Source organism: Mycobacterium gallinarum (assembly GCF_010726765.1).
GTDB classification, from domain to species: Bacteria; Actinomycetota; Actinomycetes; order Mycobacteriales; family Mycobacteriaceae; genus Mycobacterium; species Mycobacterium gallinarum.
The window spans coordinates 5,518,637-5,575,309 of the sequence record NZ_AP022601.1 but is presented as its reverse complement, the minus strand read 5'-3'; the positions used below and the strand labels follow the sequence as shown (position 1 = coordinate 5,575,309).

Annotated in this window: 62 protein-coding genes (2 of these 62 only partly in view); 18 read left to right on the top strand and 44 right to left on the bottom strand. The window is 65.1% G+C overall.

What is annotated here, in order from left to right:
- From sppA to G6N42_RS31615, 16 genes are all read right to left on the bottom strand, one after another.
- Nucleotides 1-1,649, bottom strand: partial view of a signal peptide peptidase SppA gene (sppA, locus tag G6N42_RS27550; protein WP_163735522.1) — the 5' portion only. The gene continues 148 nt to the left of window position 1, outside the view; 1,649 of the gene's 1,797 nt are visible here — the first part of the coding sequence; the start codon lies at nt 1,647-1,649; the stop codon falls past the left edge of the window.
- 156 nt (nt 1,650-1,805) lie between these two features.
- A complete protein-coding gene (locus G6N42_RS27545) occupies nt 1,806-2,153 on the bottom strand; it encodes a DUF732 domain-containing protein (protein WP_163735519.1) in 348 nt (115 codons plus the stop codon).
- Nucleotides 2,154-2,301: 148 nt separating this feature from the next.
- On the bottom strand, nt 2,302-2,742 hold the full coding sequence (rplO, locus tag G6N42_RS27540; RefSeq protein ID WP_163735516.1) for a 50S ribosomal protein L15: 441 nt from the start codon (nt 2,740-2,742) through the stop codon (nt 2,302-2,304).
- A 2-nt stretch (nt 2,743-2,744) separates the two neighbouring features.
- Complete coding sequence (rpmD, locus tag G6N42_RS27535; protein WP_083124674.1) at nt 2,745-2,924, bottom strand: 50S ribosomal protein L30; 180 nt, start codon at nt 2,922-2,924, stop codon at nt 2,745-2,747.
- A 2-nt stretch (nt 2,925-2,926) separates the two neighbouring features.
- Nucleotides 2,927-3,598 (bottom strand): 30S ribosomal protein S5, encoded by a 672-nt coding sequence (gene rpsE, locus G6N42_RS27530; RefSeq protein WP_163735514.1) that lies wholly within the window; start codon nt 3,596-3,598, stop codon nt 2,927-2,929.
- A 25-nt stretch (nt 3,599-3,623) separates the two neighbouring features.
- Complete coding sequence (gene rplR / locus G6N42_RS27525; protein ID WP_163738424.1) at nt 3,624-3,992, bottom strand: 50S ribosomal protein L18; 369 nt, start codon at nt 3,990-3,992, stop codon at nt 3,624-3,626.
- A gap of 41 nt (nt 3,993-4,033) precedes the next feature.
- Nucleotides 4,034-4,573 carry a 50S ribosomal protein L6 gene (gene rplF, locus G6N42_RS27520; RefSeq protein WP_163735511.1) on the bottom strand — a complete coding sequence of 180 codons (540 nt, stop codon included), beginning with the start codon at nt 4,571-4,573 and terminating at the stop codon, nt 4,034-4,036.
- 22 nt (nt 4,574-4,595) lie between these two features.
- Nucleotides 4,596-4,994: a 30S ribosomal protein S8 gene (gene rpsH, locus G6N42_RS27515; protein ID WP_014209124.1), complete on the bottom strand. Its 399-nt coding sequence runs from the start codon at nt 4,992-4,994 to the stop codon at nt 4,596-4,598.
- A 125-nt stretch (nt 4,995-5,119) separates the two neighbouring features.
- A complete protein-coding gene (locus G6N42_RS27510) occupies nt 5,120-5,305 on the bottom strand; it encodes a type Z 30S ribosomal protein S14 (protein ID WP_006245130.1) in 186 nt (61 codons plus the stop codon).
- Nucleotides 5,306-5,309: 4 nt separating this feature from the next.
- Complete coding sequence (gene rplE / locus G6N42_RS27505) at nt 5,310-5,885, bottom strand: 50S ribosomal protein L5 (RefSeq protein ID WP_163735508.1); 576 nt, start codon at nt 5,883-5,885, stop codon at nt 5,310-5,312.
- Nucleotide 5,886: 1 nt separating this feature from the next.
- Nucleotides 5,887-6,204 carry a 50S ribosomal protein L24 gene (gene rplX, locus G6N42_RS27500; protein ID WP_163735505.1) on the bottom strand — a complete coding sequence of 106 codons (318 nt, stop codon included), beginning with the start codon at nt 6,202-6,204 and terminating at the stop codon, nt 5,887-5,889.
- On the bottom strand, nt 6,205-6,573 hold the full coding sequence (gene rplN, locus G6N42_RS27495) for a 50S ribosomal protein L14 (RefSeq protein WP_083124662.1): 369 nt from the start codon (nt 6,571-6,573) through the stop codon (nt 6,205-6,207).
- A gap of 298 nt (nt 6,574-6,871) precedes the next feature.
- Nucleotides 6,872-7,585 (bottom strand): hypothetical protein, encoded by a 714-nt coding sequence (locus G6N42_RS27490; RefSeq protein WP_163735502.1) that lies wholly within the window; start codon nt 7,583-7,585, stop codon nt 6,872-6,874.
- A gap of 8 nt (nt 7,586-7,593) precedes the next feature.
- Nucleotides 7,594-9,945: an arylsulfatase gene (locus tag G6N42_RS27485; protein WP_163735499.1), complete on the bottom strand. Its 2,352-nt coding sequence runs from the start codon at nt 9,943-9,945 to the stop codon at nt 7,594-7,596.
- Nucleotides 9,946-9,956: 11 nt separating this feature from the next.
- Entirely contained in the window at nt 9,957-10,388 is a 432-nt protein-coding gene (locus G6N42_RS31620) for a DUF2306 domain-containing protein (RefSeq protein ID WP_350310133.1), read from the bottom strand.
- Entirely contained in the window at nt 10,343-10,639 is a 297-nt protein-coding gene (locus G6N42_RS31615; RefSeq protein ID WP_350310132.1) for a hypothetical protein, read from the bottom strand. The genes G6N42_RS31620 and G6N42_RS31615 overlap by 46 nt, the downstream gene beginning before the upstream one ends.
- 57 nt (nt 10,640-10,696) lie before the next feature.
- On the opposite strand from G6N42_RS31615, the gene G6N42_RS27475 reads away from it, so the two are divergent.
- From G6N42_RS27475 to G6N42_RS27445, 7 genes are all read left to right on the top strand, one after another.
- Complete coding sequence (locus G6N42_RS27475; RefSeq protein WP_163735496.1) at nt 10,697-11,395, top strand: TetR/AcrR family transcriptional regulator; 699 nt, start codon at nt 10,697-10,699, stop codon at nt 11,393-11,395.
- 85 nt (nt 11,396-11,480) lie between these two features.
- Complete coding sequence (gene zwf, locus G6N42_RS27470) at nt 11,481-12,992, top strand: glucose-6-phosphate dehydrogenase (protein ID WP_163735493.1); 1,512 nt, start codon at nt 11,481-11,483, stop codon at nt 12,990-12,992.
- A gap of 98 nt (nt 12,993-13,090) precedes the next feature.
- Nucleotides 13,091-14,257 carry a glycosyltransferase family 4 protein gene (locus G6N42_RS27465; protein ID WP_232076384.1) on the top strand — a complete coding sequence of 389 codons (1,167 nt, stop codon included), beginning with the start codon at nt 13,091-13,093 and terminating at the stop codon, nt 14,255-14,257.
- 111 nt (nt 14,258-14,368) lie between these two features.
- Entirely contained in the window at nt 14,369-15,469 is a 1,101-nt protein-coding gene (locus tag G6N42_RS27460; protein WP_163735490.1) for a glycosyltransferase family 4 protein, read from the top strand.
- 36 nt (nt 15,470-15,505) lie between these two features.
- Entirely contained in the window at nt 15,506-16,450 is a 945-nt protein-coding gene (locus G6N42_RS27455; RefSeq protein ID WP_232076726.1) for an NAD-dependent epimerase/dehydratase family protein, read from the top strand.
- 1 nt (nt 16,451) lies between these two features.
- Nucleotides 16,452-17,342, top strand: a complete 891-nt coding sequence (locus tag G6N42_RS27450; protein WP_163735484.1) for a glycosyltransferase family 2 protein — start codon at nt 16,452-16,454, stop codon at nt 17,340-17,342.
- A complete protein-coding gene (locus tag G6N42_RS27445) occupies nt 17,339-18,394 on the top strand; it encodes a GH39 family glycosyl hydrolase (protein WP_163735481.1) in 1,056 nt (351 codons plus the stop codon). Before G6N42_RS27450 ends, G6N42_RS27445 begins: the two co-directional genes overlap by 4 nt.
- A 6-nt stretch (nt 18,395-18,400) precedes the next feature.
- On the opposite strand, the gene G6N42_RS27440 is transcribed toward G6N42_RS27445, so the two are convergent.
- The 4 genes from G6N42_RS27440 to G6N42_RS27425 are packed head-to-tail and all read right to left on the bottom strand — an operon-like array spanning nt 18,401 to nt 23,607.
- Nucleotides 18,401-19,894 (bottom strand): lipopolysaccharide biosynthesis protein, encoded by a 1,494-nt coding sequence (locus G6N42_RS27440; protein ID WP_163735478.1) that lies wholly within the window; start codon nt 19,892-19,894, stop codon nt 18,401-18,403.
- 12 nt (nt 19,895-19,906) lie between these two features.
- The gene (locus G6N42_RS27435; protein WP_163735475.1) at nt 19,907-20,833 is read right to left on the bottom strand and encodes a glycosyltransferase family 2 protein; all 927 of its coding nucleotides are present in this window, start codon (nt 20,831-20,833) and stop codon (nt 19,907-19,909) included.
- Nucleotides 20,830-22,218, bottom strand: a complete 1,389-nt coding sequence (locus tag G6N42_RS27430) for an O-antigen ligase family protein (RefSeq protein ID WP_232076382.1) — start codon at nt 22,216-22,218, stop codon at nt 20,830-20,832. Before G6N42_RS27430 ends, G6N42_RS27435 begins: the two co-directional genes overlap by 4 nt.
- Nucleotides 22,219-23,607: a tyrosine-protein kinase domain-containing protein gene (locus tag G6N42_RS27425; protein WP_232076380.1), complete on the bottom strand. Its 1,389-nt coding sequence runs from the start codon at nt 23,605-23,607 to the stop codon at nt 22,219-22,221.
- Nucleotides 23,608-23,847: 240 nt separating this feature from the next.
- Between G6N42_RS27425 and G6N42_RS27420 the strand changes: the two genes are divergently transcribed.
- The 5 genes from G6N42_RS27420 to G6N42_RS27400 all read left to right on the top strand — a co-directional run bounded on the left by G6N42_RS27420 (nt 23,848) and on the right by G6N42_RS27400 (nt 30,564).
- Entirely contained in the window at nt 23,848-25,884 is a 2,037-nt protein-coding gene (locus G6N42_RS27420) for a hypothetical protein (protein ID WP_232076378.1), read from the top strand.
- Nucleotides 25,885-25,946: 62 nt separating this feature from the next.
- Nucleotides 25,947-26,660 carry a GAF domain-containing protein gene (locus G6N42_RS27415; RefSeq protein ID WP_232076376.1) on the top strand — a complete coding sequence of 238 codons (714 nt, stop codon included), beginning with the start codon at nt 25,947-25,949 and terminating at the stop codon, nt 26,658-26,660.
- A gap of 171 nt (nt 26,661-26,831) precedes the next feature.
- Entirely contained in the window at nt 26,832-28,364 is a 1,533-nt protein-coding gene (locus tag G6N42_RS27410) for a sugar transferase (protein ID WP_163735470.1), read from the top strand.
- A 142-nt stretch (nt 28,365-28,506) separates the two neighbouring features.
- Nucleotides 28,507-29,160 (top strand): undecaprenyl diphosphate synthase family protein, encoded by a 654-nt coding sequence (locus G6N42_RS27405; protein WP_232076374.1) that lies wholly within the window; start codon nt 28,507-28,509, stop codon nt 29,158-29,160.
- 6 nt (nt 29,161-29,166) lie between these two features.
- The gene (locus G6N42_RS27400; protein WP_163735464.1) at nt 29,167-30,564 is read left to right on the top strand and encodes an NAD(P)/FAD-dependent oxidoreductase; all 1,398 of its coding nucleotides are present in this window, start codon (nt 29,167-29,169) and stop codon (nt 30,562-30,564) included.
- Between the two features lie 7 nt (nt 30,565-30,571).
- On the opposite strand, the gene G6N42_RS27395 is transcribed toward G6N42_RS27400, so the two are convergent.
- From G6N42_RS27395 to rpsJ, 12 genes are all read right to left on the bottom strand, one after another.
- Nucleotides 30,572-32,518 carry a hypothetical protein gene (locus G6N42_RS27395; protein WP_163735460.1) on the bottom strand — a complete coding sequence of 649 codons (1,947 nt, stop codon included), beginning with the start codon at nt 32,516-32,518 and terminating at the stop codon, nt 30,572-30,574.
- Between the two features lie 127 nt (nt 32,519-32,645).
- Nucleotides 32,646-32,960: a 30S ribosomal protein S17 gene (gene rpsQ / locus G6N42_RS27390; protein ID WP_014209140.1), complete on the bottom strand. Its 315-nt coding sequence runs from the start codon at nt 32,958-32,960 to the stop codon at nt 32,646-32,648.
- Nucleotides 32,960-33,193, bottom strand: coding sequence for a 50S ribosomal protein L29 (rpmC, locus tag G6N42_RS27385; RefSeq protein WP_163735458.1), 234 nt, complete (start codon nt 33,191-33,193; stop codon nt 32,960-32,962). Before rpmC ends, rpsQ begins: the two co-directional genes overlap by 1 nt.
- Nucleotides 33,193-33,609, bottom strand: a complete 417-nt coding sequence (rplP, locus tag G6N42_RS27380) for a 50S ribosomal protein L16 (RefSeq protein WP_006245113.1) — start codon at nt 33,607-33,609, stop codon at nt 33,193-33,195. Before rplP ends, rpmC begins: the two co-directional genes overlap by 1 nt.
- 2 nt (nt 33,610-33,611) lie before the next feature.
- Nucleotides 33,612-34,505 (bottom strand): 30S ribosomal protein S3, encoded by an 894-nt coding sequence (gene rpsC / locus G6N42_RS27375; protein WP_163735452.1) that lies wholly within the window; start codon nt 34,503-34,505, stop codon nt 33,612-33,614.
- Complete coding sequence (rplV, locus tag G6N42_RS27370) at nt 34,505-35,110, bottom strand: 50S ribosomal protein L22 (RefSeq protein WP_163735449.1); 606 nt, start codon at nt 35,108-35,110, stop codon at nt 34,505-34,507. The genes rpsC and rplV overlap by 1 nt, the downstream gene beginning before the upstream one ends.
- A complete protein-coding gene (gene rpsS / locus G6N42_RS27365; RefSeq protein WP_066907363.1) occupies nt 35,110-35,391 on the bottom strand; it encodes a 30S ribosomal protein S19 in 282 nt (93 codons plus the stop codon). The genes rplV and rpsS overlap by 1 nt, the downstream gene beginning before the upstream one ends.
- Before the next feature lie 9 nt (nt 35,392-35,400).
- Entirely contained in the window at nt 35,401-36,240 is an 840-nt protein-coding gene (rplB, locus tag G6N42_RS27360; RefSeq protein WP_083124619.1) for a 50S ribosomal protein L2, read from the bottom strand.
- A gap of 37 nt (nt 36,241-36,277) precedes the next feature.
- Nucleotides 36,278-36,580 (bottom strand): 50S ribosomal protein L23, encoded by a 303-nt coding sequence (gene rplW, locus G6N42_RS27355; RefSeq protein WP_014209146.1) that lies wholly within the window; start codon nt 36,578-36,580, stop codon nt 36,278-36,280.
- The gene (rplD, locus tag G6N42_RS27350) at nt 36,580-37,275 is read right to left on the bottom strand and encodes a 50S ribosomal protein L4 (RefSeq protein ID WP_163735446.1); all 696 of its coding nucleotides are present in this window, start codon (nt 37,273-37,275) and stop codon (nt 36,580-36,582) included. Before rplD ends, rplW begins: the two co-directional genes overlap by 1 nt.
- Nucleotides 37,275-37,952, bottom strand: coding sequence for a 50S ribosomal protein L3 (rplC, locus tag G6N42_RS27345; RefSeq protein WP_163735443.1), 678 nt, complete (start codon nt 37,950-37,952; stop codon nt 37,275-37,277). The genes rplD and rplC overlap by 1 nt, the downstream gene beginning before the upstream one ends.
- A gap of 14 nt (nt 37,953-37,966) precedes the next feature.
- Nucleotides 37,967-38,272 carry a 30S ribosomal protein S10 gene (gene rpsJ / locus G6N42_RS27340; RefSeq protein WP_003883485.1) on the bottom strand — a complete coding sequence of 102 codons (306 nt, stop codon included), beginning with the start codon at nt 38,270-38,272 and terminating at the stop codon, nt 37,967-37,969.
- Nucleotides 38,273-38,667: 395 nt separating this feature from the next.
- Between rpsJ and G6N42_RS27335 the strand changes: the two genes are divergently transcribed.
- Nucleotides 38,668-39,141: a hotdog fold domain-containing protein gene (locus G6N42_RS27335; protein ID WP_163735440.1), complete on the top strand. Its 474-nt coding sequence runs from the start codon at nt 38,668-38,670 to the stop codon at nt 39,139-39,141.
- Between the two features lie 8 nt (nt 39,142-39,149).
- On the opposite strand, the gene G6N42_RS27330 is transcribed toward G6N42_RS27335, so the two are convergent.
- Together G6N42_RS27330 and G6N42_RS27325 are read right to left on the bottom strand one after the other, a co-directional pair.
- Nucleotides 39,150-40,514: a WS/DGAT/MGAT family O-acyltransferase gene (locus G6N42_RS27330; RefSeq protein ID WP_163738406.1), complete on the bottom strand. Its 1,365-nt coding sequence runs from the start codon at nt 40,512-40,514 to the stop codon at nt 39,150-39,152.
- 116 nt (nt 40,515-40,630) lie between these two features.
- Nucleotides 40,631-42,217: a carboxylesterase/lipase family protein gene (locus G6N42_RS27325; RefSeq protein WP_163735438.1), complete on the bottom strand. Its 1,587-nt coding sequence runs from the start codon at nt 42,215-42,217 to the stop codon at nt 40,631-40,633.
- A gap of 110 nt (nt 42,218-42,327) precedes the next feature.
- On the opposite strand from G6N42_RS27325, the gene G6N42_RS27320 reads away from it, so the two are divergent.
- Nucleotides 42,328-43,581 carry a cytochrome P450 gene (locus G6N42_RS27320; RefSeq protein WP_163735434.1) on the top strand — a complete coding sequence of 418 codons (1,254 nt, stop codon included), beginning with the start codon at nt 42,328-42,330 and terminating at the stop codon, nt 43,579-43,581.
- Between the two features lie 4 nt (nt 43,582-43,585).
- Here G6N42_RS27320 and G6N42_RS27315 read toward each other — a convergent pair whose 3' ends face one another.
- On the bottom strand, nt 43,586-44,215 hold the full coding sequence (locus G6N42_RS27315; RefSeq protein WP_163735431.1) for a TetR/AcrR family transcriptional regulator: 630 nt from the start codon (nt 44,213-44,215) through the stop codon (nt 43,586-43,588).
- A 92-nt stretch (nt 44,216-44,307) separates the two neighbouring features.
- Between G6N42_RS27315 and G6N42_RS27310 the strand changes: the two genes are divergently transcribed.
- A complete protein-coding gene (locus G6N42_RS27310; protein WP_163735429.1) occupies nt 44,308-46,017 on the top strand; it encodes an MFS transporter in 1,710 nt (569 codons plus the stop codon).
- Here G6N42_RS27310 and mftG read toward each other — a convergent pair.
- The 7 genes from mftG to mftA all read right to left on the bottom strand — a co-directional run bounded on the left by mftG (nt 45,916) and on the right by mftA (nt 52,525).
- Nucleotides 45,916-47,346 (bottom strand): mycofactocin dehydrogenase MftG, encoded by a 1,431-nt coding sequence (gene mftG, locus G6N42_RS27305; protein WP_163735427.1) that lies wholly within the window; start codon nt 47,344-47,346, stop codon nt 45,916-45,918. The two genes, G6N42_RS27310 and mftG, sit on opposite strands and share 102 nt — an antisense overlap.
- A gap of 9 nt (nt 47,347-47,355) precedes the next feature.
- The gene (gene mftF / locus G6N42_RS27300) at nt 47,356-48,768 is read right to left on the bottom strand and encodes a mycofactocin biosynthesis glycosyltransferase MftF (RefSeq protein ID WP_163735423.1); all 1,413 of its coding nucleotides are present in this window, start codon (nt 48,766-48,768) and stop codon (nt 47,356-47,358) included.
- Nucleotides 48,765-49,508 (bottom strand): mycofactocin biosynthesis peptidyl-dipeptidase MftE, encoded by a 744-nt coding sequence (mftE, locus tag G6N42_RS27295; protein ID WP_163735420.1) that lies wholly within the window; start codon nt 49,506-49,508, stop codon nt 48,765-48,767. The genes mftF and mftE overlap by 4 nt, the downstream gene beginning before the upstream one ends.
- A 133-nt stretch (nt 49,509-49,641) precedes the next feature.
- Nucleotides 49,642-50,832, bottom strand: coding sequence for a pre-mycofactocin synthase MftD (gene mftD, locus G6N42_RS27290; RefSeq protein ID WP_163735417.1), 1,191 nt, complete (start codon nt 50,830-50,832; stop codon nt 49,642-49,644).
- A 3-nt stretch (nt 50,833-50,835) separates the two neighbouring features.
- Nucleotides 50,836-52,095, bottom strand: a complete 1,260-nt coding sequence (mftC, locus tag G6N42_RS27285) for a mycofactocin radical SAM maturase (RefSeq protein ID WP_163738403.1) — start codon at nt 52,093-52,095, stop codon at nt 50,836-50,838.
- A 29-nt stretch (nt 52,096-52,124) separates the two neighbouring features.
- Complete coding sequence (gene mftB, locus G6N42_RS27280) at nt 52,125-52,442, bottom strand: mycofactocin biosynthesis chaperone MftB (protein WP_174262178.1); 318 nt, start codon at nt 52,440-52,442, stop codon at nt 52,125-52,127.
- The gene (gene mftA / locus G6N42_RS27275; RefSeq protein ID WP_163735411.1) at nt 52,427-52,525 is read right to left on the bottom strand and encodes a mycofactocin precursor MftA; all 99 of its coding nucleotides are present in this window, start codon (nt 52,523-52,525) and stop codon (nt 52,427-52,429) included. The genes mftB and mftA overlap by 16 nt, the downstream gene beginning before the upstream one ends.
- A gap of 74 nt (nt 52,526-52,599) precedes the next feature.
- Here mftA and mftR point away from each other — a divergent pair, with 74 nt between their 5' ends.
- From mftR to G6N42_RS27260, 3 genes are read left to right on the top strand one after another with little or no spacing between them, the layout of a single operon-like run.
- Complete coding sequence (gene mftR / locus G6N42_RS27270) at nt 52,600-53,241, top strand: mycofactocin system transcriptional regulator MftR (RefSeq protein ID WP_163735408.1); 642 nt, start codon at nt 52,600-52,602, stop codon at nt 53,239-53,241.
- Between the two features lie 54 nt (nt 53,242-53,295).
- Nucleotides 53,296-53,820 carry an RNA polymerase sigma factor gene (locus tag G6N42_RS27265; protein ID WP_163735405.1) on the top strand — a complete coding sequence of 175 codons (525 nt, stop codon included), beginning with the start codon at nt 53,296-53,298 and terminating at the stop codon, nt 53,818-53,820.
- Entirely contained in the window at nt 53,817-55,109 is a 1,293-nt protein-coding gene (locus tag G6N42_RS27260) for a VOC family protein (protein ID WP_163735401.1), read from the top strand. Before G6N42_RS27265 ends, G6N42_RS27260 begins: the two co-directional genes overlap by 4 nt.
- Nucleotides 55,110-55,168: 59 nt before the next feature.
- Here G6N42_RS27260 and G6N42_RS27255 read toward each other — a convergent pair whose 3' ends face one another.
- Both G6N42_RS27255 and G6N42_RS27250 read right to left on the bottom strand, forming a co-directional pair.
- Nucleotides 55,169-56,344, bottom strand: a complete 1,176-nt coding sequence (locus tag G6N42_RS27255; RefSeq protein ID WP_163735398.1) for an FAD-dependent oxidoreductase — start codon at nt 56,342-56,344, stop codon at nt 55,169-55,171.
- A 45-nt stretch (nt 56,345-56,389) separates the two neighbouring features.
- Nucleotides 56,390-56,673 carry the 3' portion of an Rv2324 family transcriptional regulator gene (locus G6N42_RS27250; protein ID WP_163735395.1) on the bottom strand. Its footprint extends 163 nt past the window's final position, so 284 of the gene's 447 nt are visible here — the last part of the coding sequence; its start codon lies off the right edge, out of view; its stop codon occupies nt 56,390-56,392.

Here is a 56,673-nt window from a genome sequence, read left to right as displayed (position 1 = left end):
CTCAGCATGTCCATGAGCGACGAGCCCGGGTAGTTGACCAGGCGGACCTCGTCGTCGGGATCGAGGCCGGCCAGCACCTTGGCGCGGTTGAGCGCGGTGCGGAACCCGCCGAGTTCGTCGACAAGGCCGTGTTCCAGCGCGTCGGCCCCGGTCCACACCCGACCGCGAGCAACCGCGTCGACGGCCTCGACGGTCATCTTGCGACCCGAGGCGACACGCTCGACGAAGTCGGAGTAGGAGAGATCAGCCTCCGCCTCGACCAGCGCGTGCTGCTCATCGGTGAAGGGCTGGTTGATCGACCAGGCGTCGGCGTTGGCGTTGGTGCGCACCGAATCCGAGCCGATGCCGAGACGGTCCTTGAGTTCCCGGGCGACCAGCTTGCCGGTCACGACACCGATCGAGCCGGTGATTGTTCCTGGATTGGCGACGATCGCATCGGCGGCCATCGACACGTAATAGCCACCCGATGCCGCGACCGCACCCATCGACGCGACAACGGGTTTTCCGCTGTCCCGCACCCGGTTCACCTCGCGCCAAACGGTTTCCGAGGCGGTCGCCATTCCACCGCGACTGTCCACTCGCAACACGATCGCGGAGACGGAATCGTCGGCCGCCGCCTCGCGCAAGGCCGCAGTGATGGTGTCACCGCCGGCGCTTGATTCGCCGAACGACAGCACCTGCGGTCCGCCCCGGCCGCTGACGATCAGGCCGTGCACGGTGATGACGGCGATCGTCGGCTTGCCCTTGCGGCCCGGAACCGGCGGCAGCGGTGACGAGGGTCGCGAAACAGTGGCTTTCGCGTATCGCGACAGGTACAGCCGGGGCGGCGCATCGTCGGAATCCGCATCGCCGTTCTTGGATGAAATGTCAGACGCACCAACGAGTTCGACGATACGTGCGTACGCCTCGTCGCGGAATCCGATTCGATCGACCAGGTGGCCGGTGACAGCGTCGTCGCGCAATAATGGCGCTTTGTCGGCAAGCGCGTCGACGTCGGCTGCCTCGATACCGCGTGACTCGGATACCGCCTGCGCGACCTGGGCATGCAGGCTTTCGATCAGTCTGGTGTCAGCCTCCCGGTGGGAATCGGTATAGCTGTTCTGGGTGAAACGGTTTGGGGCTGACTTGTATTCGCCACGCGCGATGTACTGAGCCTCGATACCCGCTTTATCGAGCGCATCGCGTAAGAACATCGCACTGGTGGCGAAACCGACCAAACCGACTGTGCCCGAGGGTTGCATCCACACCTCGCGGAACGCCGAAGCGAGGTAGTACGACAGAGTGCCCGGATAGGTCTCGGCCCACGCGAGCGACGGTTTCACGTCGCTGAACGCCGAGATCGCGTCGCGCAGTTCCTGCACCGGACCCGGCGCGGCTGCACTCAGCTGGACGCGCGCGATCAGCCCGGCCACGCGCGGATCGTCGGCGGCACGGTGGATGGCGGCGACAACGTCGCGCAGCACCATTGGCCGCGTGCCGGCGGTGATCATCGACAGCGGGTCGAAGCCACCGGTTTCCGGTGGCGCTGCCATCAGATCGAGCTCAAGCACACACCCGCCGGGGACGCCGTGATGACGGGCGGTGTCCACCCGCTTGCCGAGCGCACGTAAGTCGTCGATTCCAGGGATGCCGGGCAGAAATGCGAACATCCTGTGAGCCTACCGGCGCGAAAGTGGGGGCCGGCCTGTCGCAGTTCCGGCCGCTGGCCGGAAGCGACGTTGCCGATCTCGGCAAGACCGAAAACACGACGGCAACAGAGTATTTCAGTCCGCTTTCGCCAGTGCGGTCAGTGACCCAGGTGCGGGTTAGCGGCCCAGGTACCGGGAGAACTGCGGGCAGTAGATGTTCACCGAGGCCCGCATGAAGCCCACGGCCTGTTCCTTGGTCAGATTGCTGTTCACCAAGGACTGGAGGATGCCTCGTACCAACGGTGGCGGGTTGGGATTGCGCGCCATCTCCCGGGTCATCGTGTCGCAGACCTGTCGGCCCAACGCCGGGACATCGGTTTCGGGGCCGACGGTGATGCCCAGGGAGCTCACTGCCTTCTCGAACTGCTCGTCGGCGTCCTGAGCGTGCGCGGACGCGGCGCTACCGAAGACCGCGAGGCCGGCGCTGACCATCGCAACAGCGATGGCACGACGGACAGTGGTCATGTCTGCTCCTGAACTTTTCGGCACGCGCAATGTAGATCGCGCCCGTGACCCGTTGCGTTACCGCATTCGACGAAACGCAAGAGCCCCCACCGTAACGGCAGGGGCCCTTGTCGACAACTGGACCTACAGCTCGGCGGCGGGCCGCCAATCAGACTTCGGTCGCGGATCCGCCCGCAGCGGTGATCTTCTCGCGTGCACTGCCGCTGAACTTGTGAGCGGTGACGTTGACCTTCACGGTCAGCTTGCCGTCGCCGAGCACCTTGACCAACGTGTTCTTGCGCACCGCACCGGAAGCCACCAGCTCGTCGACACCCACATCGCCGCCCTTGGGGAACAGCTTGTTGATGTCGCCGACGTTGACGACCTCGTACTCGGTCCTGAACCGGTTGCGGAAGCCCTTGAGCTTCGGCAGCCGCATGTGGATGGGCATCTGGCCACCCTCGAACGTCGCCGGGACGTTCTTACGTGCCTTGGTGCCCTTGGTGCCGCGACCGGCGGTTTTGCCCTTGGAACCCTCACCGCGACCCACGCGGGTCTTGGCGGTCTTCGACCCCGGCGCCGGGCGCAGGTCGTGCAGTTTGATGGTCATTGCTAAACCTCTTCTACCTCGACGAGGTGGTGGACGGTCTTGATGAGTCCACGGGTCTGGTCGTTGTCCTCACGCACCACGGACTGCCGGATCTTGCGCAATCCGAGGGTCCGCAGGCTCTCGCGTTGCTTCCAGCGCGCACCGATGGTGCTACGCACCTGAGTGATCTTGAGCTCTGCCATGGTTACGCCGTTCCCTCACGCGCGGCCGACGCGGCGAGCGCCTCGGCTTCACGCCGCGCCCGCAACATGCCTGCCGGCGCCACTTCCTCGATGGTCAGGCCACGTCGGGCCGCGACCTCTTCCGGACGCTGCAGCAGCTTGAGCGCGGCCACGGTGGCGTGCACCACGTTGATCGCGTTGTCGCTGCCCAGCGACTTGGCCAGGATGTCGTGCACGCCCGCACACTCCAGCACCGCGCGAGCCGCACCACCGGCGATCACACCGGTACCAGGGCTGGCCGGACGCAGCATCACGACGCCCGCTGCGGCCTCGCCCTGCACCGGGTGCGTGATCGTGCCGCCGATCAGCGGTACGCGGAAGAAGCCCTTACGCGCTTCCTCGACACCCTTGGCGATGGCGGCCGGGACCTCTTTGGCCTTGCCGTAGCCGACACCGACCATGCCCTTGCCGTCGCCGACGATGACCAGCGCGGTGAAGCTGAACCGCCGGCCACCCTTGACCACCTTGGAGACGCGGTTGATCGTGACGACGCGTTCGATGTAGTTGCTCTTCTCGCCGCCGTCGCGACCGCCACGGCCTCCGCCGCGGTCGTCGCGACGACCACGGCCGTCGCGGTCACCACGACCGCCTCCGCGGTTGTCCTGCGCCGGAGCGGCGCCAGCCTGCTCGGCCATCATGCAGTCCTTCCGTAATGAGTCATTAGAACTTCAGCCCGCCTTCGCGCGCTGCGTCAGCCAGTGCCGCGATGCGCCCGCCGTAGGTGTAGCCACCGCGGTCGAACACCACGGCCTCGATACCCGCAGCCTTCGCGCGCTCGGCGATCAGCTGACCGACCCGCACGCTGTGGGCCTTTTTGTCGCCGTCGACCGCACGCACGTCCGCCTCGATCGACGATGCGGCGGCCACTGTGGTGCCGTCGAGGTCGTTGATCAGCTGCACGTGGATGTGCCGCGACGAGCGGTTGACCATCAAGCGCGGCACCTCTGCCGTGCCCTCGATCTTCTTGCGCAGTCGGGCGTGCCGACGCAACCGCGAGACGCGCCGGGCCTCGGACACGCTCTGCCCCACAGCCTTACGTGACGACGCCTCAGTCTTAGAAGAAGCCATTTCTACTTACCTGTCTTTCCGACCTTGCGGCGGATCTGCTCACCCTCGTAGCGAATGCCCTTGCCCTTGTAGGGATCGCTCTTGCGCAGGCGGCGGATGTTCGCCGCGATCTGGCCGACCTTCTGCTTGTCGATGCCGGAGATCGAGAACTTCGTCGGTGTCTCCACTGCGAACGACACACCTTCGGGGGCGTTGATCAACACCGGATGGCTGTAACCAAGGGCGAACTCGAGGTTGCTGCCCTTGGCCACCACGCGGTAGCCGACGCCGAAGATCTCCATCTTGGTGGTGTAGCCCTCGGTCACACCCGTCACCAGGTTGGCGATGAGCGTGCGGGACAACCCGTGCAGCGAGCGGTTTTCGCGCTCGTCGTTCGGACGGGTCACCACGATGGCGCCATCGTCGTCGCGCGCGACCTGGATCGGTTCGGCCACCGTCAGCTCAAGAGTTCCCTTGGGACCCTTGACCGAGACGTTCTGGCCGGTGATCGTGACATCGACTCCGGCGGGAACCGGAACCGGTTGCTTTCCAATTCGTGACATGGTCTTTAGGCTCCTATCCCCACTACCACACGTACGCGAGGACTTCGCCGCCGACGCCCTCTCGGGCGGCCTGACGGTCGGTTCGCAGACCCGACGACGTGGAGATGATCGCCACGCCCAGACCGCCGAGCACGCGCGGCAGATTGGTGGACTTCGCGTAGACGCGCAGACCGGGCTTGCTCACCCGGCGCAGTCCCGCGATGCTGCGTTCACGGCTCGGGCCGTATTTCAGTTGCACCACAAGCGACTTGCCCACCCGGGCATCCTCGGTGTGGTAATCGGAGATGTAGCCCTCGCTCTTGAGGATCTCGGCGATGTTGGCCTTGATCTTCGAGTGTGGCAGCGACACCTCGTCGTGGTACGCCGAATTGGCGTTGCGCAGACGTGTCAAGAAGTCTGCGATCGGATCCGTCATGGTCATGACAGCCGGTTCACCTTCCTCGCGGCGGTTCCCCCCGAAAGCTCTTGGGGGCCTACCGCAACCTTTTTGATGTGGTTTGTAGTTGTTGGCTGACTAGGGCTTGACGCTCTTCGCGCAAGCGCTCATCACCAGCTGGACTTCTGAACGCCGGGCAGTTCGCCGGCGTGCGCCATCTCGCGCAGGCAGATACGGCAGAGCCCGAACTTGCGGTAAACCGCGTGCGGGCGACCGCACCTATTGCACCGGGTGTAGCCGCGCACCTTGAACTTCGGCTTCTTGTTGGCCTTGTTGACCAGAGCCTTCTTTGCCATTTGCTCAGTTCTCCTTGAAAGGGAAGCCAAGTGCACGCAGCAGCGCGCGGCCTTCGTCGTCGTTCGTCGCCGACGTGACGACGGTGATGTCCATACCCCGGGGGCGATCGATGTCGTCGATGTTGATCTCGTGGAACATCGACTGCTCGTTGAGCCCGAAGGTGTAGTTGCCGGTGCCGTCGAACTGCTTGGGGCTCAGTCCACGGAAGTCGCGGATACGCGGCAGCGCGATCGAGGTCAGGCGGTCGAGAAACTCCCACATCCGGTCGCCGCGCAGCGTCACCCGCGCACCGATCGGCATGCCCTCACGCAGCTTGAACTGTGCGATGGACTTGCGGGCCTTGCGAATCTCGGGCTTCTGGCCGGTGATCAGCGCCAGGTCGTTGACCGCACCGTTGATCAGCTTGGCGTCGCGGGCGGCGTCACCGACACCCATGTTCACGACGACCTTGACCACGCCGGGGATCTGCATGACGTTCGCGTAGCCGAATTCCTTCAGCAACGCGTCCTTGATCTCCTCGCGGTAGCGCTGCTTGAGCCGCGGGACGGTCTTTTCTTCAGTGCTGGTTGTCGGAGTCACTCTAGATGTCCTTGCCGTTGGTCTTGGCGATGCGGACCTTCTTGCCGCTCTCTTCGTCCGTGCGATACCCGATGCGGGTCGGCTTGCCGTCCGAGTCGACGACCATCACGTTGCTCGCGTCGATGGCGGCCTCCTGCGTGACGATGCCGCCGGACTGCGCGCCGCGCTCGTTGCGCGAGACCGCGGTGTGCTTCTTGATCCGGTTGACGCCCTCGACGAGGATCTTGTTCCGCGACGGATACGCCTGCAGCACCTTGCCTTTGGCGCCCTTGTCTTTACCGGAGACGACCAGAACGGTGTCGCCCTTGTGGACCTTCACTTACAACACCTCCGGGGCAAGCGAGACGATCTTCATGAAGCGCTTCTCGCGCAGTTCGCGGCCGACCGGGCCGAAGATGCGCGTACCGCGCGGGTCGTTGTCGGCCTTGATGATGACGGCGGCGTTCTCGTCGAACTTGATGTAGCTGCCGTCGGCGCGACGGCGCTCCTTGACGGTGCGCACGATCACGGCCTTGACGACCTCGCCGCGCTTGACGTTGCCGCCCGGGATGGCGTCCTTGACAGTTGCCACGATGATGTCGCCGATGCCGGCGTAACGCCGCCCCGATCCGCCGAGCACGCGGATGCACAAGATCTCCTTGGCACCCGTGTTATCGGCGACCTTCAGCCGCGATTCCTGCTGAATCACTCGAACTCCTCGACCTGGTATTTGAACGTACGGCAGGCCTGAACATCTGGCGGGCACAGCCCACCAGTGACCCGACGTGCGCGGTCTTGCTGTCACCGAAGAGCACGCAGGGATTTCGAAACGAGATCCGAGGTCTGCCCAAGGCAACCCGTTGATTCTAGGTGACGACCTGCGAGGAACCAAATCGCTGCTGGTCGGGCGCCGGTCGGCGCCGAGGCAATGTCACGCTGAGAGCGTCGTCGCGGCTATATGTGCACGGCATCGCTCTCAGACTGACATTGTGATCACCCCGCGAAGCTCAGGGTATTTCGATGGCGAAATCGTCCATCATCGGCGAGGTGAACGGGTCGAATCCCGCGCCGGAGGATCCCTGTACATGCACCGCCACCAGGTAGTCGCCTGAGTTCGTCCAGACGTGCGCGACGCGATCACCGAATTCCACGGCCTGCTCGGGAGTATCCGCCCACGAACCGAGCAACTTCTGACCGCTGTATCCACACAGGTCCGCGGGCAGCACGCTGACGCTGCTGACCGCCGAAGCCGCCATCGCATCGTCGGCGTACTGCTTGAAGGCCGCCGCGGGGTCCAGCGTCGTCCTGGCGATCGTGACCGTCGCCCACGTCCCGTCGGGGCCGGTCAGCTTCGCGCCGACGTCGCCGTCGGCCTGCTCCTTCGACCAGCCCTGCGGCAGAACGACCGTGATCCTGGGCGCCCCGGGATCCGCGACGGCTGCAGTCACCCCCTCCTGCGCAGGATCGGACAGTTGGCAGGTGACCGTGTTCGGCGCGACCGAGGTGCGGGTGGTGGGCACGACGCCGGGTTCGGTGAGGTCGGCCTCCGGCGTCGGGATGGCCCGCGTGGTCTGCGTCGAGGTCATCGTGACCGACGCCGCCGTTTCGGCGACCGTCTCCCCGTCCTCGGCGACAGGCTCACCTTCACTGGTCTTACCGCAGGCCGATACCACTAGGGCCGCCGTGCACAGCGCGGCGAGTACCGCCGATCGAGTTCTCATCGGTCTCGTCAGTCCTTCGCGAAAGCGCGGGCGAACTCGCGCTCCAGATCCACATAGGGCTGACCGGACACGTCAACGTTCACCTGGGCGATGGTGCCACCTGTGAACGCGTACGGAGCCTTGTACGCCCGCGACACGGGCGATCCGGTGTTGCGACCGACGCTCAGGGTGGCTCCCGCGAGACCGAAGGTGCCGGGGTGGACTCGCACGCCCGTTCTCGACGCCACCTCGGCGTCGTCGATGTACAGCGCCGCGTCGCCGAGCGGGGTGTGGCTGCCCTCAACCGTTCCTGTGCGCGTGTAGGCGGCACCGAACGTGTGCGTCCCCAGCGGAACGGGTCCGGGCGACGACAACACTTGCTCCTCCTCGCCGAGGAAGTTGTAGATGTAGTGCAGTCGCCCGTCCTGGATGAACAGGACATGCCCGCCGTGTGCGCCGCCGTGCTTGAACAGCACGCCCTCTGCGCCAGTGCTGTCGATCGTCACCTCGGCGATGACGGCGAAAGAACGGCCCTGGATCTCCGCGGCCGCTCCCACCCCCACGTCGGCAGTGCCGGGATAGTAGAAGTACGACTCTCTGGTACCGGTCAGATAGGGCCGCCACCGTCCCAGCGTCTCGATGATGTTCAGATCCGAGAGCGGAAGCCCGTTGTACTTCTGCGCCTCGCTGGACCACAGCGCCTTGAGTTCCTCGAGCTTGTCCGGGTGCTCAGCGGCGAGGTCGTGGCACTGGCTGCGGTCGGCCTCGATGTGGAACAGCTCCCACCGGTCCTTGTCGAAGTTTGACCAGCCGGCAGGCGACGCGGCGTGCACGGCGTTGGCGAACCAGCCGTCGTGCCAGATCCCGCGCGTGCCCAGCATCGCGTAGAACTGCGACTCCTTTCCCGTCGGCGCATCCGGGTCATCAAGGGCCACTTTGAAACTCACGCCGTCCAGTGGCTTCTGGTTGATGCCCTTGACCGCCAGAGGTGGATCGATCCCGAGCAGGTCGTACACCGTCGGGGTGATGTCGCAGACGTTGACGTAGTTGTCGCGAACCTCACCGTGTGCGGCGATGCCCTTCGGCCAGGAGATGATGGCCGTGTCGGCGATGCCACCCTCGTGCGACGCGTACCGCTTGTACAACTTGTACGGCGTGTTGAACGCCATCGCCCAGCCGATCGGATAGTGGTTATAGGTCTCCGGCCCGCCCAGGTTGTCCATGAGACGCAGACCTTCTTCCACGGTGTCGACGTAGCCGTTGAAGAACTTGACCTCGTTCACGGATCCGTTCGGTCCGCCCTCACCGCTGGCACCGTTGTCGGAGATGACCACGATGATGGTGTTGTCGAGTTGGCCGGACTCCTCCAAATAGTCGAGGATTCGCCCGATTTGGTCGTCGGTGTAGCTCAAGAAGCCGGCGAACACCTCGGCCATGCGACAGAACAACCGCTTGTCGTCATCCCCGAGTGAGTCCCACGGCCGCACGGTGTCCTGCACGGGCCACGGTTCGCCGTTGGGTCCCTTGACATCCGAGTACGGGTTGATCGGCGAGAGTTCGGTATCGGGCGGAACGATGCCGAGACGCTTCTGGTTCTCCAGCACGATCTCGCGGTAGCGCTCGTAACCCATGTCGAAGGTACCCGCGTAGCGGTCGGCCCACTCTTTGAAGACGTGGTGCGGCGCGTGCCCGGCACCGGGACAGACATAGGAGAACCACGGCTTGTCGGGGGCGATCACCTTGGCGTCGCGGATGAATTCGATTGTCTTGTCGGCGATGTCCTTCGACAGGTGGTAGCCGTCCTCCGGCAGTCCCGGCGGTGCGACGGGGTGGTTGTCGTATACGAGTTCGGGATACCACTGGTCGGTCTCGCCGCCCATGAAGCCGTAGAACCGTTCGAATCCGCGCGACAGCGGCCAATGTCGTTTGGTGGAGGCGAGATTGGACTCCTCCAACGGCGTCAGATGCCACTTTCCGATGCAGTAGGTGTTGTAGCCCTTCTCGGCGAGAACTTCTGACAGCAGCGCGGTGTCGTCCGGGATGCGCCCGTTGCAGCCCGGGAAGCCGTCGGTGAACTCCTCGATGGTCGCCATGCCGACAGTGGTGGCGTGGCGCCCCGTCAGCAGCGATGCCCGCGTCGGTGAGCACAGCGCGGTGGTGTGGAACTGCGAAAGCCGGACTCCGCGCTCGGCGATGCGGCTCATGGTCGGCATCTGGACTAGACCGCCGAAGCAGTCCCACGTCGCGATGCCGGTGTCGTCCCACACGAGGTAGAGCACGTTGGGCGCATCCTCGGGCGCCGTCGGCGCGGCGTAGGGGCCCCAGTCCGGTTCCGAATCCCGGATGTCGAGTTCGATTCTGCCGTTGAATTCGGTCGCCATGGCCGGGGAGATTACCCCGGTGATATGAGCTCAGACTGAGAAATTGGCGACGCCGGCCCCTGCGGTTTCCGCGTGAGCCACCACTGGACGGTGGCCAGCGGAATAGTCCAACCCAGCCAAGCGCCCAGCCCGGCTACGAACCACAGATAGTGCTCCTCGTTGCCGTCAAAGACACTGTCCCGCAACGGCTGCAGGGAGATGAAAAGCACCGGCGTCCAGATCCGGTTGGCGATCGTCGAGAGCGCGACCGTGGCGCTTCGCACCATATGCCTGCGGTGGTCGGCGAATCGCCGCTGTCGCGCCGCTGCGAACCCGTTGATGGTGAACCACAGCCACACCGCGCCCAGCAGCACATTGCTGGCCGCCAGGAACGGGCCGAACGGGGTGGCGGCCCCGATCACCATCGCGAATGCCGCCGCGGGGATGGCCGCAATGACGTACACACGCCCCGTCCGACGGTGCAGCACTGGCCGCGGCTGCGCAGCCGCGGCCAGATCTGTGCGACGGCGGTGATCATGGCGACGCTGCCGAACATCACGTGGGCCACCAGCAGCGGATAGTGCAGCCCGAAGGTCGAAGGCACCCTGGTACCGCCGGTGAAGTACGGCGGCAGCGAGAACAGCAGAAAAGCCGAGACGATCACGGCGAGACCCGCGGCCAGACGATTGCCCCGCAACAAAGATGCGTATGTCATACGCATAAAGCGTACGGCATACGCAGAGGGCTGCGCAATCGTTTATGCTGGCAACAAATGAGCGATCCCCTGCCCCGCGCTCTGGAGATCTTGTGGCATGGGCCGACCGCGCCGACCCGGCCGCGAGGGCTGAGCCGGGAGCGCATTGTCGAGGCCGCTGTCGCCCTGGCCGACGCCGATGGCCTCGCCGCGCTGTCGATGGCCCGCTTGGCCGAACGACTCGGCTGCGGCACGATGTCGCTGTACCGGCACGTCGCCAACAAGGACGAGTTGGTGACGTTCATGCTCTCGACGGCGCCGGGTCCGCCGCCTATCGGCGATGAGGCGGATTGGCGTGGCTCCCTTACGGATTGGGCCACGGGCCTGTGGGACATCTACCACCGGCACCCGTGGGTGCTCCAGGCGGCGGCGGCCGGTCCGCCTGCGGACCCCGGCCAGTTGGCGTGGCTGAACGCCGGGCTGGCGGCACTCGGCCCGACCGGCCTGTCCGAACGCGACAAGCTCGCCGCGGTGATGGCCGTGCTGCACTATGTCCGCGGCGCGGCGGCGCTGCACATCGAGGCGGCACACGTTGAGGGCCCGCACTACCCCGATCTGCTCCGCCGGTTCGTCGATGCGGAGCGTTTCCCGGCACTCGCCGCCGCCGTGGCGGCCGGTGTGTTCGACGCAGCCGACGCGGATCACCTCGCCGATTTCCACTCGGGCCTACGGCAGCTCCTCGACGGCGTGGCAGCCAGGGTGGGGGCGAACGGTTGACGTCTGCCGTCCGGTTTGTGATGTCGGGGTAGCGGCAACACCGGTAGCCATGCAGGAAAGTTGCCCCGGTGAGAGTATGCCGAGAGTGGCGACAAGCAAACCGCAGACCATTTCTTATCCACATCCCGGCTCGCGTCCGGGCCGGCATGACGACTACGCGGTCGACCCGCACGTTGTTGTCCTGTTCGGCGCCACCGGCGATCTGGCGAGGCGCAAGCTGATTCCCGGCCTGGCCTATCTGGATCAATCCGAACTGGCACCCCACATTCAGATCGTCGCCACCTCGCTCGAGGACATCTCCACCGAGGACTTCCTCGAGATCGCCAACGAGGCGATCGACGAATTCGGCACCCACAAGCTCAACAGGGAACAGTGGATGCGGTTCGCCGAAACCGTCACCTATGTGCCTCAGGGCGCGGGGCCCGAAGCGCTGGCCGCCGCGGTCGCGGCCGCCGAGGAAAAACTCGGCCCCGACGTCCGGCGGCTGCACTATCTGTCGGTGCCACCGAAGGCGGCACGTGCGGTGATCACGATGCTGAAGGACGCCAACCTGGTTGACCGTTCGCGGGTCGTGATGGAAAAGCCGTTCGGTACCGATCTGGCCAGCGCCGTCGAACTCAACGGCTTCGTCCACGAGACGTTCGACGAAAGTCAGATCTTCCGGATCGACCATTTCCTCGGTAAAGAGGCGGCACAGAACATCCTCGCGTTCCGCTTCGCCAACGGTCTGTTCGAACCGATCTGGAACCGCAACTTCATCGATCACATACAGATCGACATCCCCGAGGCCCTCGGCCTGGATGAGCGCGCCAACTTCTACGAGAGCACCGGTGCGTTCAAGGACATGGTGGTCACCCATCTGCTCCAGGTGATGGCGTTCGTCGTGATGGAACCACCGACAGCACTGGAACCGCGCGCGATCAGCGAAGAGAAGAACAAGGTGTTCCGGTCGATGCTCCCTATCAACTGCTCCGACGTGGTGCGGGGTCAGTTCGCCGGGTATCGCGACTTGGAAGGTGTCGCAAAGGATTCCGACACGGAAACCTTCATCGCGATGAAGGTGGGAATAGACAACTGGCGGTGGGCCGGCGTCCCTGTCTACCTGCGCACGGGCAAGCGGATGGCCGAAGGCATCCGCATCATCTCGATCGCGTTCAAGGAGGCGCCGCGTTCGATGTTCCCGGCGGGGTCCGGTGTAGGCGCGCAGGGCCCCGACCATCTGACCTTCGACTTGGCCGACAACTCCAAGGTGTCATTGTCGTTCTACGGTAAGCGACCCGGGCCCGGCATGAAGCTCGACAAGCTGTCGATGCAATTCTCGACTCAGGAGATCGACACCGTCGGCGACGTGCTCGAGGCATACGAGCGCCTCATCCTGGACGCCATGCGCGGTGATCACACACTTTTCACCACCGCCGAGGGCATCGAATCACTGTGGGAGCGCTCGGAGCCGCTACTCAACGACCCGCCGTCGGTGAAGTCATACCCGCAGGGCACGTGGGGCCCCAACGCAATCCATCAGCTGATCGCGCCCAACGCGTGGCGGCTGCCGTTCGAGCGGGCATGGCGCGAGAACAACAACGGCGACGATGAGTAACAGACGACGACCTCGGGGGTGGAGTGCGATCACGTCTGGCGCGCAGCGCATTTGGAACATGACCGGGTACGTCACGCGGTAACCTCGGGTTCGCGGTGATGAGCGCCAAGGGGGGCACGATGATGCCGGCACAGGGCAACGGAGCCATCGATCTGTTATTCGATGTCAGACACATCGACCAGAGCGGCATCGGAACCTACATCGGCGTGTACCTCCCCCTGCTCGAAGAGGCTCTTGCTCGGCAGGGCCACACCCTCGCCGTGTTGGCAGACCGTGACAACGTTCCTCCTGTTGCCGAAACCACCACAGTCGTCATCTCAGAGCCGTCGGGCGCGCCGATGTACTCGGTCGCCGAGCAGCGGGCATGGAATCGCGCAGTGCAGATGACTCGGCCGAAGGCCATGTGGGTGCCCCACTATCCGTTTCCATTCACTCTGTCTCGCCCTGCCAACCGTCGAATTGTTTTCTTCAGCACGGTGCACGACGACAGCCACCTGTTGCCGGAGAACATCAGCGGCAACGGCCGGGCGCGGCGAATGTACGCACGCGTGATGCTGGCGATCGTCGCCCGAAGGTCGGCGGCAATCTTCACCCCGTCGCGGGCGGCCGCCGACGCCCTGGCCAAGTACGTTCCCACCGCCCGGTTTGTCGTGACGCCGATTCCCGTGAGTGAGTCATGGTTCGAACCCGCCGATCCTCAATTGTCACCGGTGCGGGACCGCTTCATTCTGTACCTCGGCAACGTCAAACGACACAAGAATCTTTCAGCGCTGATCACCGCGTATACCCAAGTGCACCAGGCGATTCCGCAGAAGCTCGTGATCGCGGGCAGCGGCGCCTCGGTCAAGGTACTCGACGAGCGCATCCATGCGCAGGCCGCTGCCCTCGGAGATCGCGTGGAGATGATCGGACGACTGGAATTCGACGAACTGCGCTCGCTCGTCGCGGCCGCGGACCTGCTGGTGATGCCTTCACTCAACGAGGGCGCCGGGCTCCCGCCGCTCGAGGCCATGGCGTCGCATACCGCCGTCCTCAGCTCCAGCATCCCGGCACTGCGGGAAACCTGCGGCGCCGGCGCTGAGTTCTTCGATCCGAACGATCACACCGAGCTGGCCGGTTTGATCCGCGCCTATTGCCTCGACGAGCAGGCCAGAGCCGACCTGGCGTCGAGAGGCTGGGCGCACGTGACACAGCGCCAAGCCGATATCTCGACCGGTGCCGCGGCCGACACGATCCTGGCCAAGCTCGGTCAGCGCCCCGACTGAAGATTCCACGTCGAATGGCCGTGCTCGCGCGGGGTCGAATGGCACACTGAGCGGGCACCGATGGGGGCGGCGGATTGCCCCGTCGCAGGTAGACGACCTAGGGGGGGCTCGTTGCGATTCGCGTTTCTCACCGAGCTCTACCCTCCCCACGTCGGGGGGCAAGAGGTCTTCTTCAATGAGCTTGCTGAAGCCATGGTGCTGCGTGGCCATTCGGTCGACGTGTACTGCGTCGGTCACGACACCGGGCTAGATCCCGACGTGACGGTCAACGGCGTACACATCCGGCGCCATCCGCTCACCAACCGCTACATCAACCCACCCATCCCCGCCCTGCGACGGAACTGGCCTGCCATCATCCAGTACAGCGCCTGGGTGCGGCGGCACGTGGTGCCTCAGCACTACGACTTCCACCTCTTGAACGAGTGGCCGCTGCTGCATGTACTCGCATTGCCCCGAGATGTCCGCGCACGTAGCGGAATTCACTGGTGTGAGATTCGCGACGACCGAATAGTGGGAACGGCGCAGAAGCGGTTACCGCGATTGGCCGCCGCGAACTTTGCGATCAGCCAGGCCGTGGCCACGGCCATCACCGAGCAGTCGGGGCGTCCGTGTTCTGTGTTGCCGAGCGGCATCGTGGTCACCCAGTACCGAGCCGCGGACCGCGGCGAACGCTCGGGCGCGCTGTACGTCGGGCGGCTCTTCCCCCACAAGAACCTGCCACTGCTCGTCGATGCTTTCGAACTCGCCACCGCACGCGGATTCGCCGGCGACCTGGTGATCGCGGGCGACGGAGCGGCGCGTGCGGACATCGAGGAACACGCGCGGCGGTCGCCCGTCGGTTCGCGGGTGCGGGTGCTGGGCTCGGTGTCCGAGGAGCAGAAGATCGATCTGCTCTCCCGCGCCGCAGTGTTGGGCATGCCCAGCCAGCGCGAGGGCTTTCCGCGGGTGATCGCCGAGGCCATGGCGAGTGGCCTGCCCGTCGTCACGGCGAAGTTCCCCGAGAACGGCGCCAAAGAGGTCGTGGCACAGTATGGCGCGGGCGTGGTGTGCGGCACCGATCCCGCAGATTTCGCCGAGGCGTTACTCACCGCACAAGCGCAGTGGGACACGTTCTCCCAAGCGGGACTCGCCGGTGCAAGATCATTGGACTGGTCGGGCGTCGCGCACGAGCTCGAGGCCAGGGCCGAAGAGGTCATTGGAACAAGCCGGTGACAAGACGGAGAGAGCGGGGGAACGCACGTGCGGATCATGGTGACAGGTGGTGCCGGCTTCGTCGGTAGGGAACTCGTTCCCATGCTGAGCGCGAAAGCCGAGGTTCTGGTCGCGGATCTGCTGCGCTACGGCACACCCGACTGGCTGACGGGTGATGACGCGGCCTGGGGATTTCAGCGTGTCGATATCCGTGACGCGAATGCCACGCGCGCGGTCGTCGAGGAATTCCAGCCCGACGTGATCGTGCATTTGGCTGCGATCCACTACATCCCGGAATGCGATGGCGACCCCTCGAACGCCGTGGCGACCAACGTCACCGGCACGGTCAATCTGTTGACGAGCTGCCGACCAGGTACGCGGTTCGTCTTCGCGAGCAGTGGTGCCGTCTACCAACCGGACGAGGCCGATCACCGCGAGTTCGAGTCAGCGCTGGGCCCAGCGGACATCTACGGCATCACGAAGCTGCAGGGAGAACAGTACGTGCAGATCTTCGCCGCCGAGCGTGGCATCAAGGCGGCCATCGTGCGGCTTTTCAATGTGATCGGCCCCGGCGAGACGAACCCGCACCTGCTACCTGCGATCGTTGCTCAGCTGCGCGAAGGACGCGAGTCGATCAACCTCGGAAACACCTGGCCCAAGCGCGATTACATCGATGTCCTGGACGCTGCCGGAGGTTTTGCTGCGGCTGCGCTCGGCACCAACGGCGAGGGCGTCGACTGCGAGATCGTCAACCTCGGCAGCGGACAACAGTATTCGGTGGACGAGATCCTTGACCGGATGCGGTCGGTACTGGGCCTGAATTTCGAGGTCCGCCAGGATCCCTCGCGCACGCGAGCCGTCGATCGTCCGTTCCTCGGCGCCGACATCTCGCACATCGGGAAGGTGTTCGGCTGGCGACCGGCACACCAGCTGGACGAGACCTTGCAGCGGACATGGGCGAATCCGGAATTCCTGCCTGCCCTTGACGGACGGTTGACGTAGGGTGTCGAGCCCGCCCCGTGTGCGAATCGGCGTCGCCATCACCACGGTGGGCCGATGGGACGAGCTGCGAAACCTACTCGGCGACTTGGCCGCTCAAACGTACCGACCGGCCGCGGTGGCGATTGCCCACCACGACCCTGCGGGTTCCGCGGACTTGGAAGCACTGATCGGCTCCTTTGCCGACACGCTCGACATCAAAGCCGTCATGAGTGCGCGCGGTATCTCGAACGGGCGCAATGCCGCCGCCGCCGCTCTCGGCGATGAAGTCGAGTGGCTCTGGTTCCCGAACGACACGAATCGGGTCGATGCCGACTTTCTGGAACGCGTCGCCCGTCACTGTATGGCTCCGACCACCGTATGCGCGGTCCAGATGATCGATCGGGAAGGCCCACGGCATCCACTCCCGACACCCGGCACGAAATTCACGAAGCGCACCGTCTGGGGAGCCATGGAGCCCGCGACCATCCTCCGACGTGACCAGTTCGTCGCGGCCGGCGGTTTCAATCCGAATCTCGGTTCGGGTGCGGATTCTCCATGGCAGTCAGGAGAAGGCCCAGATCTACTGCTACGGATGTCAACTCTTGACGGCTTTTCGGTCGAGTGGGTGCCCGACATCTACGTCCATGCGCAAACCGAATTCGCCCACCTGCCGCCGCGGGAGCGCCGCCGTAAGCAACGGAACTACGGACGTGGTCACGGCTATGTGCTCCGCACATGGCACTATCCGCTGTGGTACAAGGGCGCTCACCTGGTGGCGGCGGCTCTGATGCCGGTGCGCAACCCCGAGAAGTTCGGTTTGCGTGAATCCTTCGCCCTGCTCGTCGGCCGCACCGAGGGGGTGCTGGGCAGACCGTTCACCCGCAACTCCGACAATCAAGCGATCCTGCGATGACCGGCCGACGCGCCCGGGTGGCGCGTCTCCTATCGCTGGTCCTCATCGCGGGTATCCCGCTGTCCTGCCAAGCGCCGATACCACCCGTCGAGATCGGGATGACGATGCATTCGAGGGGCGCCGATGCCGCCACCATCGCACAGCAGTTTGACCTCATGGACGCCATGAACGTGGCCTGGGTCAGAGTAGATTTCGACTGGTCGGTGGCGGAAAGCGAACGCGGCCAATTTAATTGGGAATACCCCGACACGATCGTGGCCGAGGCCGCCGCCCATGGCGTGAAGGTTCTCGGCGTGCTCGCGTACACCCCGGAGTGGGCCCGTCCGACCACTACGGGTGATCCGGCGACCGCCCACCACACCCGGCCTGAGCAACTGTCGGATTGGGCGGATTTCGCGCGGCTGGTCACCGAACGGTACGCGGCCCGCGGCGTACACACCTGGGAGATCTGGAACGAACCCAACACACAGAAGTTCTGGCCACCCCGACCCGACGTCAATGAATACGGCACGCTGTTCTGGGTGGCCGCAGAAGCGATACGCGAATTGGATGAGCGGGCCACGATACTCATCGGCGGCCTGGCCCCGAAGTTTCATGTACCAGACTCCGAGATTGCGCCGACGGCATATCTCGAGCAGCTCTATGAGAACGGCGCGATACGACTCGCCGACGGCATCGCCGTCCATCCCTACACTTATCCGGCGCTTCCGATGGACACACCCCAACGAGCAGTCGGCGGGTTCAAGGACCTGCCCGCTCTGCGAGCCGTCATGGAGCGCCACGGGGACGGCCAGAAGAAGATCTGGATCACGGAGTTCGGTGCGCCGACCGGAACAGGCCCGTACGCGGTCTCCGACGGCGCACAAGCCACGACGCTGCTTCAGGCACGTCGGCAGGTCCAGCAATGGGATTGGGGCGGGCCCCTCATCTACTATGAATTGGTCGACGGCGGAACCGATCCCACGGACGCCGAGCAGAACTTCGGCGTGCTCCGCCACGATCTCAGCCTCAAACCGGCCGCGGATGCACTGGTGGACCTGGCGTCACACTGAGCACCGTCAAAGGATTCGGGATATCACCGGCCGCATCCGCTGAGGCGCCTTGGCGATGAGCCGATCGCGCAGCCCCGGGTCCACGATCCTTGTCACCGTGAGAATGCGCAAAGCGACCAGATAGGTGATCATCGCTGCCGGTATGGCTATCAGCAGCGCCACCAGGCCGCCGAACTCCAGGCAAAGGACATAGGCGACGGCGGCTTGCGCTACCGAGGCGAGAGCTATGGCACCCAACGCCCGGTAGGGCGGAGAGATCTCTAATTTCCTTGTCACATACCAGGTTTCGATGAGGACAACTGATACCTGGACCAAGCCTCGGGACCAGGCAGCTCCAATCAGTCCGAAGTGAGGCACCAGGATGAACCCGAGCACAATGGTGCCGATCAATCCCACTCCGTTCGACATCAGCAGGAATCCAGCCTTGCCGATGCTCTGGAGCAGATACAGGGTCGTGACGCCCAGGCTGCTTATGGCCGCCGCGATGAGCAGCACCGAGGCCACCGGAACCGCCCCTCGGAACTCGTCACCGAACAGCAGCGGCACCAGCACCGGCGCTATTGCAGCAAGTCCTGCGCATAGTGGGACGATCAACATCGCGATGAGGGCCGTCATGGTGCGGTACAGGCGCTGCATGTCGTCCTGGGCGCCAAGGCCGTGCTGTTCGCTGAACCGAGGTAGCAGCGCCGAAAGCAGCAGGGGGGGAAGCTGAACCGCCATCTCAGCCACCGTCACCGCCGCAGTGAAGTATCCCACCGCGCTGAGGCCGGTGTAGTGCTCGAGAAACAGAATCTCTGTTCGGCCGAATACCAGTGCGCCCAGCACACCGGTCGCCCAGCTCGCCATCGCGAACTTCACCACCTGGCCCCGCAGCACCTGTCCGACAAACGGCTTCATCCGCAGCAGCCGGGCGATTCGGGACGCCGGCAGAAGATTGCCTGCAATGAAACCGGCCAGCGCGCCGGGTATGCCGAACAACCAGGCGCCCAGTGCAATCACCGCCAGTTTGAGCAACGCCGAGATCGCCGAGATGCGCGCGAGCTCACCGAAGCGCTGTTCGCCCCGCAGGTAGAACTGGTAGACCTCAGCCATTCTCCAGAAGAGAAACCAGATGAGCGCTAACGCAAACACGACCATCTGGGTTGTCTGCGAAGGCATTTCCGTGGCCTCACGCCCGGGCCAGTACAGAAAGGCGAACAATGCGGCACCACCGACGACCGCGGCCAGCATCGACACCCGGGTGAGCGCGCCGGTCAGCCCTTCTGCTTCATCGCCTTTGCGCTCGGCACGAAGATTCGGGATGAATCTCTGCTGTACCACATTGATGCCCATGCTCGCGACGACTGAGGCGATCGTGACGCAGAAGACGACATAGGCGAAGATGCCCAGTTGGTCGGGCCCGAGCAGCCGAGCGGTGATCGCATTTCCGATGAATCCGGCAAGGGCCACCGCGGCGCCGGAACCGAAGCCGAGAATTGTGTTGCGAAGAAACGAGGCCATGAGCGGATCGAGTCACAGTTTCTTCGAAGGGCCGGCCAAGCGAGTAACGAACGCTCTCGCCCGCCCCCCACTGAGACGCAGCATCGACTTGACTACGCTCGCCCATGCCAGCCGGCCCGGGCGACCGTAACGGACTGCCGCGACAACCGACCTGGCGATACCGCGGGGCGAACCAGCCCCCAGTGCGGAACCGACCGGCGAGGTCAGTAGGTAATCCCCCAGCACTCTCTTGGACTCACCACCGAGTTCGGCTATGCCCCAATCGATCAGGTCCTGACTGCGATCAACCCCCGACCGCGACAGCGACGCCGCCGTCCACACGATGTCGACCAGCGGCTCGGCGACCTGCACGATGGGCAGATCCGGATACGCACGCCGCACATGAATCAACCACTTCGGGTCGTCGTGTATCGAACCGGCGGCCACTGACATCGGCACCGTCTGAGTCAACGCCCGTGGAAACACGAGCGTTGATGTCTGAACCATGTTGAACGCCTGTCGCTCACGGAGTTCGAACAGGTACGGGGCGACCGGTTCATTGCGCCCGATCAGGGTGCGCGGCCCGATGATCGGGTCACGTCCATCGATGTGTACGGAGAAGCGCGACGCCACGATCCATTGTTCCCCTGGCGGCGCAGCATCCAGCTGGATCTCGAGTTTGTCCCGTCGCCATACGTCGTCATCATCGAGCAGCGCAACGATATCTCCATTCGCCGACTCGATGCCGAGATGCTTCGCCAGACTCGGCCCGACGCCTCCTGAAGTTCGCAGCACGCGGACGGCTGACGAGTTGGGTAGATCGGGTTCACAATCCGCATCGACGACGACGATGACCTCCACCGGAGGTGCCGTTTGACCGAGCGCCGACTCCACAGCTGTCCGCAAGCTGGGCCGACCGATCGTCGGGATGACGACGCTCACCGCCTTCTTGGCACTCACAGCGGTCCGTCGGGGACCTGGGCGTCACGCCTGGTCACGATCAGCACGGCGAATACCAGTCCACTGATCGGAAACAACTGCAGATTGGGAAGCAGCGCCCAACTGGCCTCTGTTGTCGCGCCCAGGAAAAACGCCATCATAAATCCGAAACAGGCGATCTGCTGACTTGTCACAGGCAACGCACGAGTCGATGCCACCGCTGCGATGAGGAGAGGCAGGAACACGACAATTCCGATGAGACCGGATCTCACCAGGGTGTCCACGACCACGTTGTGTCCAGTCCCCACGAACGCCCACTTGGCGACGTTCCCCATTGCCTGTGCATCGTCCAGGAACCAGTTGACACCCATGCCGACCGCAGGCGACTGCTGCCACACTCGCAGACTTTCCGCCCACACGTGGGCACGCTCAGTGAAAGCGCGCGGGTCCCAATGCAGGAAGGGAAACACGAACATTGCGGATGCGGTGACGCTGACGAGGACCGTCCCGGCAAGCCGGATCGATTTCGACGATTTGAACCAGCAGATCACCCACCACAACGCGACCAGACCGGCCGCGATCAGCGCAGTTCTCGACGCTGCGGCCACCATCGTCACGAACAGAATAGATCCGACAAGAAGGCGCCATCTCCGGTCGACGATGAGGGGTGTGAGCGCAAACGCGAGTGCGCAGTACATCCCGAGCACGTTCGCGTGGCCGAAAGGACCCGCCAGCTCCCAGCCCGGGATGATCGCCTTTTCGGAGTTGGGGTTGTACATCGCGTAGTCGGGAATGAGCAGTCCGCCGATCAGCGAGTAGCCCGCGATCACCGCGACAGTGAGCGGAAGCCATTTCAGCCCCGCGACGGGTGCCCCCACTTTCCAGAGCGCAAGGATGAAGACATTGGCGAGAACGATCTTCGGAAAGTCGACTACGGGAGGGAGTTTCGGGCTCACGAGATAGGGCAGGTTCACCGCGAGCAGCAGCAGGAGGACACCGGTGATATCGCGGTTCGGGTAGCCACGCATGAAGACGACAGCGGTGCTCAGCGCAAGCAGGAGCGCCGATCCGCCCAGACTGGCAAGTTGGGCGATCGGAAGATCCGCTGAGGTGGTGGCCTCCCCCGGCGGCAGGATCGGTTCGTGCTCGACAGTCAGATACGTGATCAAGTCGGGGACGACGACCAGCCCGATGGCAGTGACGATCAGCAACGCAAACGCGTACTCGTGACGCCGGAAATCCGTTGCTCCCGTGCGGAACAGGCGCGGAAGGGCCGCAACGAACGTGCCGAATGACCGCTCGGGCGGCGTCGTGGCGGCGCTCGCGTTTCTCGGAACCGAGGCTACGAACGTGGCGGGGATTCCGTCGCGCGGTGGTCCGTAGCGGTCCATGATGTGCGGGCCCAATCACTTCTGGTGAGTGCCGCGGCGCTTTTGCCCGCCCTGTCCGGCGTCCGGATTGCGGTAGTAGTCGTCACCCTTCGACCGCTTTTTTGCACGTGTCATCGACAACACAGAGCCGAGCAATGGCGCACCAGCTCGTCTGAGCGTGTGAATCGCATCGCCCAGTTGCTTGCGCGTGGTCTGGCCCGACCGCGCGACGATCAGCACTCCCTGAGCGCTCGTCGCCAGAATCGCGGCATCCTTGACGAGTAGAGACGGCGAGTCGACGACGACATAGTCGAATTGCCCACTCAGCTGTCCCAGGACATCCGCGGTCGCTCGAGACTCCAGCAGCTCGGTCGGATCACCCGGGATGGCTCCGGACGTGAGCGCGCTCAGATGGGCGAAACCGGTCTCCTGCAACGAATCCCGTAGGGGGACCGCACCGCTGAGTACGTCGCTCAGACCGGCGTCCCCGGCAAGGTCGAAACTCGCCGCCACCCTGGGGCGGCGCAGGTCACCGTCGACGATCACGACGTTGTGGCCGGCGTCCGCCAACGCGAGCGACAAGTTGACCGCCGTCATCGTCGTGCCCTGAGCAGGAACGCAGCTCGTGATGACAAGCACGCGGGGTCCCTCGGCGATCTGCAGAAATCGCAGATTGATCCGCAGCTCACGAAATGCGTTGGCGAACGCCGAGCGATCGCTCTCGAACCGGACCAGCGGTTGTGTTCTGCGCTGCGCGTCGAACGGAATGTCGGCGAGCAGGCCGACGCCGGTGGTCCCTTCCAGCGCGTCTGGACTCTTCACCGAATCATCCATCCGGTCACGTATGACAGCAATGACGACACCCAGCAGTGCACCCACCAAGGCGGCGATCGCCAGAATTCGTTTCGTCTTCGAATTCACCGGGCTGCTCGGTACCTCGGCACGCTGCTGTACGACGACTCGCGCGTTGGGTGGCTGCCCCAATTCGGGGGTCTCCAATCGGGCCGCCATGACGACGAACTCATCGGCCAATGTATTGGCGATGTCGCGGGCTCGGGTCGGCGAGGAATCGGTGACCGTCACGTCGATCAACACGGTTTCGGCCGGCACGACGGCTTCGACTTTCTCCTGAAGTTGGGCCGCAGTCATGTCGAGGCCGAGCTTGTCGATGGTGCGCTGAGCCGCGATGTCGCCGGTCAACAACTCGGTGTATGAGAGCACGCGGCGTTCCGCGAAGAGACCGCCGTCGTATGTCTGAGTGTTCGTTCCGTCGGATGGCGTGGAGACAAAGAGTCGCACCGAGGCCTGGTATTGCGGAATGGCGAGTAGCGAGTAACCGACCGCAGCCAATACAACGACGGCAATTGTGCCGCAGATTAACTTCCACCGGGCACGCAGAATCTTGGCGAACTCTTGAACAGTCAAACGCGACCCTTCACCGGCTGATACCCCCCTCATTCGCCACTTCCACGCGAGCTCATCAGGCGCGCGCAAGTCGTAACACGCTATCCCAGAATGAATCGCCTTGACGGTGATAATCGTAGAAGTTGGCTAACTCGTGAGATGGCTTCTCCGGGCCTCCAATAACGCATCCGCCTGCGATGTCCGCCGGTATAGTCCAACCCCTGTTGGGATTACGAAGCTCGAACAATTGGGGGTAGAGCCGTGCACCCGGTCGCCGCTGTTGTTGATCGCAGCTGCGCGGCGCGTGCGCTGATTTCGGCACTGATCATTCTGTCGTCGGTGCTCGCGATTTCACCGGCTGGCACAGCAGTTGCGCAACCCGACGAGAATGCCGATCCGCCGCCCCCGGCGACGGTCAGGTTGGACTGGCCCGCGCTTGGATTGAAACCGGAGGTGTATCTCAGCGCCGACAGCCCAACTGATTTGGCGATACCGGTACCCCCGGGGCTTTCTCCGACCCGAGTGCAAGGCGTCATCCACGCTCCCATCAACATCGATGCCGGGTTCCTCGAGATCAGCGACGGAGACGGAAAATTTCTGGGGACGGTCGGCCTGCCACCCAAGGCGGCTGCTCAGGCGACGACGCCCTTCGATGTCGACATCACGGGCGCCCGGGTGCGGTCATCGACCATCGACCTTTCGTTCACTGTGCGCCCACTCAACAACGCCGCCGGATTCTGCGGCCCGCTGCAGCAGTTGTTTCTCAGCGACCTGGGAACCGTGTTCGCCGGCACCGAGGCGCCGGCAACCACGATCGCGAATTTCTTCCCGCCCGTGCTGGAGCGGGTCACCATGTATGCGCCCGCCGACGCCGACGCCGCGGAACAGCAGACGGCGCTGACGTTGGTCACCACTCTCGCGCGCCTCTACAACATCCAGCCGATGGCGATCACGGTCGTCCCCCAACCGCGCGGCGCCGCCCCGCCGCCCGCAACCCAGCTGGCGCGCGCCGTCGTCGTCGAGGCAGGCGGCCCCGCAGGCCTGACCGTCGAAAGGGCCGGAAGCCCGGACGCATACCTGCGGATCTCCGGTAGTGGTGACGAGCTGTCGGCCCAGGCCTCGCTGCTCGTCAATCAGCTCCAGTCGCTGGCGCAGACACGTGCGTCGCGGGTCGACCAACCGGGATCGGAAACCCCGCTGAGCGGCGACACATTGACGTTCAGCCAGTTGAACTTGAGCGGCAAGACCGACGTTCTTCGAACCGGCAGCCTCACGATCGGTGTGGACCGCTCTGCGTTGGGCGCGGGCCGAGTCGACAGCGTGCAGGTCCATTTGCTCGCCGACTACACCCCGGTGCCCAAGGACGACGCCGCGAGTGTCGTCATCCGGTCCAACGGAATCGTCGTCTACCGGACCGCACTGGACAACACCGGTGTTCTCGATGCGACGTTCGACCTGCAGCGCCCGGCATTCGGTCAGGGGGTCAACCTCGACTTCGCGTTCACCTACTCGCCACACGAAGCATGTGGACCGTTGACCGCGCCCATCAGCTTCCAGGTCGATCCGCGATCGACGTTGACCATGCAGCGGGGAGGGCCCCCGCTCAACGGGTTTGGCGCCTTTCCATCGGAGTTCAGCCCCCGCTTCATGGTCGCGTTGGACGGCAGCGGTCCCGATCAGCTCTCGTATGCCGCGCGGGTGGTCGGCGCGATCGCTCGTCTCACGAGCACGCAACTGACGCCGGAGGTCGTCGATCTCAAGACCGCCGCCGATTCCGACACCGGCGCGCTCATAGTGGCCAACTCGAAGGCGATCGAGCAGACGACGCTGAATCCACCGCTGGGCGGCGACGGCACAGCCGTCGATGTCGCACTGCCCACCGAGCTTCGCGCCAACATCGAGGACGGTCTCGGATCCATCCAGGCCTTCGCCGACCAGCCCCGCAACCGGTCGGTGGTCCTTGTCACGTCGACGTCTTCGTGGTCGCTGGTGGACCCGCTCTTCGATTACCTCGACGGCTTGGATGGTGGCTGGTCCGCGCTCACCGGGGACGTTCTTGCCGCTGGCGAGGCACGCGTCCCAACCAACGTCGCCATTCGGGACACAGGCAACGTTTTCGAACCGTCTCCGACGCCGGCGCTGCCGAAGTCGGTGGATCAATGGATCCCCATCGCCGTCGGGATCGCTGTGCTCGCAGCGATCGCTGTGGTTGCGGCGATCCTGTGGTCACGCAGGCGACGCACCGCCGCGAATCCGCCGGATGATGAGCCGCTGACCGAACCTGAGCAAAGAGTCTGAGCGCATTCGGATATTTGCTCTGACATGCGCGGGTCCGGTTCTTTTCAGCTAACGTTAATTTCGTGACCAACTCGGTGCCGGGGTTCGATGACTGGCTCAACCGCTCGCTCGAAGACGCTGCGCGCGAGGCAGGCGAGGACGTCAACACCTACGTCATGCGAGCCGTGGCCGCCCAGATGGTCGCCGACCAGGTGCGCGCCGAGAAGCCTTCGACGAAGGACCTGCTTGCACATCTCTCCCAAACCGGCGTTCTCGACAGCGATTCGATGCCAGACGTCTCGGCGGTCATCGCCGACCCCGATCGGCTGGCCGCACTGCGCGAGACCGGACTGCTCGATTCTCCCGTGGAAGCGGTCTACGACCGGATCACGCGGGCGGCCGCCGACGCCCTGGACGCCCCGTTTTCGGCGGTGTCCCTGATCGATGCCGACCGACAATTCTTCAAGAGCACCGTAGGAATGGGCGATATGTCGGTGCCCGAAAACCGCGAGGTGACACTCGACCAATCGATTTGTCAGTACGCGGTGGCGGACCGCACTCCTTTGGTGCTCGAAGACGCGCGAGCCGATCCGGTGTTCAAGAATCATCCGGTGGTCCGCAGCGGCGCGATCGCGGCGTACCTCGGCATACCTCTGATCGATCACGAAGGCCATGCGATCGGCACCCTTTGTGTATTCGACGACAAACCGCGACTCTGGGGAACCGGCCACGTGCAGGTGCTCACGGATCTGGCGGCGCTCGCGATGGAGCGCATTTTCGGCTCAAAGCCGTACTGAAGCAGCAAACCAGGCTGCCAAAACTTACGTGCGCGTAACCGTCGTTATTGTGCGCAAATTGCTTTCTTATTGAGTCGCCCGCTCATTCCACCGCGTGGGGAGGTGCAGCGCACCTAAAATCGGTTGCCAACGATACGTCGGGGGTTGACTGATGCAGCTAGGTGCCATGGGGTGACGACCCACACGCCTAGCACCAGACCCACCACGCCGCGATTGCAGGCCGCGTCGGCGCCGGTTCAACAGAGTGCAGCGACGGGTCCGCCGCGCCTTCTCGAACGCGTTCGCTCTGACCCGTGGTACTCGGCGATCACCCTCGCGGTCGACGCCCTCTACGCCGCCATCTCGGTCCTTCTGGCCCAGTGGTGGGTCGGCGATTTGGTCCACGAGCGCAACATCGCCTTCTATTCGTGGTTGTTCGTACCGATCGTGATCGTCGTTCTTTCCACTCGCCGGTTGTACCGACAGAAGTTGGGACAGGGGTTTCTCGACGATTTCGAACCGGTGGAGACGTCCATTGCGGTGGCGGCGCTGGCGACCTTGACCGTCATGCTGCTTCTCGTGCCTCGCCTGGAGACCGGTGGAGTCGTCGTGCCGTACATCCGGCCCAGCGAACTGGTTCTGCGGATCTGGGTGTGCGCGGCGATCCTGATCCCCGCGGTGCGCCTAGTCAGGTCGGTGTCGAACCGCTGGCTGCGGCGGAAGTTTCATGTGGGGGCTCCGGCGCTGGTCGTGGGCTCGGGACCAGTGGCCCATCAGCTCATCTCGCGGATGCAGCAGGTGCCGGAATACGGTCTGTGGCCGGAAGGGCTGCTCGACGATGCCCGGCCGAGCGAAGTGGAGATGGCCGGACTGCTGGGGGTGCCGTATCTGGGCACCGCGGACAATCTCGAAAGCGCCCAGCGTGCCACGCGCGCCGAAGATCTCATCATCGCGCCATCGTCATTGCCAGACGAGAAGCTGGGGCGGATCGCCCATCAGGCGCAGGAGCTCGGAATGCGGGTCCGCGTCGTGCCCCGATTGATGGATGCCGTCGGCAGCAACACGAGGATCGAGCACATGGGCGGCGTCCCGCTGATGGTGCTGTCGCGCGTCGATCCGAAGGGGTGGCAATTCGCGGTCAAGCATGCGGTGGACCGCTCCGGCGCCTTGCTCGGCCTCGTGCTCATCTCCCCGCTGTTCATCGCTTTGATGCTCGCGGTCAAGCTGAGTTCGCCGGGGCCGATCTTCTTCAGTCAGGAACGAATTGGGCGTGACGGCAAGGTCTTCGGCTGTCTGAAGTTCCGCAGCATGCGTCCCGCGGATCCGGCCGGCGCGAACTTCGAACCGCAGGAAGGCGCGGCGCCCGGCGGCGTGGAGGGTGAAGATCGGCGCACCCGAATCGGTAAGTTCATGCGCAAGACGTCCCTGGATGAGCTCCCCCAGCTGCTCAACGTGCTGCGCGGCGACATGAGCATGGTCGGTCCGCGTCCTGAGCGGCCAGAGTTCGTCGAACTGTTCGAGATGCACGTCCGGCGCTACGGCGAGCGGCACCGGGTGAAGGCCGGCATCACCGGCTGGGCCCAGGTGCACGGACTTCGAGGACAGACCTCGATCGCCGATCGAGCCGAATGGGACAACTACTACATCCAGAACTGGTCGCTGCTGCTGGACTTCAAGATCTTGCTCCTCACCGTGCTGGCGGTGCTGCGCCCCACCGAGGACTGACCTCGGCTGTCGCGTTTGGACGCGGTCCCCATCGTGTATCCCTTTGCCAGGGCGTCTAGGAATGGCGTTTTCACAGTTGCCTGTGCAACTAGTGCAGTTTGGGCTACATTCCGCATGGGGGTATGTCGGTGGGGGTTTTCTGGTGGGTGTCGAGCCGGCGCACGTAGGCCTCATTCCCGACGGCTTGAGGCGCTGGGCACAGAGCAACGACACAACGCTGTCCGTTGCGTACCACCGCGGCGCGGAGAAGGTGACCGAGATTCTGCTGACGCTGCAGCGGCACGGTGTGCAGACCGTGACGGTGTACAACCTCAGCCGGGCTAACCTTGCACGGGATCGCACCGAACTGGAACCGGTGTATGCGGCGTCCACTCACTTCTTTTCGACGCTGCTTCCCGCCCATTTCGACAACGCCAAATGCAGTTTCAGGTTGCATGGCGATCGAAATGCGTTGCCGCACAATTATGTTGCTGCGGCACAAGATCTGGAACACGCGATGCACGGGAGCGAGTTTCGTATCAATATCCTGGCGGCCTATGACGCCTACGACGAGCTGCGCACCGCGCTGCAGCGCGCCCGGCACGACGGGTGCGACATCAGCGCCGCATTCGACATCCACGACGTGGACATGGTCGTCCGGACCACCCCGGAGCCACTGCTGAGCGGATTTCTGCCGCTGCAAAGCCAATACGCCCAGCTGGTCTTCTTGTCTACGCCTCTCAACGACCTGACCGAGCAGGACATCGACGATCTCATCGCTGACCACCGGCGTTTTCCGCAGCTGAGAGGCCGGTAGCCCGCCGTGGCGTCGACGCGGAAGCCGTTGATCATCGGCGCTGGACCTGCGGGCCTCACCGCCGCTCTCGAACTGGCGAAGAGAGGGGTGACACCGCGCATCTTCGAGGCGTCGGCACACGTCGGCGGCCTCGCGCGCACGCCCGCCGAAGGCGATTGGCGGGTCGACCCGGGGGGTCATCGGTTCTTCACCAGGAGTGAAGAGGTCTCCGACCTGTGGCGGTCTTTGCTTCCCGAGGATCAGTGGATCTCGGTGCGTCGGCGTTCAGCCATGCTTGTCGACGGGCGGTATGTGCGGTACCCACTTGTCGGCCGTGATCTGATCTCGCAGCTGGGATTCCGAAGCGGTGCCCGCGGCCTCACGAACTTCTTGTGGTCCAGACTGCGCAGCCGGATACGGTCAACGGTCGAATTTCCGAGTTTCCGGGATTGGGGCACAGAACAATTCGGCCGTCACTGGTACGAAGTCTTCTTCGATGGCTATGTTCGCAAGACGTGGCTCACCGACCCCGAAACCCTGGCGAGCGACTGGGCGAATCAGAGAATCAAGCCGATCTCTTGGCGCGCACCGACCGAGGAGGATCCCAGGGCTGAGGATGCCTTCCGCTACCCCAAGTACGGACCCGGCCAGCTATGGGAAGCCGCTGCAGAGGCTTTGGAAGGGTTCGGCGTGGTTCCCTCACTCAACTCCTACGTGACAAGCGTCCGGCACGTCGGCAGAACCTGGACGATCGAGCGACAGAACGGCGAGACCGCGTCCGGAGATGCGGTGTTCTCGAGCATGCCGCTGCGCTTGCTCATCGAAAGCCTGGAACCCACACCGCCGAAACACATTCGGGAGATCGCCGCATCGCTCAAGCACCGCTCGGTGATCACCGTAGCCGTCGCACTGAAGAAGCATTACGACATTCCCTACAACTGGGTATACACGCCGGGTGCAGAGTTTCGGGTGGGTCGGATCCAGAACTACCGACGGTGGTCGAGCGCACTGGCTCCCGAGGGCTGGAACGGCACTTACCTCGGCCTCGAGTACTACACGCTGCCCAGCGACGACCTGTGGGTGGTGAGCAACGAAAGCCTTGGCGACATAGTCGAACAGGACCTCCGTACGCTCGGCGTCGACGGTTCCGCCCTCGACCATTGCATGTTCGTCCGCTCACAGTTCGCCTATCCGATCAACGATCCGGCACGCGAACAAAGCGTCGCCACCATCCGTGACTACCTGCGTCGCATCCATCCGTCTCTACACCCGATGGGACGCAATGGCATGCACCACTACGACAACCAGGACCACGCCATGCTCAGCGCCCTGCGGAGTGTGGCTCAGTACTTCGGTGCCAACGTCGACCCATGGCAGGTGAACACCGATCGTGACTATCTCGAGTCCGGCTTGATCAAGGGCTGAGCCGGCTTCAGCCGCGCCGCCGTCGGAGCATCGCCACCGCGACACCGCCCCCGCCGATTGCCAATCCCGCGCACGCGGCGATCCACCAGTACACGCTGGTGTCGCTGTCGTCGGAAGCGACCGATGGTGCCGCCGCATCGGTGTCGACGGTCACCGGCTCGCGGTCGGAAAGTGAGATCGCCGCGGTCCCGTCCAGTCCGGCCCACCGACGCGTATCACCGTCCAGCCAGTCGAGTAGGGAATCGAGTTGCTCCGGCGCGCTTTCCGACGTCGCGAACAGGACGGTCCGATCGCCGTCGCGGCCGACTTGCAGAGATGCGAATGGTGTCGACGGATCAAGTTTCAGGGTCGCCGGGCGGCCCCCACCGACACGCTGGACCTCGAGTGTCCCATCCGCCGAACTGCGCACCGGCGGAACGACTTTGTCGTTGTCCCAGCCGTCCGCCGAGATCAGGATGGCCGGTGACCGGCTGTCGATCGCACTGTCCAAAGGCACCACCTCGCTGTCCAGGCGTGGCCCGCTGAGTCGCTGCAGTCCTTCCATGATCGAGACGGCACGCGCGGTGTCCTCAAACGACTTCGGTTCGACGCCCACCTGGACCTTGGGCATCAGCGCCTGAGGAATCGACTGGAATCCGGCCGGATCAGGGGGATCCGCGGGAGTGCTCTCGATGGTGGTGTCGTCGTCGACCTTCAACGTGACGGGTTGGAAGTCGCCGCACCGTCCGACGTCGCCCGCGATGTCGACAGCGACCGAAAGCTTGGTGTCGCGCCGCAGTTCGGACTGCGGAATGCTGATCGAGCGGTCGATTGTGCCGGTCGCGTCGGCCGCCCATTGATCGATCGGTTCACCGTCGATCGAAACCAACACCTGCCCACCTACCGTGGACGGCAGCGGTGTGTACGACCCCTTCAACTGCACGCGCAGGTCCTGCATGGCCTGTCCTAGACGGGTTTGGTCGAGGCCGACCGCCACCTGCGGTTTGAATGCCGTCGCACTCACGCCGGACTGGCCGAGATCCTTCATCGTGGCCGGGCTGGCAGGCGGCTCATGTGTCGAGTTGATCTGCCCGGTACCCACTTTCGCGGACAACGCCAGCTCGGAGAGGTCACTGCTCAGCAGTCGAACCTGGTTCGCCAGATCGTCCGCCTCACCCGTGATCTGCAGAGCCGGAACACCGCCATCGCCGTTCTGCATCGAAACAGCCGGGTCCGATCCCTCTCCAATGACGACATTGCGTTCCAGCGGAGCCGACGGCGGCACCGCCGCGTCGTCGTCCAGCGGCGCGACGTCGATTTCGGTGTTCTGCGTGCCATATCGATCGACCACGGCCGTCGTCATCTGAACGGCTGCATCGGATTCCGCGGCTGTCGGCTGCTGCGGGACGAAGATCGTCATCTTCTCCAGCACCGTCGGCAGGAAGTCGGCGACCATGGTCGGCGCCGTCTCCTTGCCGGTGTAGTCGATCGCGGCATCGGAAAGCTGCAGCGGAATCGTCGAGTCATAGAGGCAGTCACCCTCCTCGGGCAACAGCCGGCTGCGCACCGTGAACGTCACGGTGTCGTCGACGACGCGCGCTCCTGTCAACGGAATCGACAGCGGCGTGTTTTCCGCCGCCAGCAGTTCGATACGGGAGAGCGTGCGACGGTCCTGGGTGACGATCAGGGTTCCACCCCGAACGTATGGCGGCAACTCGACGTCTGCGGTCAACGCTCCTGGCGTCAGGCCTTTGGGCACCGGCACGGTGATGGTCTGTGTTCCCTGCAGGCCGTACAGCGCGATGTCGGTGTCAGCGCCCAGCGTCGTCAAGCTCAACGTCGGCGCATCGGCCAGCTGTCCGGCATCACCGGGTGCCGCGTGTACGACGGGTGTGCCGAAATTGACCGCTTGAAAAGCGACGGCGGTCACACCGATGGCTATGGCGCGCTTGAAGAAATCAGTTCCGAGCCTCATCCGGGGGCAGTGTAGCCAAACCGCCGCCCTCTTCAAACGCACGGCTGTTGAGCTCGGAGTTTGCGCCCGCCCGAAGACCGAAAAGCCCCCGGCACCAGAGGGGCGCGGGGACCTTTCGCGTTCGGAGCTATTTCGCCTTTTCGAGAACCTCGACCAGACGCCAGCGTTTGGTCGCCGACAGCGGCCGAGTCTCCATCAGCGACACCCGGTCGCCGATACCGGCATCGCCCTGCTCGTCGTGCGCCTTGACCTTGGTGGTGGTCCGGATGATCTTGCCGTAGAGCGGATGGCTCTTGCGGGACTCGAGTTCGACCACAATGGTCTTCTGCATCTTGTCGCTCACCACGTAGCCGATGACCGTCTTACGACGACCGCGGTTCTCCTCGGCGCGCGGAGTATGCTTCGGGCCCTTGCCCTTTGCCTGATCTTTTGCCTCAGCCATTACGAATCCTCACCTACAGGCCCGGATGCCAGACCCAGTTCACGTTCACGCAGCACGGTGTACACGCGCGCGATTTCCTGGCGCACCGTGCGAAGGCGACGGTTGTTGGCCAGCTGTCCGGTCGCCATCTGGAAGCGCAGGTTGAACAGCTCTTCCTTGGACTCGCGCAGCTTCTCCTTCAACTCATCGTCGGTCAGTTCGCGAAGTTCGCCCGGCGTCACTCCCACAGCCATCAGAAGTGCTCCTCTCGGGTAACGATGCGTGCCTTGATCGGCAGCTTGTGGATCGCGCGGGTCAGCGCCTCGCGCGCGGTCTTCTCATCCGGGTAGCTCAGCTCGAAGAGCACGCGACCCGGCTTGACGTTGGCCACCCACCACTCCGGCGAACCCTTACCCGAACCCATGCGGGTTTCGGCGGGCTTCTTGGTCAGCGGACGGTCGGGGAAGATGTTGATCCACACCTTGCCGCCACGCTTGATGTGCCGGTTGATGGCGATACGAGCGGACTCGATCTGCCGGTTGGTGATGTATGCGTGTTCCAGCGCCTGGATGCCGTAGTCACCGAAGCTCACCGAGGTGCCGCCGCTGGCGATACCGCGCTGCCTGGGGTGATGCTGCTTGCGGTGCTTGACTTTACGGGGAATCAACATGGCTAGCTCTCCGTGGTTTCCGTGGGCTGAGAGGATGCCGCCTCGCCGGCAGCGGCCTCGGTGCCTGCCGTCGCCTCCGCGGCGGCGGGTGCCTCTTCGGTACCCGATTGCGCGGGACCGGCTTCGCCGCCGGAGGCGGCACGACCAGCCTCAGTGCTCGTCGCGGTGGTACCCGATGCACCACTGCGACGCGGACGGGTGCCCGACGGACGCTCGCGACGCGGACGATCCGCGCCTGCCGGAGCCGCGGCGGTGAGCTCGCGCTTGCCGCCGACGATGTCGCCCTTGTAAATCCAGACCTTCACACCGATACGACCGAAGGTCGTCTTGGCTTCGTAGAGCCCGTAATCGATGTCGGCACGCAGCGTGTGCAGCGGCACCCGGCCCTCGCGGTAGAACTCCGAGCGGCTCATCTCGGCGCCGCCCAGACGTCCCGAGCACTGCACCCGAATGCCCTTGACGTTCGGCTGGCGCATCGCGGACTGGATGGCCTTGCGCATGGCGCGACGGAACGCGACGCGGTTGCTCAACTGCTCGGCAACACCCTGAGCCACCAACTGAGCCTGCGACTCGGGGTTTTTCACCTCGAGGATGTTCAGCTGAACCTGCTTGCCGGTCAGCTTCTCCAGGTCGGCGCGGATGCGGTCAGCCTCGGTGCCGCGGCGGCCGATGACGATGCCGGGACGCGCGGTGTGGATATCGACGCGGACCCGGTCGCGGGTGCGCTCGATCTCCACGTCGGCGATGCCGGCGCGCTCCAGACCGGTGGCAAGCAGGCGACGGATCGCCACGTCTTCCTTGACGTAATCCTTGTACTGCTTGTCGGCATACCACCGGGACTTCCAGTCGGTGGTGATACCGAGCCGGAAGCCGTGGGGATTGATTTTCTGGCCCACTACTCCGAGCCCTCCTTCGCTTCGTCAGAAGCTTCTTTGGTCTTCGCGGCGGCCTTCTTGGCCGGAGCCTTCTTTGCGGCAGCCTTCTTGGCCGGTGCCGCTTCCACAGTCACTGTCTCGGTGGTCGTCTCGGCTGCCGGCTTGGTGGCCGGCGCCTTCTTCGCCGCGGCCGCCTTGCTGCCCTGCGCACGACGCGAGCGCGATGCGCTGGCGGACTGTGCGGAAGCACCGCCCCGTCCACCGTCGCGGCTGGGCCTGCTCTCGACAATCACCGTGATGTGGCTGGTGCGCTTGCGAATACGGAACGCACGGCCCTGTGCGCGCGGACGGATGCGCTTGGCGGTCGGGCCCTCGTCCGCATAGACGGTGGCGACCACGAGGGTGGTCGGATCCAGACCCTCGTTGTTCTGCGCGTTGGCCGCGGCACTCGCGATGACCTTGGCGACCGGCTCGCTGGCGGACTGCGGCGCCCACCGCAGGATGTCCAGCGCTTCGGTCACCGACTTACCGCGCACCAGGTCGATGACCCGGCGCGCCTTGGTCGGCGAGATGCGCACAAAGCGCGCCTTCGCGACCGCAGACGGGTATTCAGTCGTCGTACTCATTACCGGCGCTTAGCCTTCCGGTCGTCCTTGATGTGACCCTTGAATGTGCGGGTCGGTGCGAACTCGCCGAGCTTGTGCCCGACCATCGCCTCGGTGACGAACACCGGGACGTGCTTGCGGCCGTCGTGCACCGCGAAGGTGTGCCCGATGAAGTCGGGGATGATCGTCGATCGACGCGACCAGGTCTTGATGACCTGCTTGGTGTTCTTCTCGTTCTGTACGTCGACCTTCTTGAGCAGATGGCCGTCGACGAACGGGCCCTTCTTGAGGCTGCGTGGCATCGTTTACTCCTACCGGTGCTTCTTGCCGGTGCGTCGGCGACGAACGATGAGCTTGTCGCTCGGCTTGTGGGACTTGCGGGTACGGCCTTCGGGCTTACCCCACGGGCTGACCGGGTGACGGCCGCCGGAGGTCTTACCCTCACCGCCGCCGTGCGGGTGGTCGACCGGGTTCATCACGACACCACGGACGGTCGGGCGCTTGCCCTTCCACCGCATACGGCCGGCTTTACCCCAGTTGATGTTCGCCTGCTCGGCATTGCCTACCTCGCCGACGGTGGCGCGGCAGCGCACGTCGACGCGACGTATCTCACCGGATGGCATACGCAGCGAGGCGTAAGTGCCTTCCTTACCCAGCAGCTGGATGCTCGCACCGGCCGACCGCGCCAACTTGGCTCCACCACCGGGCCGCAGCTCCACCGCGTGGATGAGCGTGCCCGCCGGGATGTTGCGCAGCGGCAAGTTGTTGCCGGGCTTGATGTCGGCGTTGGCGCCGGACTCCACGACGTCACCCTGCGACAGTCCCTGCGGCGCAATGATGTAGCGCTTCTCGCCGTCCAGGAAATGAAGCAGTGCGATGTTGGCGGTGCGGTTCGGGTCGTACTCGATGTGTGCGACCTTGGCGTTGACGCCGTCCTTGTCGTTGCGACGGAAGTCGATCACGCGGTAGGCGCGCTTGTGCCCGCCGCCCTTGTGACGCGTGGTGATCCGACCGTGTGCGTTGCGGCCGCCCTTGCCGTGCAGCGGGCGAACCAGCGACTTCTCCGGATGGTCGCGAGTGATCTCGGCGAAATCGGAGACGCTGGCACCGCGACGACCCGGGGTCGTCGGCTTGTACTTGCGAATTCCCATGACTTTGAGTCTTCCTAATTCCCTTTGCCTCGGCCGATTAGGCCGGTGCTCCGAAGAGGTCGATCGGCTTGCTGCCCGCGGCGAGCGTGACTATGGCGCGCTTGGTGTCCTTGCGCTTGCCGTAACCGGCGCGGGTGCGCTTGCGCTTGCCCTGCCGGTTGAGGGTGTTGACCGAGTCGACCTTCACCTTGAAGATCTTCTCGATCGCGATCTTGATCTGCGTCTTGTTCGAGTCCGGGTGCACGACGAACGTGTACACGTTCTCTTCGATGAGCCCGTAGGACTTCTCCGAGATCACCGGCGCCAAGATGATGTCGCGGGGATCGGTGACGGTAGCCATCAGGCCGACACCTCCTCGTCCTTGTTCGTGTGAGCAGCGATGTAGGCGTCCAGGGCCTCCACGCTGAACACCACGTCGTCTGCCTTCAGTACGTCGTAGGTGTTCAACTGATCCGGCGAAAGCACATGCACGCCGGGCAGATTGCGAACGCTCTTGGCACCGGTCTCGTCGGTGCGGCCGATCACGATCAGCACCTTATTGTTCTGCGCCGTGTTCTCGGTGAGAAGCGTCGCCAGGAACGTCTTGGCCGCCTTCGTCGACGGAGCCTGCCCCTCGACGAGCTCGGTCACCGCGTGGATACGGCCATTGCGCGCCCGGTCCGAGAGCGCCCCGCGGAGTGCGGCGGCGATCATCTTCTTCGGGGTCCGCTGGCTGTAGTCGCGCGGCTGCGGTCCATGAACGACCCCGCCACCGGTGAATTGCGGGGCACGCGTCGAACCCTGACGAGCGCGGCCGGTGCCCTTCTGCCGGTACGGCTTCTTGCCGCCGCCACGCACGTCGCCACGCGTCTTGGTGGCGTGCGTGCCCTGACGCTTGGATGCCAGCTGCGCCTCGACGACCTGATGCATCAGCGCGATGTTGGCCTCGGCGTCGAAAAGTGCGGCGGGCAGCTCGACAGAGCCATCCTTCTTACCCGCGGGGGTGTGGACGTCGATCTTCAAAGCCTTCTCGGCCTTCTCGGTCTTCTCGGCCATTACTTCTCGCCTCGCTTGATTGCACTGCGCACCATCACGAGTCCGCCGTTGCGGCCGGGGATGGCGCCCTTGATCAGCAGCACGCCGTTTTCGGCATCGACCTTGTGCACCAACAGGTTCTGCGTCGTGACGCGGTCGCTACCCATGCGGCCCGACATGCGGGTGCCCTTGAAAACGCGGCCGGGAGTGGCACATCCGCCGATGGAGCCGGGGCGGCGGTGCACAGCCTGGGCACCGTGGCTGGCGCCCTGGCCCTTGAAACCGTGACGCTTCATGGTGCCCGCGAAACCCTTACCCTTCGAGGTCCCCGTCACGTCGACGTACGCGCCGTCGGCGAAGATCTCGGCGGTCAGTTCCTGACCGAGCTCGTACTCGGCGGCAGCGGCCTCGTCGTCGAGCCGGAACTCAGCGATGTGGCGGCGCGGATTCACACCCGCAGCCGAGTACTGCCCTGTCACAGGCTTGTTCACCTTGCGCGGGCTGATCTCGCCGTATGCAAGCTGCACCGCGCTGTAGCCGTCGCGTTCCGGAGTGCGGATCATCGTCACGACGTTGGGGCCGGCCTTCACGACCGTCACCGGCACGACCCGGTTGTTCTCGTCGAACACCTGCGTCATGCCCAGCTTGGTGCCCAGAATGCCCCGGCGCGGTGCGCCAGATTTGCTATCGCTAGCCATTTCTCTTGGGTCTCCTACTGGATGTTGACGTCGACGCTGGCCGGCAGATCGATGCGCATGAGGGCGTCAACGGTCTTCGGCGTTGGGTCGAGGATGTCGATCAGCCGCTTGTGGGTGCGCATCTCGAAGTGCTCCCGCGAGTCCTTGTACTTATGCGGGGACCGGATGACGCAATACACGTTCTTCTCGGTCGGCAGCGGCACTGGGCCGACCACGCTGGCGCCCGTCCGTGTGACCGTCTCAACGATCTTGCGCGCCGAGGCGTCAATTGCCTCGTGGTCGTAGGCCTTGAGCCTGATGCGGATCTTCTGTCCCGCCACGCTTCTCCTACCTCACTACTAACGGGCTTCCACGCTTGGGCGTGAAAAACCTCTGGTCTGCTGCCACGCGCCGGGGAAGCCCCGGTCGCGCGGCTATGCCGCCGCTGTTTACCTGTCTGTGGTCCACCGACCCCCGCGCTCGGGTGTGTCGCCCTAGCGCACGCTCGCCCGCGTCGGAAATCCGTCGCGATCGAGGTTGGGACCGGACGCGCCCCTGGGGGCGCAGGTCGTATGCCCCGTGCCAGGCGGTCCCGAAAGGGGTCCGTCCCGGCTCAAGGCAACCCGAACAGTATGCCCTAGATCTGGGCCCGCTCCAAATCCCTGGCCATGGGAAACCCGCCGGCGGGGCTGGTTAGCGGCGGAAGCTATCTTACCCCGGAGTAAGATAGCCGCGCATGGCAGACTCGACCACGACATATCGTGTCTGGAAACATCTTGCCGACCGGCCGGGCGGCAGCCGGCTGTTCAGCATCGCGGCAATGGCCCGGGTGCCGTATTTCGCATCGATCACGCCGCACGTCGTGCGCATGGAACCGGGTTTTGCGGAGGTCGCGGTGCCTAAGTGGTTCTTTCTCTACAACCACCTGCACACCGTGCACGCGATCGCGTCGTGCAATGCCGCCGAGATGGCCATGGGCATGTTGATGGAGGCCACCGTCCCGACGAGTCATCGCTGGATCCCCAAGGCGATGAATGTGCAGTACATCGAGAAGGCGACGACCTCGCTGCGGGCCCAGGCCCGGCTGGATCCGCCGGACTTCACGTCGATCACGGAAGGCGCCGAAGTCGTCGTGCCGGTGCAGGTGGTCGATCGTACGGGGACCGAGGTGGTGCACGCCGACATCACGTGCTGGGTGACGCCGGCCTAGCAGGACACCTAGATCTGCAGGAGTTCTTCCAGCGCCACGGGAAAGGCATCAGCGAGATCCCAGACGTCCGCGACCAGATCGGGACATGAGATCACGCCGATACCCAGCCGTCCGTTCAGCGACATCACCGTGACGTTCAGGCCCGCGCCGATCACGATGGGCCCAAACGGATATTGCGCCCTGATCGCGCAGCCCAAAAAGTAGAGCGGATGCTGCGGTCCCGGCACATTCGACAGCACGAGATTGTGTATCGGCCGGTCCGGCAGCGGAATGTTGCGGGCCAACCGAACCACGGCGTTCAAGACTGACTTGCCGAGAAATTCAGTCCAATCCTGGATGAGCGTCGGCGCCATCTCATTGCCATGGCCTTTCGCGTGAGAGATGTTGCCGCAGATGGTCTCCAGCCGCTCGGCGACGTCCTCGATATCCGTCGCAAGCCGACAGAACATCCACATCGTGTGGTTCCGCCCGGGACGGTTTGATTTGTCCCGCGTAGACATCGGCACGGTCGCAACCATCGGCTGCTCGGGAAGCTCGTCACGATCGAGAAGAAACCGGCGCAGCGCCCCAGAGGTCATCGCGACCACCACGTCGTTGACGGTGATCCCGAATTTCTCCTTGACCTTCTTCACGTCCGCCAGCTCGACCTGAGTGAAGGCGACGTTTCGCCGGTTGGTGAACGGTGCGTTGAAGACGGTGGACGGAGCCGCGAACGGCGGTGCCATCGCCTCGCCGCTGACCGCGCGCTGCACTGTGTGGACCACCGTCCGTGCGGTGTCGGGAACCGCGGTCACCAGCCGCCACGGTCTGCGGACCACGTCGGCGATTCCTGCGGTCGCCATCTCAATTCGCCCGGTGGCGGGCGGTCCACTCACCTTCTCGGCCACGGGCACACCGCTGTCGAGACCACACAGCTGCATCAGGAGATCCGCACCCCCGACACCGTCGACCGCCGCGTGGTGAGACTTCATCATCACCGAGACCGAATCAGCCTCTTCGGGTCCCTCGATCACCCACATTTCCCACAACGGACGTGAACGGTCCAGCGGTAGCGCGGCGATGTGTCCGCAGATCTCCGCCAGCTCGGATCGCCCGCCCGGGCGCGGAAGTCCGATGCGATGAACATGGCGATCGAGCCGGAAATCCTGATCTTCGACCCATACCGGGTTGGCTGGATTCAGTTGGCTGTCAGCCAGTTTGAGACGGAAGTCGGGAGCCGCCGCGACGCGGGCATCCAGCGCGTCGACGAGTCCGTCGTACCGATAGCCACCAGTGCTCGACGTATCCAGCTCGAGCAGACAGCAGACGTTCACCGGCTGCGTGTCCGACTCCAGCTCGAGGAAAAACGCGTCGTACCCGCTGACCCGATCCAAACGTGCCACATTCGCCCCCTCGGCCGCGACCGGTGTGCTCCGATCGACGGGTGCAGACTTCCCCCTGCGGCGATGAAGCAAACGGTTACTCGACGCCCCGTCGCGGGGCGGAACGCTCAGCCCCGCAGACCCGCCCAGAACGGACACTTGTGCACCTGGCCGAAGTCGCTGATCAGACGATTCCCTCGGGGCTGCAACGACATTCGCTGGCCCGCGGGTCCATCTAGCGACGGCCACCCGGAGCCTGGTGAACCCGAGGATATGAATTCACTCCAGTAGCCGATCATCTCGTCGGACAGCCGCTGTTGTTCGGGATTGAGCGCCGGCGCTCCGCCCACGTCGAAGAGGTACCGCAATTCCAGCGAATGCCCGGCGCCGACGGGGAACGGCGCCGCCCGCAACGGCTCCGGTGCCGGCGCACCAGGGTCGTCGAATTCGGAGAAGTACACCGGCTCTTCTGATGACAACGAGTCCGCGAGACGGTCTGCCACACAGGCGAAGGTGCCGTCGGTCACCGCGGCCGAATATGCCAGCGGCACACTGCCGCCGAACTGCTCCGGCGGATACTGCTGCGCGACGACCCCGGCATTGGCGTCGCCGTATGCCTCCGAAAGCAGCCCGAGATAATCGGTCGCGCCGAACGCGCGCCCGCGGATGTACTGCAACGCGGTGAACAGGGTGTACTCGTCGGCTGTCGTCCCGATCATCACCGGCACCTTGGCCGCCCGCCCCTGCGCTGCACCGTTCATCGGATCGACCGGCAGAATCTTGGTTCCCGTCACGGGTCCGCTCAAGCGTTCGCTGCCGATTCGTCCGTAGAGCACTGGCCGCTGCAGCCGCTCGGCCGGTAGCGCGCGAAGACATGCCGCCGCGGCGACCCTATCGCCGCAACCCACCTCCGCGGCGTACTGCTCGCTGGTCCGCTCCGCGGCGGACAGGTCGTATTGCGCCTGACACGGCCCACTTTGGATGATCGCGGCACTGAAAAGTCCTGCCGAGGCGGGTGCAACGAGGTGGTTGCACACCGACATCCCCCCGGCCGACTCCCCCGCTATCGTCACCTTGTCCGGATCGCCTCCGAATTCGGCGATGTTGTCGTGCACCCACCGCAGCGCGGCCTGCTGGTCGGCCAGGCCGTAGTTGCCGACATCGCCGGCCGGGCCGAGTGCCGGGTGCGCGAGGAAGCCGAGCGTCCCCAACCGGTAGTTGATCGTGACGACGATGACGTCACCGCGGCTCGCCAGCCGGCGCGAGTCGTAGACCTCGCCGCTGCCGTTGATGAAGCTGCCGCCGTGAATCCATACCATCACCGGCCGCTTCTCCCCCGACGGTGGTGGCGTCCACACATTGAGAGTCAGGCAGTCTTCGCTGGTTTCGCGTTGGTCGACGTCATTGCTGACGTCTTGAATGCATCGCGGGCCGGGTCGGGTGGCATCAAGGAACCCGGTCCATCCGGCCGCTGGCGCGGGCGGTTGCCACCGCAATGCCCCCACCGGTGGTGCGGCATAAGGAATTCCGGCGAAAAGGCGGTGGTCCTCGGAAACCAGCCCGCGCAGCGCACCTGACTGCGTCTGCACCACCCCCGGATCGTCCGGTACGTCGATGGTGGCCGATTGGCCGAGTGAGCACCCCGCGAGCGCGGCCACGACGATCAAGACCCCCGCGATGACGAGGCCTCGACGGCGGACCTTTGCAACAGACATCGGTCCCAACACTACTGAGGGACCACTCTTCCCTTGCGTGGCCTCCGTCACATAGACTTCGAACTTGACACCCGTCAAGTTCCGTTCTGCCCCGGAAATGAGGAGCCCGTATGAGCACGCCGACGATGGACGATGCCGCGCAAGTTTTCGCCGACCCGACGGCGTATGCCGACGACGCTCGGCTGCACGCGGCTCTGACCCATCTGCGGGCGAACAACCCGGTGGCATGGGTCGACAAAGCTCCCTACCGGCCGTTCTGGGCGATCACCAAGCACGCCGACATCATGGCCATCGAACGGGACAACAACCTCTTCCTGTCCGAACCGCGGCCGCTGCTGGCCACCGCCGCGGCCGACGATTTGGGTAAGCAGCAACTCGAAGCGGGAACGGGGCTGCGCACCCTGATCCACATGGACGATCCGCACCACCGCAAGGTCCGAGCGATCGGCGCGGACTGGTTCCGCCCCAAGGCAATGCGCGATCTCAAGGTGAACGTCGACGCGCTGGCGAAGCGCTACGTCGACAAGATGCGCGACATCGGCCCGGAATGCGACTTCGTCACGGAGATCGCGGTCAACTTTCCGCTGTACGTCATCATGTCGCTGCTCGGCCTGCCCGAAGAAGACTTCCCGCGCATGCACCAGCTCACCCAGGAGCTGTTCGGCGGCGACGACGAGGAATACAACCAGCGCGGTAAGACCCCGGAAGAGCAGCTGGCGATCCTGATCGACTTCTTCACGTACTTCGCAGAGTTGACCGCGTCGCGTCGCGAGAATCCCACCGACGACCTGGCATCGGCGATCGCCAACGGCCGCATCGACGGCGAACCGCTCTCCGAGGTCGACACCGCCTCCTACTACGTGATCGTCGCGAGTGCGGGCCACGACACCACCAAGGACGCGATTTCCGGTGGGTTGCTCGCGCTGATCGAAAACCCCGACCAGCTGGAGCGTCTGCGCAACGATCCCGGACTGATGGGCACCGCGGTCGAGGAGATGATCCGCTGGACGACGCCGGTCAAAGAGTTCATGCGCACCGCCGCCAAGGACACCGAGATCCGCGGCGTTCCCATCGCCAAGGGCGAATCCGTCTACCTGGCCTATGTTTCCGGCAACCGGGACGAGGAGGTCTTCGACGAGCCCTTCAAATTCGACGTCGGCCGCGACCCGAACAAGCACGTCGCATTCGGATACGGCGTGCATTTCTGCCTTGGGGCCGCGCTCGCACGCATGGAGATGAACAGCCTGTTCACCGAATTGATCCCGCGGCTCGAGTCCATTGAACTCGCGGGCGAGCCGGAGTTGGCGGCGACCACGTTCGTCGGCGGGCTCAAGCATCTGCCGATCCGGTACTCCCTGCGCTGAGCGCCTACTTTCTGGCGTGGGTGGCGAGAAATCCGTCGACAGCGGCCGCGGCACACCCGTGATAGTCGAAATCGGCTACGGTGCTGAGCTTTCCGAGAATCAGCGGACCGATCAGCAGCGCGATCGCCTGAATGCGGTCGGGCACCTCGATCTCAGCGGCTGCCTGCGGGCTGTCGAAGATGGCGTCGAAGGGCGCGGAGTACAGCTGGATGATGCGGGCCCGTAACGGGCCTACGGGGTCCGAATCCGCTTGGCGCACCTCGGAGTAGTCGCCGGCGTCGGGTCCTGACGCCAGCCATGTCAGGGCGGTGAGCATGATGGGCACCTCGACGATCGCTTCGATCCAGCCCTCCACTACCACGAGCAACTGCTCGCGCAGGCGGCCTTCGGTCGGCGGCATCGGCGCCGGCTCCAACAGGCTCATGAAGGCCGCGCCCACCAGATCGTTGGCGCTGGGGAAATGGCGATAGAGCGTGGCCCTGGCCACGTTCGCGCTGCGGGTGACCGCGTCGATCGTCACAGCACTCGGACCGCCCGTACGCAGCAGTGCGGCCGCCGCCTCGAGCAATCGAGCCCGAGAGCGGGCCGGCCGCGGGTCTGTGTGCGGTAGGTCCCCGCGCGGGGGGTCGGTCACCGTTTACGCCACCTCCTCCGTGGGAACAAGACTGTCGGTCTTGCTACGAGACTGTTAGTCTCAAATCTATCCTTTGGAAGGGAGCGCGATCCATGGTCGACACTCTCGCCCCGCCTGACCAGACTATCGACGCGAACCTGGCGACCATGTCCCGGTTTGGGCGCTTCTGGTTACTCACGGTCGCATCCCTCGACGTCCTGCTGGTCATTTCCTCGATGGTCGCGCTCAACGCGGCGTTGCCCGACCTTGCGGTGGACACCGCCGCGACACAGACGCAACTCACGTGGATCGTGGACGGCTACACCCTCGTGCTTGCCTGCCTGCTACTGCCCGCCGGCGCGATCGGCGACCGCTACGGGCGACGGGGTGCGCTGGTGGCCGGTCTGGCGATCTTCGCGGTGGCGTCGGTCGCTCCGGTGTTCTTCGACAGTCCGGTCCAGATCATCCTCTCCCGTGCGCTCGCCGGGGTCGGGGCGGCGTTCATCATGCCCGCGACCCTGTCCCTGTTGACCGCGGCATTCCCAAAAGCTGAGCGCAACAAGGCTGTTGGTATCTGGGCCGGGGTCGCCAGTTCGGGCGCGATCGTCGGATTCATGGGCACCGGCCTGCTCCTGGAGTTCTTCTCGTGGCAATCGATCTTCTACGCGTTCACCGCATCGGCTCTCGCGCTGATTGTCTGCACGTTCACCATTCGGTCGTCGCGCGACGACACCGCCACCCCGATCGACGGCATCGGTGCAGTGCTGATCGGTTCGGCGGTCGCGGTTTTCGTGTTCGGTGTCGTGGAAGCACCGGTGCGCGGGTGGACCCATCCGGTGGTGTGGGGCTGTATGGCCGCCGGTGTCGCGCTGGCCGTGGCGTTCGCGGTGGTAGAACTGCGACGCCGCCATCCGCTGCTGGATGTCCGCCTGTTCGGCAGACCCGACTTCACCACCGGATCGATCGGCATCACCATCCTGTTCTTCGCCAACTTCGGGTTCTTCTTCATCGAGATGCAGTACCTGCAACTCGTGCTCGGCTACAGCCCGCTGCAGACGGCGTTCGCCCTCGCGCCCCTGGCGGTGCCGATCCTGATACTGGGCGCGACGATGCACCTTTACCTGCCGAAGGTCGGGTTGCGGACCGCCGTCGCAATGGGCTTGTTCCTCATCGGGGTGGGGCTCTTCCTGATGCGCTATCTCGACGCCGGATCGTCCTATCTCGATCTGATGTGGCCGATGCTGGTGACGAGTGCGGGCATCGGGTTGTGCGTCGCGCCGACCACCTCGGCGATCATGAATGCGGTGCCCACCGAGAAGCAGGGTGTCGCATCGGCAGTCAACGACACCACGCGTGAGGTCGGCGCGGCGGTGGGAATCGCGGTGGCCGGCTCTGTTTTGGCGGCGCAGTACGGTTACGTACTGTCTCCGACGCTGACCGGCTTCCCCGAGCAGATACGCACGGGAGCCCTGGAGTCCCTTGCCAATGCGCTGGCGATCGCCGAGGAGATGGGACCGCAGGGCAACCGCCTGGCGGACCTGGCTACGGCCGCTTTCATCGACTCGATGAGCCTGGCAATGCTTGTGCTTGCCATCGTATTGGCGCTTGCCGCGGCGTTCGTCGCGATCTGGGCCCCCGGCCGAGACGGCACGCAGTCACGGCTCGCGCAACGGATCACCGCGCGCTGGTCGACCTCAGGCGCCGCCGGCGGTGCCGGCAATTCAGACGATGAACTCGGCAGCCCGGTGGCCGAGCATGACGGTGGTGGCGTGCGGGCCTCGGCTGGTGATGCGGGGAAGCACCGAGCCGTCGACCACCCATAAGGCGTCGACGCCGCGCACCCGGCACCGGGTGTCGACCACCGCCGTTGCGTCGTCGTCGCGTCCCATCCGCGCGGTGCCGCACAGATGTTGCGACGTCGACCACGATGTCTTCTCGGATTGTGCCTGCGCACCGGCGAGTTCGCGTGCCAGCTCGGCGCCGGCACGCAGCGCCGCGACGTCCGCGGGCTCACTGTCGTACCGGTGCTCGATGACGGGGCCGACGTCCGGATCCGCTGACACCAGCCGGACCCTGCCCCGCGATCTTGGTTGCATGAGGGCGACCCCGATGTGCGGGTGGTCGGCGGGGTCGTCGCGCCGACCGCTCACCATCGCACCGAAACCCGCGGTATACGGCCTGATTTCGAGTCCGTCATCGGTCGTCAGCACCGCCTCCAGTGGTGGTAGACCGTGCGTCTCGGACCAGTCGACCGGCAGCACCCACTCCGGATGGTCTGCGGTTGCAACACCCACCGGGAGGTCGGCCACCACGGGTACTCCCGCGGCGCTCAGCGTCTGTCGTGGGCCGACACCCGACAGCATCAGCAGATGCGCGGATCCGATCGCACCGGCCGACAACACGATTCGGTCGGCGGTCACATCGACTGGTCCGTCGGGTCCGACGCAGTGCACGCCCACCGCACGACCGTCGACGATCCGGATGCGCGTCGCCCTCGTATCGGTCAGCACGGTGAGACCGGCGCGATCCATCGCGGGCTTGAGAAAGGCGCCACCGGGACCCACCCGCGTACCGCCGTTGATGTTCAACGGCACCGGGCCGACTCCCGAAGGCAGCGGGGCGTCCGGCGCGGACCCGTTCAGATCGTCCACCCGCCGATACCCTGCTCTTTCCGCAGCGTCTACGAAAGTCGCGGTACAGCCGTCGAATTCGGCGACCCGCTGCACCTGAATAGGACCGTCGCGACCATGCAGCGGGCCACCGAAGTCGAGGTCGGTTTCGATGGCCAGGAAGTGTGGCAGCACGTCGGACCACGCCCATCCAGGCAACCCCCAGCCGTCGAAGTCCGACGGCAGTCCACGGCAGAAATAGCCGCCGTTGACCGCACCCGATCCGCCGACGACCGCACCCCTCATGATCTGTGCGTGCCGCTCGGGATCGTCGGTCAGCGTCGTCGCATAGCGCCGCACCACCGAGCTGGCGGCGCCGATCGGCAACCGCAGGCCGTCGGTGATCTGTGTCAGAACGGACGGGTCGGATGGGCCGGGGCCGGCCTCGATGACCGTGACGCGGCGACTGGAGTCAACCGAAAGTCGTTCCGCTAATACCGATCCGGCGCTTCCGGCGCCGACGATCAACACATCGCAGTGCAAGGCGGGGCTTCAGGTCCGAATCTGTGGCTTGAGTGCGCCGACATGACGCTCACGCACGACGCCGGTCCACAGTCCCGCACCGTACGCCATGTCGTCGAGCCGCTTGAGCAGGATGTAGGTGAGCAGACCGACGGGTTTCGTCTCGTCCTCACTGTTGCCGTTGCGGGTGATCCAGTCCACCACTCCATCGACGATGGCCGCCACCAACACCACTTGACGGCATCGTCGCGAAAGCAGTGCCGCGACGAACGCGACGGGCCAGTAGTGGCGGCAGATGGCCGACGCCAGCTGTAACGCCGCGGACCACAACCCGTGGGCTGCCACTACGGCCACTTCCTTGGGTTCGGTCTCCACGGTGGACAGCGACCTTGCGATACGGCGCCCGGTGATCGTGGCGACCACCATCGACGCGAGGTAGCCGATACCCGAGCCCATCGCCATCAGCATCCACGCGACCAGCGTCCACCCCGAGATGACGAGCGGTGCCGTCTTCCCGGGGTGCCGGACCGACAGCGGTGCGGCGGATTCTCCGTAGAAAGACTTGCGCGAGAGCCACTCTCGCAGTTGGGTGCGATGGTCGTGGCCGACCAGAGCGACAGGTTCGTAGCGCAGCCGAGCTCCTGCCTCGATCAACCTCCAGCACAGGTCGACGTCTTCGCCGGACCTGAGTGTCTCGTCGAACCCGCCCAAATTCTTGAGCACGGTGCTTCGGCAGATGATCGCGGCGCTCGGCACGTAGGAGACGGTCCCGAAGGGTACGACGGGTGCTTCGCGCATACCGAGGTCAAGAGAGGACCTCACGGCTTCGTAGCGGGCCACCAGGTTTTCCGGCTCGCGCAGGCCGATGATCCGCGGTGCGACGAGTGCCACCGCGGGGTCGCAGAAATGCCCGAGCAGCGCCTCGAGCCACCCGCGCCGCGGCACCACGTCGGAGTCGAGGAACGCGATGTAGTCGGTGTGGCACGCCGCCATGCCGGTGTTGCGGGCGGCCGCGGGACCCTTGCTGCGATCGTGTCGCAGGATCTGCACATCGCTGTACATCTGGGCGAAGTCGGCCTGCTGAACCGGGGTGGCCGACCCGTCGTCGACGACGATGATTCGCATGCCACGAAGAGCCGCGACCAGGCGACGAAGGCCAGAGATGTTGTCCCGCACGGGAATAACGACTGTGACATCGCGATGCGACGGTCCGGTCGCGGGCCGCGGATGCGCCACTGTCGCGTCGAGCAGCGTGCGCGCGAGCTGTGCGCTGACCGCGTCGTGCACCTCGAGCCGTCCGCCGGTGAGCATCGTCTGCGCCGCGGGCGCCAATCGCAGCAACCGGGTAGGCGATCCGCCGAGCAACGCGGACCCCTCGCCGAGGACCTTCACCCGGCGATCCACCTGGACGGCGAACCCGTCGGGCAGCCGTGGTCCGGTCATGTCAGCATTCCGTTCCGGTCAGGCGTCCATCGAGTCACACGCCGCAGACATCCGTCGACCATCTCGGCGAAGATGCGCGCGCCTTCCTCTGCGGTAGCGGTGGTGGGGTCGCCGAGGATACCCACGTCACTGACCGCGGCCATCCCTCCTTGACGCATTGCGGGCATCAACTGTCCCAGCGGGGCGCTGTTGCCGGGAACCCGCTCGTCGATCCATACATCGGCAGGCGAAATATGTAGCAATACAGAGGTTTCGGTATGACCGGCATGCGCGTCGGCGTTCTCCGCACTACAGGAACACCAGCCCACGTCGCGGCCCTCGTACCGCAGCAATGCCGCGGCGGTGGCCAGCGCTTCCACATTGCCCCCGTGCCCGTTGACGAAGACGAGGCGCGACGCCCAGCGCGATGCGGACCGGCCGAACTCCACCAGTAACAGACGCAGGGCGGACGTGCCGATCGACACGGTGCCGCTGAACTCCTCATGCTCACCGCTGGCGCCGTATTCGATCGCCGGAGCGACCATCCATTTCGATTCATTCGCCGGCACGAGCTGGTCGGCCAGGGCACGCGCCACGGCGGTCGCAATGCGCGTGTCGGTGTCGAGCGGCAGGTGGGGCCCGTGCTGTTCGGTGGAGCCGACAGGAATGATCAATGCCGGTGACGTGCCCTGCAGCTGCCGCGACGTTGCGTTCGCGAGCTCGCTTCCATAGGGCACAGGCCGATGGTAGGCCGAATTCACCTGGTGTGCGCCAATTGTTGGCGCATGCGCAGCAATTGATTTCCAGAAATTTGCGCGTGCGACAACGGGGCATTCACGTCAGCCCCCTGAGCCACGCCTGTACCAGGAACTCTGTGTGAAGGCGACAGCCTGCTCAGGCGGTCGGGCTGCCCGGTACCCCGAGCGCCCGAGCGAACCCGTCGGGCACCAGCACGTCGTCGGGGCGGAGGTCGTGCACCGACGCATGGCCGAGTCCCATCAACGCCGAGTCGATGCCGCCCCGCAGAACGTCGAGCACGTTCTCGACGCCCGCCTGCCCGTTGGCGGCCAGGCCCCAGAGATACGCCCGCCCGATCATGACCGCGCGCGCACCGAGAGCGACGGCCTTCACCACGTCGCTGCCACGTCGGATGCCGCCATCGAGCAGCACCTCGACGTCGTCTCCGACGGCGTCGGCGATCGCAGGCAAAGCCCGAATCGACGCCGGCGTGCCGTCGAGGTTGTTACCGCCGTGATTGGACACCGAGATGGCCGAAACACCTGCGTCCACAGCACGTTTGGCATCGTCAACTCGCATGACGCCCTTGAGCATGAACGGGCCGCCCCACAGCTCACGCAGCCAGGCGATGTCTTCCCAGGTCGGCGGCGGGGTACCCATCCACTCGCCGTAGGCCGCGAAGAACGGCGGACCCGCCTCGCCGCGCGCGGCCTGATTGGGCACCCGCAAGTTCGGCGGCCGGAAGGTCTTACCCCATTGCCACATCCAGCCCGGCCTGCTCAGCCCCGTCGGCAGCATCCGCACCGTGGTGCGCAGGTTCATCTCCTCGGGGATCGTGGGGCTCCCCCAGTCCCGGCCGTGCGAGAAGCTCCAGTCGGTGGTGACGATGAGACCGACGGCGCCCGCCTCGCGCGCGCGCTCGACCCGCGCCGCGATCGCGTCCCGGCCCCCGAGCCAGTACACCTGGAAGAACAGCTTGGGATTGGCGACGATCACCTCTTCGATCGGCTTGCTCGCAAACGACGACAGACCCATCGCGGTCCCTCGCGCCGCGGCGGCCCGCGCGACGGCGGTCTCACCATCCGGGTGGACGGCCTGCACGCCCGTCGGTGATATCACGACTGGCATCGAAATATCCTGGCCCATAACGGTTGTCGCAAGGTCGCGCTTCTCGGTAGCGCCGATGACGTGCGGCGCGAAGCCCAGCTCGGCGAATGCGTCGACGTTGTCGGCGACGGTGACGCCGCGCTCGCTGGCCGCGAGCAGCGCCGAGTACACCGGCTTGGGTAGCCGTCGCTTCGCCCGCTCCTGGGCGGCCGCGACAGTCTCGAACCAGATGGCGGCCATGAGTTACACCGGGCTTTCGTTACAGAGTCGCTTAGGAGCCGCCTTGGCGGCGACATCAGAGCGAGGCGGTTTGGTGAGCAGCTTGAGCATGACCGGGCCATCCCCCTGCGCTGCGCGCGGGCGGTGCCCCCAGCGCGAGTGGTCAACACTGGACTTGGGCTTGACGCGGTCGGCAGCCAACGCCGGCGCACCGTAGCCCTGCACACACTCGGGGTCGGGACCGTCCATCGGCAATCCGGTGAAGAACTTCGCGGCCATGCATCCGCCGCGGCAGCTGTCGTAGTGCCCGCAGCTGCCACACGCTCCTGCCGACTGCGGTTCACGTAGCTCGCGGAACAGCGGAGCGTTCTTCCACACGTTGTCAAATCCGTTATCAGTCAAGATGTTTCCGGCAAGAAAGCGGTCGTGGATAGCGAACGGGCACGCATACACGTCGCCGACCGGGTCGATGAGGCACACCACCCGGCCCGCTCCGCACAGGTTCAGACCCGCCAGCGCGCCCGGCTCGCCCAGACCCGACAGGTGGAAGAACGAGTCACCGGTGAGCACACCGTCACCCTTGGCCACCAACCAGTCGTAGAGCTGCACCTGCTGCTCCGCGGTGGGGTGCAGTTCATCCCACACGTCGGCCCCGCGGCCGGATGGCCGCAGCCGGGTGATCCGCAGCGTGGCACCGTAACGCGCTGCCAGGGCGGCGAAATCGTCGAGCTGGTCGACATTCTCGCGGGTCACGACGACGGAGATCTTCGCGTCCTTGAAGCCCGCAGCCGCGAGGTTCTCCAGCGCCCGGATGGCCATCGCGAACGAGCCTGCTCCCCGGACGGCGTCGTTGACCTCGGCCGTCGCACCGTCCAGCGAGATCTGCACGTCGACGTAGTCACTGGCCGCCAGCCGCGCTGCCACATCGGGGGTGATGCGCACGCCGTTGGTGGAGAACTTCACCCCGACGTGGTGTTCGGTGGCGTAGTCGACGAGCTCCCAAAAGTCCGACCGCACAGTCGGTTCCCCACCACCGATGTTCACGTAGAACACCTGCATGCGTTCGAGTTCGTCGATGATGTCCTTGCACTGCTGAGTGGTCAACTCGCGCGGGTCGCGCTTGCCGGAGGACGACAGGCAGTGCACGCAGGCCAGATTGCAGGCGTAGGTGAGTTCCCACGTCAGACAGATAGGCGCATCCAGTCCGTGCTCGAACTGCTCGATGAGCCGCGGAACGGGCTGGACGGCAGGCGATTCGACTTTCGGCGCGGGCGCCGATTGCATTTCCGGCGCGGGCGCCGATTCAACAGTTGTCATAGCGGCACCAACATCTTCGATTGAGCGAGTACGCCAAGGGCGTGAAGGTAGGGGGCCTGCTGCGCATCGTCGACTCCAGCGGCGCGGCAGGCGGACCGGACGTCGGGGTGATCAGCCAATGAGTTGACCACCTCGACGATCGTCCGGTTCTTCAGGAACGACAGCTTGCGCGTACCGAAGTGATACAGCAGCGCACCGAACGGCTCGGGCCGTACGGCCACCTGTGGGTGGAGCCGCCAACCGAGGTCGGGATCGAACGCGATGTCGGTCCCGGACTCGGCTGCTGGCGAGGCCACGGTCAGTAGACCCCGCACATCCCGTCGATCGACACTTCTTCGACCAAGATCTCGGTGACGAGCTCATCGCCCGAGGTTTCCGCTGTCTGATTCGGCTCCACTATCCGCACCTTTCCTTGACAGGATCTCGACAAACTGTGATCGAGATCGCAATAATATGGCATCGAGTGCCAGAATGAAAGCCGACCCCGGAAAAGGATCTGACGTGCAACCGGAATCCCAGCACCGCGTCGGCCGCCGGCGGTCGACGAGCTGGGAACACATCAGCAATGTGGCGATCGATCTGTTCGCCGCCCGCGGGTTCGACGAGGTCAGCGTCGACGACGTCGCCGAGGCTGCCGGCATCGCGCGGCGCACGCTGTTTCGCTACTACCCGTCCAAGAACGCGCTGCCCTGGGGCGACTTCGAGGCACATCTGGCACGGATGCGGGACCTGCTGTCAGATCTCGACCCCGACGTGGGGATCGATGCCGCGCTACGGACGGCGCTGTTGGCGTTCAACACATTTGACGACGCCGAGACCGCACGGCACCGGCAGCGCATGCGGGTCATCCTGCAGACCGCCGAGCTTCAGGCGTACTCGATGACGATGTACGCGGGCTGGCGCGCAGTCGTCGTCGCGTTCGTCGCGCGTCGGCTGGGCATGAAGGAAGCTGACGTCGTGCCGCAGACAGTGGCCTGGACCATGCTCGGCGCGGCGCTGTCGGCGTATCAACACTGGTTGGACGACGAGTCGGTCTCGCTTGCGCAGGCGCTCGGCGACGCGTTCGACACCGTCAGCGCCGGACTGAAGGCGCTGGACGATCCCCGCCGCTGAAAGAATTTTCGATTCGGGCGTCGGAGTTCGCACCTCCGCGGCGACGATAAGGGTGTGAGCGCCGAACCGGATGGCAACGACGCTCCGCGGCAGCTACTGGCGATGTACGACGAAGCGATGCCGATCGTGTATGGGTATTTCGTCCGGCGCTGCAGTGACCGCGGAACGGCCGAAGACCTGACGTCGGACACGTTCCTGGCGGCGATGGATGCCGCACGCAGGGATGTGCCCCCGCCGTTGACGTTGCCGTGGTTGCTCGGAGTGGCGCGCCACAAGCTGGCGGATCACTACCGCCGTCGCCACGACCGGTTCAACATCCCGGTCGCCGAACTGCCCGAGACTGTCGACCCGGGCGACGACTGGGATGCCGAGCTCGACCGCATCGTCGCGGAGGCCGTCATGGCCAAGCTGCCCGAGCACCATCGCACCGTGCTGGCGTTGCGCTACATGGATGACTGTTCCGTGCCCGAGTGTGCGGAGTTGATCGGACGGACCGTGCACGCCACGGAGGCGTTGCTGGTGCGGGCGCGACGAGCCTTCAGAGCCCACTATCCGGAGCCGGAAGGAGGGAAGTCGTGAACGACGGCGTCAACAACAGCCACGATCCGCTGACCGTGCTGCACGGCGATGAGCTTGTCGCCCAACCAGATCCGGCGTTCGCGGCGCGGCTGCGCGCACGCCTGGAAAGCGCGCTGAACCTGCCCAATCGAACCCGAGGAGTTGACATGAGCGGCACCGACACCGCGATCGCCGAACTGGCCGAACCCACCGCGTCCTCCGCCGTGCCCCGATCGGCGGCACTGCCATATCTCTCAGTGGCCAACGCGCGCGAAGCCATCGACTGGTACGTCGACGTGCTGGGTGCCACCGTGGTCGGCGAACCGATCGTGATGGACGACGGCCGCATCGGTCATGCCGAGCTGGCACTTGGCGGCGGTATGTTCTATCTCGCCGACGAGTACCCGGAGATCGGCATGAAAGCCCCTGCTCCGCAGGCTGTTTCAGTCATGCTTGTCATCGCGGTCGCCGATACCGACATTGCGGTGGAGCGGGCCCGCGACCGCGGTGCCACCGTGCGTCAGGAAACCCGCGAGGCTCACGGTTCACGCAACGCTGCGATCATCGACCCGTTCGGGCATTGCTGGTCGCTCAACGGCCCGACGACCGGCGCGGCGGTGACCATCCAGCACGGTGACGTCGGTTACGTCTCGGTGTGGGCGCTGGACGCCGAACGGGCGGCGGCCTTCTACGGTCACGTCCTCGGCTGGGAATTCGACCGCTCCACTGGTCAGGTCACCAACACCAAGCAGCGCATCGGCATCGACAGCGTCGACAGCCGACAAGGCATGCTGTGCAGCTATGCCGTAGACGACCTCGCAGCAGCACGACAAGCGATCGTGGCCGCCGGCGGGACAGCCGGTGACGTGCTGGACTTCGACTTCGGCTCGGTGCTGGACGCCACCGACCCGTCAGGCGCGGCCTTCGCGGTGTTCGAGCCTGCACCGGGTATCGCGCGACCGGAACTGAATGGCTCTGGGCCAGGCGAGCTTTCGTATATCACCTACGAGGTGCCGGACTCGGGCGCATTCCGGGCGTTTTACAGCGGACTGCTGTTCTGGTCGTTCGAGCCGGGTCGCATCGACGACGGCTGGCAGATTCAGCACACCCACCCGATGGCCGGCGTCGCCGGCGGCAGCGCGCGGTCGGTCACGGTGCCGATGTGGACCGTCGCCGATGTCCGCGCGGCGGTGGCGAGGGTACGCGAAGCCGGGGGCACCGTGATCGAGGAGCCGTCGACGCAGGCGTACGGCCAATCGGCACAGTGCACCGACGACCAGGGCACCCGGTTCTATCTTGGCCAGTTCTGACTGGTGGATTCGGCGCGCTAACGCACCCTCACGGTCGATTAGCGCGCCGGATTCGCTGATTAACCGAGGACGTCGGCGATGGGTGCGCCGGCCGCGATCTTGGAGCGGGCCTTCATGACCTTTCCCGGCATGCCGCCGCCGACCACGCCGGCGACAACGCCGTCGCGCTCGTAATAGGCCAGGAACTTGCGGCCGTCGTCCTCGACGACGTGCACCACGTCGTCGGCCTCGGGCTCACCCAGGCACTGGATCTTGACGTCGTACTGGTCGCTCCAGAAGTACGGCACCGACACCGTGGACGGTGCGTCCTGACCCAGCATCGCGGGCACCAGCACTCGCGCCTGGTCGGCGACGTTGCTCCAATGTTCCACGCGCACTTGGTGCCCAAGGGTGTGGCGCCAGGACGCGACGTCGCCGATCGCCCACACATGCGGTGCGCTCGACCGGCCGCGATCGTCGCAGACGATCCCGTTGTCGATCTCCAGGCCGCTGCCGTCGAGCCACTCGGTGGCCGGATGCGAACCGATACCGACCACGACGAGATCGGCCTCGAGTTCGGTGCCGTCGCCCAGGACCACCCTCTCGACCCGCTCGGATCCGCTGACCTCCGAGACCCCGACGCCGCATCGCACGTCGACGCCCTCGGCGCGGTGCAGCCGGGCGACCAACTCACCGATCCGTCCGCCGAGTACCGACGCCAGCGGCGAAGGCTGCGGCTCCACCAGGACGACGTCGACGCCCATGCCGCGCAGGCTCGCCGCGACCTCGCAACCGATGAAACCCGCACCGACCACGACGGCTCGTGTCGCCGAACCCGCCTCGGCGCGCAACGCAAGGCTTTCGTCGAAGTTGCGGAGGACGTGGATACCTTTGAGATCCGGGAACGACGGGATGCGCTTGGGCACCAGCCCGGTGGCGATGATCAGTTCGTCGTAAGGCATCTCGGTGCCGTCTGCGAGCGTGAGCGTCTTGGCCCCGGTGTCGATCGACCGGGCTCCGTTGCCGAGCAACACGGTGATGTCGTTTTCTTCGTAGAACTCGGCGGGCTTGAGCGTGACGTCGTCGGTCTCGGCGCGCAGCACCTCCTTCGACAGCGGCGGCCGGTCGTACGGCAGATGATCCTCGTCGCTGACGATGGTGACCGGTCCGGCGTACTCGGAGCGTCGGAGCTGTTCAGCCGTGCGGGCAGCGGCCAGGCCGCCGCCGACAATGACTACTCCCCCAGTGGTGGACATGCGCAGATTTTGCACGATGGCTCCCGCGATATGTCCGCCACCCCGTCAGCTGCGGTCCCTGTCGATGATGTTGGTCAGCACGACGATGCTTTCGCTGCGTTCGACGTCGGCGGCCGCGCGAATACGCTCCAGCGCTTCCTCGAGATGCCGCATGTCGCGTGCGAGCACGTGCAGGATCGCGTCGGCCGTCCCGGTGACGGTGGCCGCGCCGATCACCTCCGGGATGTCAATCCAGGCCGCGCGCAACCGTTCTGGCGTAATCGTGCCGTGGCGGAACACCTGCACGTACGCCTCGGTGTTCCAACCAAGCGCGCTGCGGTCCACCACCG

Excerpts from the sequence above, each read along its gene's own strand:
- G6N42_RS27455 (WP_232076726.1), top strand. The coding sequence starts at position 15,506 with ATGGTGACAGGTGGTGCCGGCTTCGTCGGTAGGGAACTCGTTCCCATG.
- G6N42_RS27545 (WP_163735519.1), bottom strand. The coding sequence starts at position 2,153 with ATGACCACTGTCCGTCGTGCCATCGCTGTTGCGATGGTCAGCGCCGGC.
- G6N42_RS27490 (WP_163735502.1), bottom strand. The coding sequence starts at position 7,585 with ATGAGAACTCGATCGGCGGTACTCGCCGCGCTGTGCACGGCGGCCCTA.
- rplO (WP_163735516.1), bottom strand. The coding sequence starts at position 2,742 with ATGACCATCAAACTGCACGACCTGCGCCCGGCGCCGGGGTCGAAGACC.
- rpsH (WP_014209124.1), bottom strand. The coding sequence starts at position 4,994 with ATGACCATGACGGATCCGATCGCAGACTTCTTGACACGTCTGCGCAAC.
- G6N42_RS27255 (WP_163735398.1), bottom strand. The coding sequence starts at position 56,344 with ATGTCCACCACTGGGGGAGTAGTCATTGTCGGCGGCGGCCTGGCCGCT.
- G6N42_RS27320 (WP_163735434.1), top strand. The coding sequence starts at position 42,328 with ATGAGCACGCCGACGATGGACGATGCCGCGCAAGTTTTCGCCGACCCG.
- rplP (WP_006245113.1), bottom strand. The coding sequence starts at position 33,609 with ATGTTGATTCCCCGTAAAGTCAAGCACCGCAAGCAGCATCACCCCAGG.
- G6N42_RS27310 (WP_163735429.1), top strand. The coding sequence starts at position 44,308 with ATGGTCGACACTCTCGCCCCGCCTGACCAGACTATCGACGCGAACCTG.
- mftC (WP_163738403.1), bottom strand. The coding sequence starts at position 52,095 with ATGCAATCGGCGCCCGCGCCGAAAGTCGAATCGCCTGCCGTCCAGCCC.
- G6N42_RS27475 (WP_163735496.1), top strand. The coding sequence starts at position 10,697 with ATGAGCGATCCCCTGCCCCGCGCTCTGGAGATCTTGTGGCATGGGCCG.
- rplB (WP_083124619.1), bottom strand. The coding sequence starts at position 36,240 with ATGGGAATTCGCAAGTACAAGCCGACGACCCCGGGTCGTCGCGGTGCC.
- G6N42_RS27485 (WP_163735499.1), bottom strand. The coding sequence starts at position 9,945 with ATGGCGACCGAATTCAACGGCAGAATCGAACTCGACATCCGGGATTCG.
- rpmC (WP_163735458.1), bottom strand. The coding sequence starts at position 33,193 with ATGGCTGTGGGAGTGACGCCGGGCGAACTTCGCGAACTGACCGACGAT.
- mftF (WP_163735423.1), bottom strand. The coding sequence starts at position 48,768 with ATGACCGGACCACGGCTGCCCGACGGGTTCGCCGTCCAGGTGGATCGC.
- rplD (WP_163735446.1), bottom strand. The coding sequence starts at position 37,275 with ATGGCCGAGAAGACCGAGAAGGCCGAGAAGGCTTTGAAGATCGACGTC.
- G6N42_RS27325 (WP_163735438.1), bottom strand. The coding sequence starts at position 42,217 with ATGTCTGTTGCAAAGGTCCGCCGTCGAGGCCTCGTCATCGCGGGGGTC.
- G6N42_RS27465 (WP_232076384.1), top strand. The coding sequence starts at position 13,091 with ATGAGCGCCAAGGGGGGCACGATGATGCCGGCACAGGGCAACGGAGCC.
- rpsE (WP_163735514.1), bottom strand. The coding sequence starts at position 3,598 with ATGGCCGAGCAGGCTGGCGCCGCTCCGGCGCAGGACAACCGCGGAGGC.
- rplC (WP_163735443.1), bottom strand. The coding sequence starts at position 37,952 with ATGGCTAGCGATAGCAAATCTGGCGCACCGCGCCGGGGCATTCTGGGC.
- rpsQ (WP_014209140.1), bottom strand. The coding sequence starts at position 32,960 with ATGGCTGAGGCAAAAGATCAGGCAAAGGGCAAGGGCCCGAAGCATACT.
- mftR (WP_163735408.1), top strand. The coding sequence starts at position 52,600 with ATGAAAGCCGACCCCGGAAAAGGATCTGACGTGCAACCGGAATCCCAG.
- G6N42_RS27395 (WP_163735460.1), bottom strand. The coding sequence starts at position 32,518 with ATGAGGCTCGGAACTGATTTCTTCAAGCGCGCCATAGCCATCGGTGTG.
- rplW (WP_014209146.1), bottom strand. The coding sequence starts at position 36,580 with ATGGCTACCGTCACCGATCCCCGCGACATCATCTTGGCGCCGGTGATC.
- G6N42_RS27445 (WP_163735481.1), top strand. The coding sequence starts at position 17,339 with ATGACCGGCCGACGCGCCCGGGTGGCGCGTCTCCTATCGCTGGTCCTC.
- rpsS (WP_066907363.1), bottom strand. The coding sequence starts at position 35,391 with ATGCCACGCAGCCTCAAGAAGGGCCCGTTCGTCGACGGCCATCTGCTC.
- G6N42_RS27510 (WP_006245130.1), bottom strand. The coding sequence starts at position 5,305 with ATGGCAAAGAAGGCTCTGGTCAACAAGGCCAACAAGAAGCCGAAGTTC.
- rplV (WP_163735449.1), bottom strand. The coding sequence starts at position 35,110 with ATGAGTACGACGACTGAATACCCGTCTGCGGTCGCGAAGGCGCGCTTT.
- rpmD (WP_083124674.1), bottom strand. The coding sequence starts at position 2,924 with ATGGCAGAGCTCAAGATCACTCAGGTGCGTAGCACCATCGGTGCGCGC.
- G6N42_RS27440 (WP_163735478.1), bottom strand. The coding sequence starts at position 19,894 with ATGGCCTCGTTTCTTCGCAACACAATTCTCGGCTTCGGTTCCGGCGCC.
- rplF (WP_163735511.1), bottom strand. The coding sequence starts at position 4,573 with ATGTCACGAATTGGAAAGCAACCGGTTCCGGTTCCCGCCGGAGTCGAT.
- mftD (WP_163735417.1), bottom strand. The coding sequence starts at position 50,832 with ATGGCCGCCATCTGGTTCGAGACTGTCGCGGCCGCCCAGGAGCGGGCG.
- G6N42_RS27335 (WP_163735440.1), top strand. The coding sequence starts at position 38,668 with ATGGCAGACTCGACCACGACATATCGTGTCTGGAAACATCTTGCCGAC.
- G6N42_RS31615 (WP_350310132.1), bottom strand. The coding sequence starts at position 10,639 with ATGACATACGCATCTTTGTTGCGGGGCAATCGTCTGGCCGCGGGTCTC.